This is a genomic window from Yinghuangia aomiensis, from assembly GCF_039542225.1.
GTDB lineage: Bacteria > Actinomycetota > Actinomycetes > Streptomycetales > Streptomycetaceae > Yinghuangia > Yinghuangia aomiensis.
Genome location: NZ_BAABHS010000040.1, coordinates 1 through 57,671, shown reverse-complemented (window position 1 = coordinate 57,671; position 57,671 = coordinate 1). Strand labels below are relative to the sequence as shown.

At 72.7% G+C, this 57,671-nt stretch carries 41 protein-coding genes, 1 rRNA gene, 1 other RNA gene, 1 pseudogene and 1 riboswitch; of the genes and pseudogenes, 14 read left to right on the top strand and 30 right to left on the bottom strand.

Going from position 1 to position 57,671, the window contains the following annotated elements:
- Positions 1-118: 118 nt before the first annotated feature.
- Together ABEA93_RS35745 and ABEA93_RS35740 are read right to left on the bottom strand one after the other, a co-directional pair.
- Positions 119-421: a DUF3039 domain-containing protein gene (locus tag ABEA93_RS35745; RefSeq protein WP_345680098.1), complete on the bottom strand. Its 303-nt coding sequence runs from the start codon at positions 419-421 to the stop codon at positions 119-121.
- A 105-nt stretch (positions 422-526) separates the two neighbouring features.
- On the bottom strand, positions 527-1,084 hold the full coding sequence (locus tag ABEA93_RS35740) for a YqgE/AlgH family protein (protein ID WP_345680112.1): 558 nt from the start codon (positions 1,082-1,084) through the stop codon (positions 527-529).
- Between the two features lie 662 nt (positions 1,085-1,746).
- On the opposite strand from ABEA93_RS35740, the pseudogene murA reads away from it, so the two are divergent.
- Positions 1,747-3,063, top strand: a pseudogene (murA, locus tag ABEA93_RS35735) (UDP-N-acetylglucosamine 1-carboxyvinyltransferase); the annotation flags it as partial.
- A gap of 287 nt (positions 3,064-3,350) precedes the next feature.
- On the opposite strand, the gene ABEA93_RS35730 reads toward murA, so the two are convergent.
- Together ABEA93_RS35730 and ABEA93_RS35725 are read right to left on the bottom strand one after the other, a co-directional pair.
- The gene (locus ABEA93_RS35730) at positions 3,351-3,632 is read right to left on the bottom strand and encodes an HU family DNA-binding protein (protein WP_345680097.1); all 282 of its coding nucleotides are present in this window, start codon (positions 3,630-3,632) and stop codon (positions 3,351-3,353) included.
- Positions 3,633-3,865: 233 nt separating this feature from the next.
- A complete protein-coding gene (locus ABEA93_RS35725) occupies positions 3,866-5,266 on the bottom strand; it encodes an NAD-dependent malic enzyme (RefSeq protein ID WP_345680096.1) in 1,401 nt (466 codons plus the stop codon).
- A gap of 914 nt (positions 5,267-6,180) precedes the next feature.
- Between ABEA93_RS35725 and ABEA93_RS35720 the strand changes: the two genes are divergently transcribed.
- Positions 6,181-7,449, top strand: coding sequence for an AGE family epimerase/isomerase (locus tag ABEA93_RS35720; RefSeq protein ID WP_345680095.1), 1,269 nt, complete (start codon positions 6,181-6,183; stop codon positions 7,447-7,449).
- On the top strand, positions 7,446-8,420 hold the full coding sequence (locus ABEA93_RS35715) for a carbohydrate kinase family protein (RefSeq protein ID WP_345680094.1): 975 nt from the start codon (positions 7,446-7,448) through the stop codon (positions 8,418-8,420). Before ABEA93_RS35720 ends, ABEA93_RS35715 begins: the two co-directional genes overlap by 4 nt.
- 1,031 nt (positions 8,421-9,451) lie before the next feature.
- Here the strand turns inward: ABEA93_RS35715 and ssrA are convergent.
- The 6 genes from ssrA to ftsE form a co-directional block, all read right to left on the bottom strand.
- Positions 9,452-9,819: a transfer-messenger RNA gene (gene ssrA, locus ABEA93_RS35710) on the bottom strand.
- A 166-nt stretch (positions 9,820-9,985) separates the two neighbouring features.
- Positions 9,986-10,528, bottom strand: coding sequence for an SsrA-binding protein SmpB (smpB, locus tag ABEA93_RS35705; protein WP_345680093.1), 543 nt, complete (start codon positions 10,526-10,528; stop codon positions 9,986-9,988).
- Positions 10,529-10,591: 63 nt separating this feature from the next.
- The gene (locus ABEA93_RS35700) at positions 10,592-11,707 is read right to left on the bottom strand and encodes a S41 family peptidase (protein WP_345680092.1); all 1,116 of its coding nucleotides are present in this window, start codon (positions 11,705-11,707) and stop codon (positions 10,592-10,594) included.
- Positions 11,708-11,793: 86 nt separating this feature from the next.
- A complete protein-coding gene (locus ABEA93_RS35695) occupies positions 11,794-13,053 on the bottom strand; it encodes a murein hydrolase activator EnvC family protein (protein ID WP_345680091.1) in 1,260 nt (419 codons plus the stop codon).
- Positions 13,054-13,287: 234 nt separating this feature from the next.
- Positions 13,288-14,202: a permease-like cell division protein FtsX gene (gene ftsX / locus ABEA93_RS35690; protein WP_345680090.1), complete on the bottom strand. Its 915-nt coding sequence runs from the start codon at positions 14,200-14,202 to the stop codon at positions 13,288-13,290.
- Between the two features lie 148 nt (positions 14,203-14,350).
- On the bottom strand, positions 14,351-15,040 hold the full coding sequence (gene ftsE / locus ABEA93_RS35685; protein WP_345680089.1) for a cell division ATP-binding protein FtsE: 690 nt from the start codon (positions 15,038-15,040) through the stop codon (positions 14,351-14,353).
- Positions 15,041-15,295: 255 nt separating this feature from the next.
- Between ftsE and ABEA93_RS35680 the strand changes: the two genes are divergently transcribed.
- Positions 15,296-15,484, top strand: a complete 189-nt coding sequence (locus ABEA93_RS35680; RefSeq protein ID WP_345680088.1) for a hypothetical protein — start codon at positions 15,296-15,298, stop codon at positions 15,482-15,484.
- A 123-nt stretch (positions 15,485-15,607) separates the two neighbouring features.
- Here the strand turns inward: ABEA93_RS35680 and ABEA93_RS35675 are convergent, their stop codons facing one another.
- The 4 genes from ABEA93_RS35675 to ABEA93_RS35660 all read right to left on the bottom strand — a co-directional run bounded on the left by ABEA93_RS35675 (position 15,608) and on the right by ABEA93_RS35660 (position 21,714).
- Positions 15,608-16,453, bottom strand: a complete 846-nt coding sequence (locus ABEA93_RS35675) for a hypothetical protein (protein WP_345680087.1) — start codon at positions 16,451-16,453, stop codon at positions 15,608-15,610.
- Positions 16,454-16,725: 272 nt separating this feature from the next.
- Positions 16,726-17,838: a peptide chain release factor 2 gene (gene prfB / locus ABEA93_RS35670; RefSeq protein ID WP_345680086.1), complete on the bottom strand. Its 1,113-nt coding sequence runs from the start codon at positions 17,836-17,838 to the stop codon at positions 16,726-16,728.
- Between the two features lie 22 nt (positions 17,839-17,860).
- A complete protein-coding gene (locus ABEA93_RS35665; protein WP_345680085.1) occupies positions 17,861-19,945 on the bottom strand; it encodes a protein kinase domain-containing protein in 2,085 nt (694 codons plus the stop codon).
- Between the two features lie 125 nt (positions 19,946-20,070).
- A complete protein-coding gene (locus tag ABEA93_RS35660) occupies positions 20,071-21,714 on the bottom strand; it encodes a serine/threonine-protein kinase (protein ID WP_345680084.1) in 1,644 nt (547 codons plus the stop codon).
- 370 nt (positions 21,715-22,084) lie between these two features.
- Between ABEA93_RS35660 and ABEA93_RS35655 the strand changes: the two genes are divergently transcribed.
- Entirely contained in the window at positions 22,085-24,733 is a 2,649-nt protein-coding gene (locus ABEA93_RS35655) for an FHA domain-containing protein (RefSeq protein ID WP_345680083.1), read from the top strand.
- A 40-nt stretch (positions 24,734-24,773) separates the two neighbouring features.
- On the opposite strand, the gene ABEA93_RS35650 is transcribed toward ABEA93_RS35655, so the two are convergent.
- Entirely contained in the window at positions 24,774-26,036 is a 1,263-nt protein-coding gene (locus ABEA93_RS35650) for a serine hydroxymethyltransferase (RefSeq protein ID WP_345680111.1), read from the bottom strand.
- 55 nt (positions 26,037-26,091) lie between these two features.
- Positions 26,092-26,181, bottom strand: a riboswitch (ZMP/ZTP riboswitch).
- Positions 26,182-26,476: 295 nt separating this feature from the next.
- On the opposite strand from ABEA93_RS35650, the gene ABEA93_RS35645 reads away from it, so the two are divergent.
- Complete coding sequence (locus ABEA93_RS35645; protein ID WP_345680082.1) at positions 26,477-26,998, top strand: hypothetical protein; 522 nt, start codon at positions 26,477-26,479, stop codon at positions 26,996-26,998.
- Between the two features lie 30 nt (positions 26,999-27,028).
- Here ABEA93_RS35645 and ABEA93_RS35640 read toward each other — a convergent pair whose 3' ends face one another.
- The 6 genes from ABEA93_RS35640 to ABEA93_RS35615 form a co-directional block, all read right to left on the bottom strand.
- The gene (locus ABEA93_RS35640; protein WP_345680081.1) at positions 27,029-27,754 is read right to left on the bottom strand and encodes an LppU/SCO3897 family protein; all 726 of its coding nucleotides are present in this window, start codon (positions 27,752-27,754) and stop codon (positions 27,029-27,031) included.
- A gap of 205 nt (positions 27,755-27,959) precedes the next feature.
- Positions 27,960-32,852, bottom strand: coding sequence for an NAD-glutamate dehydrogenase (locus ABEA93_RS35635; protein ID WP_345680080.1), 4,893 nt, complete (start codon positions 32,850-32,852; stop codon positions 27,960-27,962).
- A 353-nt stretch (positions 32,853-33,205) separates the two neighbouring features.
- A complete protein-coding gene (locus tag ABEA93_RS35630) occupies positions 33,206-33,490 on the bottom strand; it encodes an isoamylase early set domain-containing protein (protein WP_345680079.1) in 285 nt (94 codons plus the stop codon).
- A 139-nt stretch (positions 33,491-33,629) separates the two neighbouring features.
- Positions 33,630-35,324, bottom strand: coding sequence for an L-glutamate gamma-semialdehyde dehydrogenase (pruA, locus tag ABEA93_RS35625; protein ID WP_345680078.1), 1,695 nt, complete (start codon positions 35,322-35,324; stop codon positions 33,630-33,632).
- An 82-nt stretch (positions 35,325-35,406) separates the two neighbouring features.
- Positions 35,407-36,051 carry an HAD family hydrolase gene (locus tag ABEA93_RS35620; protein ID WP_345680077.1) on the bottom strand — a complete coding sequence of 215 codons (645 nt, stop codon included), beginning with the start codon at positions 36,049-36,051 and terminating at the stop codon, positions 35,407-35,409.
- Between the two features lie 45 nt (positions 36,052-36,096).
- Positions 36,097-36,582: a DUF6912 family protein gene (locus ABEA93_RS35615; RefSeq protein ID WP_345680076.1), complete on the bottom strand. Its 486-nt coding sequence runs from the start codon at positions 36,580-36,582 to the stop codon at positions 36,097-36,099.
- Positions 36,583-36,913: 331 nt separating this feature from the next.
- Here ABEA93_RS35615 and ABEA93_RS35610 point away from each other — a divergent pair, with 331 nt between their 5' ends.
- Positions 36,914-37,462 (top strand): hypothetical protein, encoded by a 549-nt coding sequence (locus tag ABEA93_RS35610; protein WP_345680075.1) that lies wholly within the window; start codon positions 36,914-36,916, stop codon positions 37,460-37,462.
- Between the two features lie 306 nt (positions 37,463-37,768).
- On the opposite strand, the gene secA is transcribed toward ABEA93_RS35610, so the two are convergent.
- A complete protein-coding gene (gene secA / locus ABEA93_RS35605) occupies positions 37,769-40,531 on the bottom strand; it encodes a preprotein translocase subunit SecA (protein ID WP_345680074.1) in 2,763 nt (920 codons plus the stop codon).
- 141 nt (positions 40,532-40,672) lie between these two features.
- Between secA and ABEA93_RS35600 the strand changes: the two genes are divergently transcribed.
- Together ABEA93_RS35600 and ABEA93_RS35595 are read left to right on the top strand one after the other, a co-directional pair.
- Positions 40,673-41,233: a GNAT family N-acetyltransferase gene (locus ABEA93_RS35600; protein ID WP_345680073.1), complete on the top strand. Its 561-nt coding sequence runs from the start codon at positions 40,673-40,675 to the stop codon at positions 41,231-41,233.
- 46 nt (positions 41,234-41,279) lie between these two features.
- Positions 41,280-42,488: a winged helix-turn-helix domain-containing protein gene (locus ABEA93_RS35595; RefSeq protein ID WP_345680072.1), complete on the top strand. Its 1,209-nt coding sequence runs from the start codon at positions 41,280-41,282 to the stop codon at positions 42,486-42,488.
- Positions 42,489-42,512: 24 nt separating this feature from the next.
- On the opposite strand, the gene ABEA93_RS35590 is transcribed toward ABEA93_RS35595, so the two are convergent.
- From ABEA93_RS35590 to ABEA93_RS35560, 7 genes are all read right to left on the bottom strand, one after another.
- On the bottom strand, positions 42,513-43,223 hold the full coding sequence (locus ABEA93_RS35590; protein WP_345680070.1) for a response regulator: 711 nt from the start codon (positions 43,221-43,223) through the stop codon (positions 42,513-42,515).
- 222 nt (positions 43,224-43,445) lie between these two features.
- The gene (hpf, locus tag ABEA93_RS35585; protein WP_345680069.1) at positions 43,446-44,129 is read right to left on the bottom strand and encodes a ribosome hibernation-promoting factor, HPF/YfiA family; all 684 of its coding nucleotides are present in this window, start codon (positions 44,127-44,129) and stop codon (positions 43,446-43,448) included.
- The gene (locus tag ABEA93_RS35580; protein WP_345680068.1) at positions 44,011-44,982 is read right to left on the bottom strand and encodes a ComF family protein; all 972 of its coding nucleotides are present in this window, start codon (positions 44,980-44,982) and stop codon (positions 44,011-44,013) included. Before ABEA93_RS35580 ends, hpf begins: the two co-directional genes overlap by 119 nt.
- A 166-nt stretch (positions 44,983-45,148) precedes the next feature.
- Entirely contained in the window at positions 45,149-46,951 is a 1,803-nt protein-coding gene (locus ABEA93_RS35575; RefSeq protein ID WP_345680067.1) for an LpqB family beta-propeller domain-containing protein, read from the bottom strand.
- Positions 46,948-48,852 (bottom strand): MtrAB system histidine kinase MtrB, encoded by a 1,905-nt coding sequence (gene mtrB / locus ABEA93_RS35570; protein ID WP_345680066.1) that lies wholly within the window; start codon positions 48,850-48,852, stop codon positions 46,948-46,950. The genes ABEA93_RS35575 and mtrB overlap by 4 nt, the downstream gene beginning before the upstream one ends.
- Before the next feature lie 37 nt (positions 48,853-48,889).
- Positions 48,890-49,576 (bottom strand): MtrAB system response regulator MtrA, encoded by a 687-nt coding sequence (gene mtrA, locus ABEA93_RS35565; protein WP_345680065.1) that lies wholly within the window; start codon positions 49,574-49,576, stop codon positions 48,890-48,892.
- A complete protein-coding gene (locus ABEA93_RS35560; RefSeq protein WP_345680064.1) occupies positions 49,573-50,775 on the bottom strand; it encodes an S-methyl-5-thioribose-1-phosphate isomerase in 1,203 nt (400 codons plus the stop codon). The genes mtrA and ABEA93_RS35560 overlap by 4 nt, the downstream gene beginning before the upstream one ends.
- Positions 50,776-51,095: 320 nt before the next feature.
- Here ABEA93_RS35560 and ABEA93_RS35555 point away from each other — a divergent pair, with 320 nt between their 5' ends.
- The 5 genes from ABEA93_RS35555 (at position 51,096) to ABEA93_RS35535 (ending at position 57,365) form a co-directional block, all read left to right on the top strand.
- The gene (locus ABEA93_RS35555; protein ID WP_345680063.1) at positions 51,096-52,835 is read left to right on the top strand and encodes a hypothetical protein; all 1,740 of its coding nucleotides are present in this window, start codon (positions 51,096-51,098) and stop codon (positions 52,833-52,835) included.
- Positions 52,832-53,542, top strand: a complete 711-nt coding sequence (locus ABEA93_RS35550) for a DUF4129 domain-containing protein (protein ID WP_425585222.1) — start codon at positions 52,832-52,834, stop codon at positions 53,540-53,542. Before ABEA93_RS35555 ends, ABEA93_RS35550 begins: the two co-directional genes overlap by 4 nt.
- Positions 53,539-54,780, top strand: a complete 1,242-nt coding sequence (locus ABEA93_RS35545; protein ID WP_345680062.1) for a DUF4350 domain-containing protein — start codon at positions 53,539-53,541, stop codon at positions 54,778-54,780. Before ABEA93_RS35550 ends, ABEA93_RS35545 begins: the two co-directional genes overlap by 4 nt.
- Positions 54,781-54,842: 62 nt before the next feature.
- A complete protein-coding gene (locus ABEA93_RS35540; protein WP_345680109.1) occupies positions 54,843-55,772 on the top strand; it encodes an AAA family ATPase in 930 nt (309 codons plus the stop codon).
- Between the two features lie 297 nt (positions 55,773-56,069).
- A complete protein-coding gene (locus ABEA93_RS35535) occupies positions 56,070-57,365 on the top strand; it encodes a DUF58 domain-containing protein (protein ID WP_345680061.1) in 1,296 nt (431 codons plus the stop codon).
- 187 nt (positions 57,366-57,552) lie between these two features.
- Here the strand turns inward: ABEA93_RS35535 and rrf are convergent.
- A 5S ribosomal RNA gene (gene rrf / locus ABEA93_RS35530) occupies positions 57,553-57,669 on the bottom strand.
- Positions 57,670-57,671: the final 2 nt, after the last annotated feature.

Here is a 57,671-nt window from a genome sequence, read left to right as displayed (position 1 = left end):
GGCCCGGGATCGCAGATGTGCGCGCCGCGGACGCTGCCGCGACGCGCACCGGACGCGGCCGGCGGCCGACGCTCGCCGGGAGCCGCCGTACCGCGCGGCCGCGCAACGAGGCCGAGGGCTACTTGTCGCCGCCCTTGCCGCCCTTGTCGCCGTCGCCGCCCGGGCCCATGGACTCGTAGATCTCCTTGCACATGGGGCACACGGGGTACTTCTTCGGGTCCCGGCCCGGCACCCACACCTTGCCGCACAGGGCGATCACCGGAGTGCCGGTCATGGCACTCTCCATGATCTTGTCCTTCTGCACGTAGTGCGCGAAGCGCTCGTGGTCGCCGTCGCCGTGCGAGACCTGCGGGGTCTCCTCGACGAGCGTGGAGGTGCCGCCGACGCGCTCGGGCTCCGGGTAGTCCTGCGGAGTGGTCATGGGTCCGATTCTACGGGGGGACGGACGTGCCGACCCGGGCCGGGCAAGGCCGCCGCCCTCCCCCGCCCGGATGCGCCGACCGGGTGCCCCGCCGACCCGGGCCGCTCAGTTCAGCGACGGGTCTTCCGGATAGGTCGCGACCATCGCCAGCTCGCCGCGCTGGCGGCGCAGCACCGCCCGCCACAGGCGTTCCGGCTCGGCGCTGAACGCGTCGCCGGGCTCGGACTCGACGACGTACCAGGCACCCTCGCCCAGCTCGGCCTCCAGCTGGCCGGGGCCCCAGCCCGCGTAGCCCGCGAAGATCCGCATCGACCCGAATTCGGCGCCGACCACCTCGGGCGGCGCGTCGAGGTCGACCAGGCCGAGGCGGCCGAAGACCTGCCGCCAGCCGATCGGCTCGCCGCCGCCGGGCACCGACGCGATCGCCAGTGCGGAGTCCATGGCGACCGGACCGCCTTGGAACACCACGGCCGGGCCGGTGACCGCCTTTTCCCACCCGGCCAGCACGTCGTGCACGTCGACCGGGGTCGGGCGGTTGAGGACGACGCCGTGGGCGCCCTCCTCGTCGTGGTCGAGCACGAGCAGCACGCACCGGTCGAAGTTCGGGTCGGTCAGCGCGGGCGTCGCCACGAGCAGGCGTCCGGTGAGCGAGACCTCGGTCATGCGCCCATGATCCTGCATGCCGGCCGCCGGAGTCTCGCCTCCGGCCGACTCCCCGGGAATCCCGGGCGCGCCCGGCGGACTCGCCGGGCCGCCCGGGCTTGCGGAGCGCCCCGCGTCACCGGGCCTTCCGGGGCCGTCGGGGCTTGCGGGGTGTTCGATCGCGCGCTGCGCGGTGTGCGCGACGGTGCGGACGGCCTCGACGACCTTGTCGCGAATCCCGGCGAGGAAGCCGCGGCGGCCGACCGGCCGGCCCGCGCCTGCGGCCGCGTCCGGACCGGCGCCGGCCGGCGTCCCGGATGCGGCGCGGTCCGGAGCCGCGCCCGGGTCAGCCATGCGCCCGGCGCGGCCGCGGCGTCCGCCACGCACCCCACTCCCTCGTCCCGTACGCCCCCACACAGCACACCAGCCCCACGTGTAACACCCGCAGCCGTCGTCCGAGGTCCCCGACGCGGCCACCGCGAGGGGCGACGCGCCGGAAGGACCAGGGTCCCGAATCCCGCTCCCGTCCGAGGTCCTGTGCCCGCCAGGGCCTCCGACAATGCACCTTCCCGGCCAACGAGCGCGTACCGTTGTCCGCTGTTGTCCACACGTGCCGCGCGTATCCCGCACGGCTTGTGTGCTCCGTCCGAAGTCGGCCACTTCCGTCCAGGAACGCGAGATTCATGAAAGACGACGTGCTGTTCGTTCACGGTGGTTCCCCGCTCGAGGGCGAGGTCCGGGTCAAGGGCGCCAAGAATCTGGTGCCCAAGGCGATGGTGGCGGCCCTGCTCGGCGAGGAGCCGAGCCGGCTGCGCAACGTCCCCGGCATCAGCGACGTGCACATTGTGCGCGGCCTGCTCCAACTGCACGGGGTGGCGGTGTACGAGGGCGACGAGCCGGACGAGCTGGTCATGGACCCGTCGTCGGTCGAGCTGGCGAACGTCGCGGACATCGACGCGCACGCCGGCTCCAGCCGCATCCCGATCCTGCTGTGCGGGCCGCTGCTGCACCGCATCGGCCGGGCGTTCATCCCGGACCTGGGCGGCTGCCGGATCGGCGACCGGCCGATCGACTTCCACCTGAACGTGCTGCGCGAGTTCGGCGCGACGGTGGACAAGCGCCCCGAGGGCCTCTACCTGGAAGCGCCCGGCGGACTGCACGGCACCAAGATCGAACTCCCGTACCCGAGTGTCGGCACCACCGAGCAGGTCCTGCTGACCGCGGTGCGCGCGGAAGGCACCACCGAGCTGCGCAACGCGGCCGTGGAGCCGGAGATCATAGACCTCATCTGCGTGCTCCAGAAGATGGGCGCGATCATCTCGGTGGCGACCGACCGGGTGATCCGGATCACCGGTGTGGACCGCCTCGGCGGCTACACGCACCGGGCGCTGCCGGACCGCCTGGAGAGCGCGTCGTGGGCGTGCGCGGCGCTGGCGACCGGCGGCGACGTGTTCGTGCGGGGCGCGCGGCAGCTGGACATGATGACGTTCCTGAACGTGTTCCGGCAGGTCGGCGGCGCGTTCCGGGTGGACGACGACGGCATCCGGTTCTGGCACCCGGGCGGCCGGCTGCGCGCGATCGCGCTGGAGACGGACGTGCACCCGGGCTTCCAGACGGACTGGCAGCAGCCGCTTGTGGTGGCGCTCACGCAGGCGTCCGGGCTGTCGATCGTGCACGAGACGGTGTACGAGTCGCGCCTCGGATTCACCTCCGCGCTCAACCAGATGGGTGCCACGATCCAGCTCTACAACGAGTGCCTCGGCGGAACGCCGTGCCGGTTCGGGCAGCGCAACTTCCAGCACTCGGCGGTCATCTCGGGCCCGGCGAAGCTGCACGGCGCGGACCTGGTCATCCCCGACCTGCGCGGTGGTTTCTCGTACCTGATCGCGGCGTTGGCCGCGGAGGGCAAGTCGCGCGTGCACGGCATCGACCTGATCAACCGCGGCTACGAGGGCTTCCTGGGCAAGCTGGAGGCTCTCGGAGCCCGGGTCGGGCTGCCCCCGGCCGACCCCCAGCCGCAAGCCCCGCAGACGGCGTCCCAGGGCGTTTCCGGCGGTCTGGCCGCCCGCGCGGCCGACGAGGCCGGGGTGGTGGCCGACGACCGCGGGGACGAACTCCCGGAGACGGTCGGCCAAGGCGTGGCCTGAGCCGGACGCGCGCCGCCCGGGGGGCGGCGCGCACCGACCAACTTGTTCGACCACCTGCGTCGACGCCGAAGGGCGGTTCCCGTACCGGGAACCGCCCTTCGGCTTACGTGCGATCGAGTGCGCTCAGCGAGCGCGCCCGGTCACTTGCCCTTGGCGGCGTCCTTGAGCTTCGAGCCCGCGGAGACCTTGACGCTGTAGCCGGCCGGGATCTCGATCGGCTCGCCGGTCTGCGGGTTGCGCGCGGTGCGCGCCGAGCGGTGGGTCCGCTCGAAGCTCAGGAAGCCGGGGATCGTGATCTTCTCGTCGCCCTTGCTGACGATCTCACCGACGACCTCGGCGAAGGCGTTCAGCACGGCGTCGGCGTCCTTGCGCGTGACGTCGGCCCGCTCCGCGAGGGCGGCCACCAGCTCACTGCGGTTCATGTATTTCTCCCGTGGTCTTTCCAACTCGCTGTTCTTGCCCCGGGGACGAATCCTGCACGTATCCGGGCCCGGAACCTAATCAGGGACACGCCGAATCACGCGGAAAGCCCCGTGATTTGGCGGGTCGTGGCAGATTACGGGCCCGAATCGGGGCTGTGCACGCCCGCCACACCCCGACGATACGACCAGCATTCGTACGCTCGTCGCACCGCCCGGCATACGGCGGGTCCCGATCATGATTGCCGACGGTCCTCGAGAACCGCGTCCCGGACGGCGGCCGCGACGACGTTCGACACTTCCGGGTGGAACACACTCGGAATGATGTAGCTGGCGTTCAGCTCGTCGTCGGTGACGACGGAAGCGAGCGCCCGAGCCGCGGCCAACAACATGTCTGTTGTGATGTGCCGGCTCTGCGCGTCGACCAGTCCGCGGAACACCCCCGGGAAAACCAGAACGTTGTTGATCTGGTTGGGGAAGTCGCTGCGGCCCGACGCGACGACCGCGGCGTGCTCCTGGGCGACCGCCGGGTAGATCTCCGGCTCCGGGTTGGCGAGCGCGAACACGATCGCGTCGTCGGCCATCTTCGCCACGTCGCCGCCGTCGATGACGTTCGGCGCGGAGACGCCGACGAACACGTCCGCGCCGACCACGGCTTCCTTCAAAGTCCCGGTCAGGCCCTCGGAGTTGGTGTGGTCGGCGATCCACCGCAGGTCGTCGCCGAGGTCGTCGCGGCCGCCGTGCACGACACCGTGCACGTCCGCGACCACGACGTCGCGCAGGCCGGCGGCCTGCAGCAGCTTGAGGATCGCCGTGCCGGCCGCACCCGCGCCGGACATCACCAGGCGGACGTCCTCGATCTTCTTCCCCACCACCCGAAGGGCGTTGGTCAGCGCGGCGAGCACGACGATGGCGGTGCCGTGCTGGTCGTCGTGGAAGACCGGGATGTCGAGGGTCTCGCGCAGACGGCGCTCGATCTCGAAGCAGCGCGGCGCGGAGATGTCCTCGAGGTTGATCCCGGCGAAGCCGGGGGCCATCAACTGGACGGCCCGCACGATCTCGTCGGGGTCCTGCGTGTCCAGGCAGATCGGCCACGCGTCGATGCCGGCGAAGCGCTTGAACAGCGCGGCCTTGCCCTCCATGACCGGCAGCGCGGCCTTCGGGCCGATGTTGCCGAGGCCGAGCACGGCCGAGCCGTCGGTGACAACAGCGACCGTGTTGCGCTTGATCGTCAGGCGGCGCGCGTCTTCCGGGTTCTCCGCGATCGCGAGACACACGCGCGCGACACCCGGGGTGTAGATCATCGACAGGTCGTCGCGGTTGCGGATCGGGTGCTTGGCCTGCATCTCGATCTTGCCGCCGAGGTGCATGAGGAACGTCCGGTCGGACACCTTGCCGAGGGCCACACCCTCGATCGCGGCGAGCGCTTCGACCAGCGCGTCCGCGTGGTCGGTGGACGACGCGGCGATCGTCACGTCGACGCGGAGCCGCTCGTGCCCCGATGCGGTGACGTCCAGGCCCGTGACCGAACCCCCCGCGGATTCCACCGCGTTGGTGAGCTGGCTGACCACGCGGCCCCCGGCGGGGACCTCGAGTCGGGCGGTGATCGAGTACGAAGCGCTCGGCGCTGCGGGCATGAAGCAGTCTCCTCAACAGTTCGGTGCCATGGCACGGCACCGCAGACGATCGTCTCACTTCGCGGGACAGAACGACGAAACGGCACCCGCAAGCGGCGACAGGCGGTGGCCCGGGGGCCCAGGAGACGGGGGAGGTGAGGGGGTGACGGACCGGGGACGGGGGTGGGGCACGGGGCGACTGGGGGTGTGGGAGCGCGAGCGGGGGGTGATGGCGACGTGTCGTGCGTGGGCTGGAGAGGAGGCACGGGGCGACCACGCGGGCGGGGCGTGAACGTGGGGTGACGGCGGGGGGATCCGGGAGCGGGGGCGACACCGAGGGAGTGAGCGAGAGCGCGAGGAGGGTGGGAGCGGGCGCGGCGGTCAGTGCGGGTGGGCAAGTCGTGCGAGGCAAAGCGTGTGGCGAGCCAACGCGGCGCGGGGACAGCCCCCGGGCGTCTGCGCGGGGGCAGACGAGCTCCGGGGTGCGCGTGCGTGAGCGGTACAGGGCGCGCCTCGGACACCCCTACCGTTGCCCGTCTTCGCCCCGCCTCCCCCCCGTCCTCGACCTCGCCTTCGTCGCCGCCCTCGGGTCCGTTCCCCCTCCGCAGGCGGTCTCGGTACCCCGCCGCCGTCTCCGCGCAAACTGTGATCCGCGTCCATCCGCGACCGCCTTCCGCTTCCGGGCGGGTCGGTTACTCTGGTCATGGCACCGGCTCGATCCAAGCCCCCGGGCCCAACCATTAGTCCCTACGAGGGACCACTTGCCGAGAGGCGAGCATTGGCGGGTCGGTGTCGTAGTCCTGACGGAACCGGCGGCTCTTCGGAGCCGCCGGTTCCGTGCTTTCCGGACACATGGCGCACCCGGTCGGGTGCCCGCCGCCCCCGCCCGGCGCGTTCCTGCCGCGTCCCACCGCCCCGGTGGGACGATGTGCGCGATGAACGCCTCACACCACGGGTCCCGCGACCCTTCCTGGGTCGCTCTGGCCGCACACCGCGCGTGGCTCGACGCGGAAGGCGGCCGTCTGCTGCGGTTCGGCACCGCCGCCGCACCCGCCGCCGGCGCGGGCTTCGCCTGGCTCGACGCCTCCGGCACGCCCGACCCGGCATCCGGCGTCCAGCTGTGGATCACCGCGCGAATGGCTCATGTGTACGCGCTGGCCCACCTGCGCGGCCGCCCCGGCGCCGGCCCGCTCGCCGACCGCGGTCTCGCGGCCCTGGACGGCCCGCTGCGGGACGCGGAGCACGGGGGCTGGTATCCGGCCATCCCCGAACCCGGCAAGCCGTCGGACGGCCGCAAGACGGCGTACGGACACGCTTTCGTCCTCCTCGCCGCGGCAAGCCTGACCGTTGCCGGACGAGCGGGCGCCAAAGCCTTGCTGGCCGACGCGTGCGACGTCATGGAATCCCGCTTCTGGGACGACCGGCGCGGCTGGGTCCGCGAATCGTGGGACCGCGCCTGGCAGGAGCCCGAGGCGTACCTCGGCGCGAACGCGAACATGCACGCGGTCGAGGCGTTCCTGGCCGCGGCCGACGCGACCGGCGACGGGGTGTGGCGCGACCGCGCGCTGCGCATCGCCGAGTTCTTCGTCGACCACGTGGCCCGCTCGCAATGGTGGCGGGTCCCCGAGCATTTCTCCGCCGACGGGCACATCGTGCCGGAGTACCACGACACCAACCGGGCCGACCCGTTCCGCCCGTACGGCACGACACCCGGCCACGCGCTCGAATGGGCGCGCCTGCTGCTCAACCTCGAAGCCGCGCTGCCCGACCCGCCGAACTGGCTCGCGGAAGCGGCACGGTGGCTGTTCGTCGTGGCGGTCGGCGCGGGGTGGGACGCCGACGGGCAGCCGGGCTTCGTCTACACGGTCGACCACGACGACCGCCCCGTGGTCCACGCCCGCATGCACTGGGTGATCGCGGAAGCAATCTGCTCCGCCGCGGCCTTGCACCGGCGGACCGGCGACCTGGTCTACGAGCACTGGTACCGCACGTGGTGGGACTACTGCGCGCAGTACGTCATCGACGAACATGACGGCAGCTGGCACCACGAACTCGACGCGGACAACCGCCCGGCATCCACGGTCTGGGCCGGCAAGCCGGACATCTACCACGCCTACCAGGCCACCCTCCTCCCCCAGTTGCCCCTCGCGGGCAGCGCCGCAGGCGCCGTACGCGACGCCGCCTCCGGCGGTGAAGCGGCATGACGGACACACGCGCCTACCCGATCGCCGTCGCCGGCGAGAACGTCATCGACCTGGTCCCCACCGGCGCGGACACCTACCGTGCGCTCGCCGGTGGCAGCCCTGCCAACATCGCCATAGCGGCGACCCGCCTGGGAAGCCCCGCCTCCCTCATCGCCCGCGTCGGCTCCGACGCCTTCGGCACCCGCATCCGCAACCGCCTCGCCGCCGACGGCATTTCGCCCCGCTACCTGGTCGACGCCGCGGAACCCTCCAGCCTCGCCGTCGTCACTTTCGACGAACATCGCCGCGCGGCCTACGACTTCTGGTTCACCGGAACCGCCGACGGCCAGTGGACCAGCGACGAACTCCCTGACCCCTTGGGCTCCGACGTCCAGGCCCTGCACGTCGGCTCGGTCGCGCTCCACCTGGAGCCCGGCGGCACCGCGCTGTTCCGCATGATCCTGCGCGAACACGCCCGCGGCGCCGTGACATTGACCTTGGACCCCAACGTCCGCCCGGACATCGCCGGCGACGTCCCCGCGATCCGCCGCCGCCTCGAAGCCCTGGTCCCCCTCTGCGACGTGGTGAAGGCCAGCGACGAAGACATGCGCCACCTCTACCCCGACCTCGACCCGGTCGAAGCCGCCCGCCTCTGGCGAGACTCCGGCCCGGCCCTCGTCGTCGTCACCCAGGGCCCCGACGGCGCCACGGCGGTCACCCCCCACGAGGCCGTGGCGGTGGGCGCCCCCGAAGCCGAGGTGGTCGACACCGTAGGAGCAGGCGACGCCTTCATGGGCGCCCTCCTGCACGCCCTCGCCACCCGCGACCTCCTCGGCGGCACCAACGTGGGCACCCTCCGCGCCCTCCCCCCGGACGACCTCCGCCCCGTCCTCGAATACGCCACCGCCGCCGCCACTCTGACCTGCACCCGAGAAGGCGCCAACCCCCCGACAGCCGACGAGCTGGACGCCTGGCTCAAGTCCTCCGCCTGACGAAACTCCGGGGACCCCGAGCAGCGGAGCCGCGCCCCGGAAGCAGGCGCACGGGCCCTGGCCAGGCGCACCCGGCGGTCGTGGCGAGGCAGGCACAAGCGGCGGTAGTGGTGGGGGCGTCGGGCACGAGGTGCCGCGGGCGTGAAAAGTGCGGGCATGCGGGCGGCGAGCGCGGTCGGGCGGCGAATCCCCCACCCGCCCCCCGAAGCCCCCGCGAGTCCTGGCACTCGGCACGCCGGCGCGTGTCGGCGCGGGCGCGCAGCTCAGCGAGGTTGCAAGAAGTCCAGGAGCCCTGCACACGGCGCGGGCTCTACGAACGACGCGGCAGCGCGACGCATAGCTGGGCGCCGGGGCGGGGTGTTAGGCACACCGGGCCGCACACGTCGGGGTCGGGGGAACTGCCACGCCCAGGTCGCGCGTGACCCGCTTCGTGAAGCCCCCAGCTGACCACGGCTTTCGCCGCGGCGCCGCGAGCGCCGAGGCGGAGACATCCGAAATGAGCGCCCGAGGCCGACAGCCCGGAGCACCGCGCGCCGAAACGAGAGCACCGGGCACCCGGCACCCCCAAGCCGCACAACCCCCAGCCACAAACGCAGACCCCAACAACGCAATCCACCCGCGGGCCGGAGAAGCCCACAGCCCGCGCCCCCTCACCTGCGAACGCGGGGGGTCGGCCACGCGCGAGGCGAATTGGCGGAAGTTCGAGAGAGCACAGTCACGCGAGCGGCGCCCAACCCACCACACCCCCGACCGCAAGCCCACAATTCCAGCCGCATGACGCCCCCACAGGCCTGGATACACCAGCACAACCCCACCCGCAGGCCCAAAACCGCGGCCGCTTGCAAAGCCCCACCACAGACGTAGACACAACAAAGCGACCTCAGCCGCGGGCCGGATAACCCCACGCCCTGCGGTCCCTCACCTCAGGCGGGGGGTGCGGGTGGCGGAGCCCCCGCCGGCGGCGAAGCCGCACAAACAGACGAGCCGACTATGGCCGCGGGGTTTGCGGCCATAGTCGGCTCGTCGGAAAGGGGTGGAGGTGGCGGGAATTGAACCCGCGTCCTGAAGTGCGAGACCAGAGCTTCTCCGAGCGCAGTCCGCTGTGCTTTTCTCAGCCCCGGCAATCACGCGGACAAGTTGCCGACGGGCTCAGTTACTGTTTGATTTTCCGGACTACCCCGTAACCGGGTAGGACGGTGGAGTCCCCTTGATTATGCCAGGATCCGGGACGGGGACGCGCCCGGTCTGACACCTTCGAAGCTCGCTCAGGCGGCGAGGGCGAAGGAATCGCGCTTGGTATCGGCGATTATTTGTTTCGGCCTGTGGTTAACGAGATCATGGCCGCTTCCTCGGCTCGCTTCCTCTGCTCCGACATCTCCAGTCGAAACCGATCACCCCCTATTGAGTTTTCAAGCGTCGCACCAAGCCTCGGCTTGAAACGGTCGCCTCCCGAACACACCTGACCGGGCGACGGCCGGTGCCATCGTACGGTTCAACGCCGCCGACGGTCCACTTCATTCCCCCGCGGGTCGCCCCACGGGACACGAAGCCGCCACGCGACGGCCTCAGCCTTCGGTCTGCCGCCGGATCGCCGCGCTCATCGCCTTCTCCGCCTCGCGCTTGCCCTGCTTCTCGATCAGGGTCTGGCGCTTGTCGTACAGCTTCTTGCCGCGGGCGAGCGCGAGTTCGACCTTGACCCGGCCGTCCTCGTTGAAATAGATGCTGAGCGGGACGAGCGTGGTGCCCGAGTCGTTCAGCTTGTTCTCCAGTTTGGCGATCTCGAGGCGGTGCAGCAGGAGCTTGCGCGGGCGGCGCGGTGCCGAGTTGTTCCAGGTTGCCTGGAAGTACTCGGGAATGTGCGCGTTCCGCAGCCACACCTCGCCGTTGTCGATCGTCGCGAAGCCGTCCACCAGCGACGCCCGGCCCTGGCGGAGGGACTTGACCTCGGGGCCGGTCAGGACGACGCCGCATTCCAGGGTGTCGTCGATGTGGTAGTCGTGCCGCGCCTTCTTGTTCTGCGCGACGAGCTTGCGCTTGGGAGCCGCCTGGGCCTTCTTCGACTTCGTCGGCTTCCCGGGGATCTGCACGATGGTTGGTCGCTTAGCCATGATCTCCGCATTGTCGCCCATCGGCGGCCGTCCCGGCCACGGGGTTGACGCCCGGCCGCCGCGTCACTCGTCCGCGAGCCCCTCCAGCACCTCGACGCCGCGGGTCTCCGCCTCCCCGGCCGGCACCGCGATATCCGGGTCGATGCCGCGTCCGTCCACGGCGTGCCCGCCGGGCGGGTACCAGTGGCCGATGGTCAGGTTGAGCACGCCGCCGTCGCCGAGCGTGGTGGGCGCCTGGACGGAGCCTTTGCCGTAGGTGGTGCTCCCGACCACGACCGCCCTCCCCCGGTCCCGCAGCGCGGCGAGCAGCACCTCGGCCGCGCTGGCCGTGCCGCCGTCGGCGAGGACGACGACCGGGGTGTCGGTGTCGCCGGGCGGCCCCGCGACGTCGAGTTCACGGCGCCCGCCGGTGCCGTCGTCGTACGAGACGACCGGGCCGGGCGGCAGGAACGCGGACGCCACCGCGGCGGCCTCGTCGACGAGCCCGCCGGGGTTGCCGCGCAGGTCGAGCAGGACGCCCTCCGGGGCCCGGGCGAGCGCCGCGCGGACCCGGTCCGCGGTGCCGCGCCCGAAGCCCGCCACGCGCAGCCACAGCAGGCCGGTGTCCGGCACCGGTTCGGCGGTCACGTCGGTGCCGGTGAGGATCTCCCGGACCAGGTCGACCGGGCGGGCGCCGACCGCCAGCGTGACCGGCGTGCCGACGGGGCCGCGCAGCGCCGCGACCACGCCCGCGAGGCCTAGGTCGCCCGCCGGGGTGCCGTCGACGGCCGTGATCTCGTCGCCTTCCACGATCCCGGCTCGCGCCGCGGGTCCGGCCGGCTGGACGTACGCCACGGTCACCCGCCCCGCCGCCTGGCGCACGGTCAGCCCCACGCCGGGATAAGTGCCGTCCACCTGCCGCCGATAGCCGCTCACCGCGTCGGCCGGGTAGTACGCCGCCCACGGGTCGTCGAGGACCGACAGCAGCTCGCGGGCCTCGTCCGGGCCCAGCGGCACACCGTCGAGGGGAACTCCGCCGGGCGGTAAAGGCGTACGCAACCGCGTCTCCGCCCCGCGCTGCCCCGGGACCGCCGCGTCGACGGCCGTTTCGTGCCACGCCCCGGTGGCCGCGCCGGTGGTCAGCGCGGCGCCGAAGGCGAGGGCCAGCACGGCCCTGCGGCGTACCCGACCCGACGTCATGGCGGGAGCATAGGGCACCCGCCCGCACCGGAAGTCCAACCCCGCGCGATCCGGGCGCGGGGCCCGCACGGGGTCTGGAGCGGGGTCTAGAGCCAGGTCTGCGGGTCCGCGAACTCTCCGTCCACGAGCACCTCGAAGTGCAGGTGGGCGCCGGTCGACCAGCCGGTGGTGCCGACCAGGCCGACGGTGTCGCCGCGGCGCAGCCGCCGGCCTTCGTGCACGTCGATACGGGAGAGGTGGTTGTAGGTGGTGGTGAGGGCGATGCCGTTGACCCGGCCGTGGGACACGACGACGCGGTTGCCGTAGGCGGGGTTGTAGCCGGCGGCGATCACGGTGCCTTCGCGGGCCGTGTGGGCGGGGGTGCCTTCGGAGGCACCGAAGTCGGTGCCGGTGTGCAGCTTCACGTAGCCGAGGACCGGGTGGAAGCGCATGCCGTAGACGGACGTCACGGCGGCGTCGATCGGGTAGGACAGCGCCCCGGTGCGGCCGCGCGAGACCCCGCCGCCGTCACCTGCGGAAGCCCCGTCCCCTGACGGCGCGTTCAGTCGGTTGACCAGTTCGGTGAGTCGGCGCTGTTCGGCCTGGAGGGCTTCGTAGCGCTGCTGGTCGGCGGCCTTCTCCTGCTGCGCGGTGGCGAGCGCGGCCCGGCGCTGTTCGACGAGTGCGGCGACGGAGGCGGAGGCCTTCTCGGCTTGGGCTTCCAGGGTGTGGACTTCGGAGAGCTGGCCAGCCGCGGCTTCCTGCTGCGCGCGGACGTCGTCGCGGGCGCGCGCCAGGGCCTTCTGGCGGCCGTCGGTCTCGCTCTGGATCTCCCGGAGCCGGGCGAGGGTGGATTCGTCGGCGCGAAGGAGGGCGCGGTAGCCCTCCAGACGGTCGAGGAGTTCACCAGGGGTCTCGGCGTGCATGATCACCGAGAGCTGGGCGAGTGCGCCGTTCTGGTAGGCGTGCGAGGCGACTTGGCCGAGGGCGTCGTGCATCGCGTCCATCGCGGAGCCGACGTCGGCGAGCTGCTGCCGGGCGGTGGCCTCGTCGGCGACGGCGCGGTCGAGCCGGGCCCGGAGTTCGGTGTCGCGGGCGCGGGCCGCGTCGAGGCGGACACGGGCCTGGTCGAGGGCGGACTGCGCCTCGGGCATGCGCGCGTTCGCGTCGGCATAGGCGGTCTCGGCGGCCTCCAGGCGCTGCACCGATCCGTCGAGGTCGGTGCGCACCGCGGCGACCTGGCGGTCGACGTCGGCCTTCGCGGTGCCGGCGTCGTCGTCGGCGCGTGCGGTCCCCCAGCCGATCGCCGCGCCCGTGGCCGCGATCAGCGCCAGGAGGCCGATCCGTCGGCGGTGTGTGGGGCGCATGTCCCACAGGTACCAGGAGTCGCGGGCCGGATTGCCGCAATCCGATGCATTAAGCAGCTTTTCATTTGATTTGCCACTCGAATGGCCGTGAGGCGCACCACCGATCGGCCCGGAAAACGTGGAAGCCGCGCGGCGCACACAACGCCGCGCGGCTGCCCCCATGCCGAAAATCCCGAGAATGCCGAAACTGCCGCAGTGCCCGAAGCCCGGCGGCCCGATGCCGCAGGACCCGGGTCAGACCTTGAGGTATTTCCGCAACGTGAAGAACGACGCGATCGCCGACATCCCGATGCCCATGATGAACAGCCACGGCAGCACCGCAAGCACCTCGTTGAAGCCGATGAGCTGCTGGCTGAGCATCTGGATCGAGTCCGCCAGCCCCTTCTTGACGCCGAAGTAGTAGCCCAGGCTCAGCAGCCCCGACGCGACGACCGCGCCCACCATGCCGGCCACCGCGGACTCCAGGATGAACGGCCCCTGGATGTAGAAGTTGGACGCGCCGACCAGCCGCATGATGCCGGTCTCCCGGCGCCGGCTGAACGCCGAGACACGCGCGGTGTTGACGATCAGCAGGATCGCCACCACAAGCATGAACGTCATGATCCCGTAAGCCGCGTACCGCGCACTGGTGAGCAGGTCGAAGAAAGGCTTGAGCAGGCTTTTCTGGTCCTGCACCGACTGCACCCCGGCCCGGCCGCGGAACGCGCTGGAGATGACCTCGAACTTGGTCGGGTCCTTGAGCTTCACGCGGTAGGACTCGGGGAGCTGGTCCGGGGTGAGGCTGTCGCCCAGCGGCGAGTCCTTGTTCTGCTCGCGGAAGTGCGTGAAGGCCTCCTGCTTGCTCTCGAAGTAGATCTTCTCCACTTCGGGCATCTTCTTCAGGTCCGCCGCAATGGCGTCCCGGTCCGCGTTGGAGACCTCGCCGCCGAGGCAACCGTCCTTCTTCGGGTCGGTCTTGTTGCACAGGAAGATCGAGACCTCGACCTTGTCGTACCAGTAGTCCTTCATCGAGTTGGCCTGGGTGCTCACCAGCAGGCCTGCCCCGAACAGCGTCAAAGACAGCGCGACACTGACGACGACCGCGATCGTCATGGTCAAGTTCCGGCGGAGACCGATTCCGATCTCTTTCAGCACGAACGTGGCGCGCATGATGTCCTAAATGTTCGGCGGCGTCGTCATCGGGGACGCCGGGTCGGTGGTCGTCGGTGCCGGACGAGGCCGATCCGCGCAAACGCGCCGGAGACGCCCCCGTCGGGCCGTGCGGAGGCCGGGCCGCGCGACCCGGCCTCCGCACTTGTCAGTGCTGGTAGCCGTAGACGCCGCGCGACTGGTCGCGGACCAGGTGGCCCTGCTCCAGTTCGATGACGCGCTTGCGCATCTGGTCGACGATGGCCTGGTCGTGGGTCGCCATGATGATGGTCGTGCCGGTCCGGTTGATCCGGTCCAGCAGCTTCATGATGCCGACGCTGTTCTGCGGGTCCAGGTTGCCGGTGGGCTCGTCCGCGATGAGGATCATCGGCCGGTTGACGAACGCGCGTGCGATCGCCACGCGCTGCTGTTCACCACCGGACAGCTCCCCCGGCATGCGGTCTTCCTTGCCGGCCAGGCCGACCAGGTCGAGCACCTCGGGCACCACCTTGCGGATGGTGCCCTGCGGCTTCCCGATGACCTCCAGCGCGAACGCGACGTTCTCGCGGACGGTCTTCTGCGGCAGCAGGCGGAAGTCCTGGAACACCGTGCCCATCTGGCGGCGCAGCGCGGGGACCTTCCAGTTGGACAACCGGCCGAGGTCCTTGCCGGCCACGAAGATGTTGCCCGTCGACGGCCGCTCCTCCTTGAGGACCAGCCGCAGGAAAGTCGACTTCCCGGAGCCGGACGACCCGACGAGGAAGACGAACTCGCCCTTCTCCACCTCGAGCGAGACGTCCTGCAGCGCGGGCCGGGGTTGCTTCGCGTAGGTCTTGGTGACGTTGTCGAATCGGATCACGGTTGCATCACAGCGCGCCATCCTAGGGGGCAAGGGCGTCGTACGGGGGCAGTCCTCCGGGGAGGGCCGCCGGCGCGCACTGGGACGCTATCGCCCCCACGGCCGGGCGCGAAGGCCAGGTGCGCTAGGCCACAGGCGTGGCCACGGCAGGAGTCTAAGCGGCACAGTGGAGGGCGACGGGAACTTCCGGGGGCCTCGTATGCGTTGTAGAGAGACGACCAGGCGGGTCGGGCCTGCCGGGCCGAGGAGGACGTCATGACGTGTGAGCACTTGGTGTGCGCCAATTGCGCCGGGCCGGTGAACGAGGGCCGATGTCCGGTGTGCCGTGCGTCACGCGAGCGCATACACCGCGAAGGCGGCATCTCGGTGCCCCCGGTCGTGCTGGCCGCCTTGGTCACGCTGATCGTCATCGCGGCCGTCGTCGCGCAGCGGCTGGCGGGCTAGCACCCGCGCCGCGGCAGCGCAGTACCCGCTGCCGCCCCATCGAACCGTGAAACGCCGAACCGGCGTACGCCCTGCTCGGGCGTACGCCGGTTCGTGTGCGTTCGGGCGCCTCGCGATCCGCGCTCAGGCGGCCGCCGCCGGGCGGCGGCGCTCCAGGCGCTTGGGCAGCAGCGTGAAGCCGAAGCCGCCCGCGGTCATGCCGACTCCGCCGATGAGCAGGAAGGCCGTGTTGGCCCCGCGTCCGGTGCTGGCGAGTTCCTGACCGCCGGTCGCGGCCGCACTGGCGTGCGGGGACGCGGTGCCGGTGCCCGCGCCGGGCGTGCTGCCCGGCGCCACGGTGCTCTGCGCCTCGGCCTGCGTCGGCTCCGCGGTGGGCGGTGGGACGGGCGTGGCACCGCCGTAGTTCCGCTGCGGGCCCTTGCCGCCGCCGGACTGGCCGTCCGAGGCGGACTTCCCGGTCCCGGTGGACGGGCAGTCGACATCGAGTACCCCACCGGAGCGGCGTACGTCGCAGCCCCGCGCGGTGGGCTCCGCGCTGCCTGTGCCGCCGGTCGGCGTGGTCGCCGCGGGGCTTCCGGTCGCCGGGGCGGTGCCCGACGTGGCCGCCGGGCTCGTCGTCGGCGCGGCGGTCGTGCTGCCGGCCGGCGAACTCGCCGAGGTACCGGGCGCCGTCGTCGCCGGCGCGGTGGCGGTCGAGCCGCCCGCACCCGGCAGACCGGGCAGTCCCGGCAGTCCCGGCAGTCCCGGCAGCGTCGGCAGGACGCTGGGCAGGTCGATGAGCTTCTTCGGGTGGTCGGTGGACTGGCCCTTCGGCGTATCCGTCGCCGTGCAGCCCTGGTCCTGCGAGCCGTCCGCACACGCGTCGGGACCTTCGGCGGCGGCGATCCCGGCCACCGCGAGCGAGGTCCCGGCGACGAATACGCCGGCCGCCACTATGCGCACTACACGGGCGCGTGTATTTCCCGTCATCCGCCGTCCTTGGTCGGTCTGGGTGCCCTCGCACTCCGGCTCCCCCGCGCCGCACAGCCTTGTGAAGACGCACGCGCAGCGTCAAGGACGATCTACGAGGGTTGCCCGCCGATGCCCGGTTTAGGCGGCGAATTCGCCGTGCCCGTACGCCGGTTCCGCGCGGACTCAGGCGGAATCGGCGCGGATCCGGACGCTCGGGCGCGCCGGGCGCGGCCCGGACGCGCCGCGGCACCGGCTGCCCGTGCGGGGCGTCCGGTGCCGGAAGCGGCCGCTCAGGCCGCGGCGGTCTGCTGCTGCTTGCGCCAGCGGATGCCGGCCTCGATGAAGCCGTCGATCTCGCCGTCGAGGACCGACTGCGGGTTGCCGACCTCGAACTCGGTGCGCAGGTCCTTGACCATCTGGTACGGGTGCAGGACGTACGACCGCATCTGGTTGCCCCACGACGAGCCGTCGCCCTTGAGCGCGTCCATCTTGGCGCGGTCCTCCTGGCGCTGCTTCTCCAGGAGCTTGGCCTGGAGGACGGCCATCGCGCTCGCCTTGTTCTGGATCTGCGAGCGCTCGTTCTGGCAGGACACCACGATGCCGGTCGGGATGTGCGTCAGACGCACCGCCGAGTCGGTCGTGTTGACGCCCTGGCCGCCCGGGCCGGACGAGCGGTACACGTCGACGCGCAGGTCCGACTCGTCGATGTCGACGTGGTCGGTCTGCTCGACGACCGGCAGCACCTCGACGCCCGCGAAGGACGTCTGGCGGCGGCCCTGGTTGTCGAACGGCGAGATGCGCACCAGGCGGTGCGTGCCCTGCTCGACGGACAGGGTGCCGTAGGCGTAGGGCGACTTGATCGCGAAGGTCGCCGACTTGATGCCGGCTTCCTCCGCGTAGGAGGTGTCGTAGACCTCGGTGGAGTACCCGTGGCGCTCGGCCCAGCGGGTGTACATGCGCAGCAGCATCTCGGCGAAGTCGGCGGCGTCGACGCCGCCGGCCTCGGCGCGGATGGTGACGAGCGCCTCGCGGGCGTCGTATTCGCCGGACAGCAGGGTGCGGACTTCCAGCTCGTCGACGGCCTTGCGGACGGCGCCCAGCTCGGTCTCGGCCTCGGCGCGGGTGTCCGCGTCGTCTTCGGCTTCGGCCAGCTCGAACAGGACCGCGACGTCGTCGATGCGGCGGCGCAGGTCTTCGACCTTCCGCAGCTCGCCCTGGAGGAACGACAGACGGCTGGTCACCTTCTGCGCGTTCTCGGGGTTGTCCCACAGGTCGGGCGCGGCCGCGGTCTCGTTCAGCTCCGCGATGTCGGCCCGCATCTTGTCCAGGTCGAGGACCGCCTCGATCGACTCCATGGTGGATTCGACGGACTTCAGCTCTTCGGAAGGATCAATGGCAGCCACGCCCCAATGGTACTGGTCGCCGTCAGGCGGACGGCGCGACCTGGATCTGGCCGCTCTGGGTGCGCACGTAGACGTCCACCCGGCCCGCGCCCGCGGCGACCGCGGCGGCGCCGTCCTGGGTGCTCTTGGCCAGGTCGACCGGCCGCCACGGGTCGGTGTCGGCGGCGCCCGGCACCGCGCCGGAGAGCCGGCCGGCCGCGTCGGGGAGGACGACCACCAGGCCGCCTTCCGCGGTCCAGGCGGCCGCCGGGCGGCCCGCGCCCGCGATGCCGATCCGCTGGGGTTCGCGCCAGGCACCGCCGGTGAACGGGACGCGCAGCACCGCGTGGTCGCCCGCCCGCACGACGAAGGCGTCGACGGTGCCGGGCGCGGACGCGGTCAGCGCGGGCGCCTGCTCGATCCGCGGCGCGCTCGGCACCGTGGAGAAGCCGGTCCACTGGCCGTTCGCGAGGGTCCCCGAGGCGAGTGCGTCCCCGGACCGGACGACGACCTCCATGCGGTCGCCGGACATCGTGGCGGCCGGGGCCCCGGTGATCCGGGTCTTGGCGTCCAACCGGACCCAGTCGCCCCACTTGCCGTCGGTCAGCGAGCAGCGGTACAGCAGCCGGTCGGCGGCGCCCACGGCCAGGGCGTCGACACGGCCTTGCCCGGGCGACACCAGCGCCAAGTCTTCGCCGGCCTTGAACGCGGGGAGTCGCTGCCAGTCGGCGTACTGCGCGCCGTCGCCGCTGGTGGCCCACGGCTGCCCGGCGCCGTCGCGCTGCACGACGTACGTGCGGTCCGCCGTGGCCTGCGCGGCCGCGGGGCCGCCGGTCAGCTGCACCGGCGGCACCGGCAGACCCGCCCAGCGCGGCCAGGACGGCACGCGCGCGGCCTGCGCCGCGGTGTCCGGGGTGGCGTCGGCGGACTTCGCGGCGTTGCCCGGCGTGCCGTTGACGCCGGCGCCGGTGCTCGGCGACACGGTGCTGTTGACCGGCTGCCGGGGCCCCGGGTCGTCGCCGCGGCCGCTGTACCACCAGCCGATCGCGCCGCCCGCGGCCAGCACCAGCACGATCGCCGCGGTGGCGACGGTGCGGCCGCGGCGCTTGCGGTGCGTGGTGCGGTGCCGTGAGGGGGTGATGGGCGGGGCCGGGAACGTCGGCCGGGCCAGGTTGGTGTGGGTGTCGCGCGACGAGTCCGGCTCGGTGCCCGACACCAGCGGGACGACGCCGGCGGGGAGCGGCGGCGGGGTTTCGCCGCGGTGCGCGCGGCCGTCCGGGTGGCCGCCGTCCGGTGCGGGCACGTCGAAGCGCGGCAGGCCGGCCAGCGCGGGCAGTGCGGCGCGCAGCCGTTCGCCGACCTCGCGCGCGGTGAGCCGGGCCGCGGGGGCCTTCGACAGGCACGCGGCGAGGACTTCGGCGACCGGTGCGGGCAACCCCGGGATGCCGGGCACCGGTTCGGTGACGTGCCGGCGCAGTACGGCGCCGGGGTGGCCGCCGCCGAACGGCGTCCAGCCGGTGAGGAGTTCGTAGAGGACGGTGCCCAGCGCGTAAACGTCGACGGCGGCGGTCGGCTGGAGGCCCTCGATGATCTCGGGGGCCAGGTAGTCCGGCGTGCCGATGATGCGGGTCGCGCGGGTGCGGCGCGGTGCGTCGACGAGCCGGGCGATGCCGAAGTCGGTGAGTTTCGCCCGGACTTGGCCGCCCCGGGTGTCGAGGAGGACGTTCTCGGGTTTGACGTCGCGGTGGATGACGCCTTCCGCGTGCGCCGCGGACAGTCCCTCGGCGACGTCGGCGCAGATGGCCGCGGCCGGCGCCGGGGCGAGGACGCGTTCCTTCTCCAAGCGGGTGCGCAGGTCCGGGCCGTCCACCAAGTCCATGACGAGCGCGAGGTCGGAGCCGTCCACGACGAGGTCGTGGATGCCGACGATCGCCGGGTGGTCGAGGCTGACCAGCGCGGTGCGTTCTTGCACGAACCGGGCGACGAGCACTTCGTCGGACGCCAGGTCCTCGCGCAGCAGTTTGATGGCGACGGGCCCTTCGGGTCCCTCGCCCGCCCAGACGGTGCCGCTCGCGCCACGCCCGAGCACCTTCAGGGCGACGTACCGGCTCCCAATCCTGCGTGCCACTCCTGCTCCGTCCTCGGCGTCCGTGCCTTCCGAAGGCTACCTGCCGCGACCCGCGGTGCCGTGCGGTGTCGCGGACCGGGAGCCCGGTGTCGCGCCCTGAGGGAGCGTCAGGGGCGCGCGGCGGGTCAGCCGGCGCCGGGCAGGCCCGGCAGGTTCTGCAGGCCGTCCTTGATCTTGTTCGGGTCGATCTTCGGAACGTTGCTCGGCAGCTTGGCGGTCGAACCATCCCCGCCGCCACCGCCGTCGCCGCCGCCTCCCCCGTCGAAGAAGTCCTTGGCCTTCTCGTACCAGCCCTTGATCTCGTGGAACACGTCCACGGCGTCGTTGAACCAGCCGTGCAGCGGGCTGAACCAGAAGATGGCGAACAGGATCGCGCCCATGATGACCAAGCGCATGAGGCAGCCGAGCGTGCAGCCGACGCCCGGGATGCGGCTCGGCCGGAAGCCGCCGCGGCGGCGCTCGCGAGGCTCACGGGGTTCGCGCGGCAGGCGCGGTTCGCGGACCCGGCGCGGCGGTTCGACGTCCGGCGGACGCGGCGCCTCGCGCTGCGGCGGGGGTTGCGGGGGCGCCATGCGCGGCGGGGGTTCGGGGGTGCGGTACGGGGCCTGCGGCCGGCCGTAGCCGCCGGGCGCGTTCTGGCTTGCGTAGCCCGCCGGTTCGTCGCCGCGGAACATCGGCTGCGGCGGATAACCGGGCGGCGCGGCGGCCGCGGGTGCGGGGCGGTAGGGCGCGGGCGGCACTTCGTCCATCACGCGCGTCGCGTCCGGGCGGCCGGGCGGCTGCGGCGGGCCGCCGCGGGGCACGACCCGGGTGGGGTCGTCGGCGCCGGGCAGGCGCGGGCCGGGCGCCCCGGGGCCGCCGGAGGCGCCGAAGGCCGCCCCGGCCAGGCCGGCCGCGGACGCGGCGAGGAGCCGGCCGAGCGAGCCGTCGTCGGGGCGGTTGCCCGAGACGATGTCGGCGGCGAGCCGCAGCGCGCGGCCGAGGCCGTCCGCGTCGGGGCGCAGTTCGGGCTGCTTGGCGAGGCAGCGTTCGGTGACCGCCCAGTACGCGTCCGGCATGCCCGCCGGGCGCACCGGCGTCTCGGCGAGGTGCCGGTGCAGCAGCGCGATCGGGTTGGAGTCGGTGAACGGCGGATGCCCGGCGACCAGCTCGTACAGCACGACGCCGGCCGCGTAGATGTCGACCGACGGGGTGAGCGGGCGGCCTTCCGCGGACTCGGGGGCGACGTAGCTGGGGGTGCCGACGAGTTCATGCGTGCGGGTGAGCGCGGGCGATTCGGCGAGTCGCGCGATGCCGAAGTCGGTCAGCATCGGGTAGAGCGAGTCGCCGTTGCGGTTGAGCATGATGTTCGCGGGCTTGAGGTCGCGGTGGATCACGCCGTCCGCGTGCACGACCCGCAGGGCGTCGGAGACCTGGGCCATCGTGAGCGCGGCGGCCGCGGGCGGGAGGGGGCCGTTGTCGCGCAGGTAGGTGCGCAGGTCGGGGCCGTCGATGAGGTCCATGACCAGGGCGAGCAGCTCGCCCTCGACGACCAGGTCGCGCACCCGCACGAGGTTGGGGTGGTCGAGTTTGAGCAGCAGCGAGCGTTCGCGGAGGAAGCGGGTGACGACGTCGGGGTCGCCGGCCAGCTCCTCGCGCAGCACCTTGACCGCGACGACGTCCCCGGTGTCGCGGACGCGGGCACGCCAGACGGTTCCGCTGGCCCCGCGGCCGAGCGTCTCCTCCAGCAGATACTTGCTTCCGACCGGCCGGTCCACGGCTCTCCCCATGCGTGCTGGCTTCTGGGCACCCACCCTATGGCGCGCGCCCGGGACTCGTCAGGGTCCCTCGGGTGCGGGGACGCGCGTGGCGCGCACCCGGTTCGCCGGGTGCCCGCAGGTCCCAAGATCATTCCCATTCGCGCGCGCGGAGTGCCATCCTCGTCCCGGGTGCGAGGATGCGGGGATGATGGCGGGGCGGAGTGCGGAGACCTACGGGGCGCGGGCGGCGGAACGGTCCGGTGGACGGCGGAATCCGGGGCACTATCCGGGGCAGCCGTAACGGCGCCAGGGCCGAGACGGCGGCGGGCGCAGCGGTGGGCAGTTCCGAGCGGCACACGAGGCACAGCAGGCACAGCAGGCACAGGGCGGACGGAGGACCATGCAGATCCGGCTGACCGTGCTGGGGTCCCGGGGCGACGGTCCGGGCGCGGACGTGCTCGTGACCGCGCCGACCGGCACGACGTTCGGCGCCGTCGCGGGGGCGCTGCGGTCCACATCCGGCACGGACGGGCAGCGTTTCTGGGTCGGCGACACCCGGCTGGCCGACAACACGCCGCTGGGGCGGCCGCCGCTGGTGGACGGCGCGCTGGTGACGATCGGCAAGCCCGGTCCCGCGTCGCCCGCCGTCGGCTCGCCCGAACTGCGCGTGGTGGGCGGTCCCGACGCGGGCGGTGTGCACCTGCTGCGGCAGGGCACGGTGCGCATCGGCCGCGCGCCCGAGGCGGAGATCCGCATCGGCGACCCGGACCTGTCGCGGCTGCACGCCGAGCTGACCATAACGCCGGGTGCGGGCGGCCGGGTGCACGTCGCGGACCTGGGCTCGACGAACGGCACGACGCTGGACGGCCTTCCGGTGGGCCGTGAGCCGGTGCTGCTGTCCCCCGGGTCGCTGCTGCGGCTCGGCGAGACGACGCTGAGCGCGGTGCTGCCGCTGCCGTACGACGCCGAACCGCCCCCGTCGCCCGACGCGCCGCGCCCGGACGGCCTGGGCCACGTGGTCCTGCCGCGTGCCGCGCGCCCCGGCCCGGTGCCGGTCGAGCCGGTGCGCATCGACCTGCCGGACGAGCCGGCGACCCGGCGGATCGGCTTCGCCGCCCGGCGACGCGCGGCCGCCAACGACCGCGCCGAGCGCGAGGACCAGGCGCGCCTCGCGGTGGTCGAAGAGGTGCGGCGGCGCCGCGCCTTGGCCCCCGACCCGGCGGCGCTGCTGCTCGCCGCGCTGGACGCGGGCGCGTCCGAGTCCGGGCGGGCGGCGGTGCCGGTGCGGATGTGGGAGCGGGCCGGCGAGCGCGCGGGACGGCTGGCGGTGCGGCTGGGCACGGGCGACGTGCCGTCCGAGGTGACCGTCGCGTCCAGCGAGGGGGTGCGGCGGCTGACCGCGTTCGCGGCGCCGGTGACCGTCCCCCTCGCCGATGCGGTGCTCGGGCTGGCGGGACCGCGGCCCCGGCTGCTGGGTCTGGCGCGTTCGGTGGTCGCGCAACTCGCCGCGCTGCACGGCCCGCACGATCTGGAACTGGTGCTGCTGTGCGCCGATCCGTCCGCCGCGGCGGACTGGGCGTGGCTGCGCTGGCTGCCCCACCTGCGTCCCGCAGACGGCCAGGACTGCCGGCTGCTGATCGGCCTCACCCGCGATCAAGTGGTGGCGCGGACAGGCGAGTTGCTGGACCGGATGGACCGTGCGGACCGCGAGGGCGGGCGCCCGCTGCAGCGCCGCACCGTGCTGGTCCTGGACGGTGCGGGCGCGCTCACCGCCCGCCCGGAGCTGGTACGCCTGCTCGCGGAGGGCCCGGCGGTCGGCGTCCACGCGCTGTGCCTGGACGACCGGGCCGAGGAACTCCCTTTGCAGTGCGCGGTGATCGGCCGGGTCGCGGGCGAGGTCGGCACCCGGCTGTCGCTGGTCGGGCCGGGCGCCGGGCGCCTGGAGGACGTGGTCGCCGACGCGGTGTCGCCCGCCTGGGCGGACCGGTTCGCGCGGGCGGTGGCGCCGCTGCGCGAGGCGGCGTCCCGCGCGGTGTCGCCGCTGCCGGAGACGGTGCGGCTGCTCGATCTGCTGGGCCTCGACCTGATGACGCCGGCGAAGGTGCAGGCCGCCTGGCGCGAGGACGGCCGTTCGACACGCACCGTGCTCGGCGCGGACGTGCGCGGCGCGGTCACCGCCGACCTGGACACGGACGGCCCGCATGCCGTCATCGCGGGCGCCCCCGGCGTCGGGAAGACCGAACTGCTGACGGCCTTGGTGTCGTCCCTTGCGGTGGCGAACCGCCCCGACCGGTTCGCGCTGGTGCTGGTGCGCGGTACCGCACTCGACCCGGAGTCCCCGCCCGACGGCTTGGCGGTGTGCGCCGATCTGCCGCACACGGTCGGCTACCTGGACGAGCCCGACGGACGCCGCACCGGGGAAGCCCTCGCGGCGCTGCACGCCGAACTGACGCGGCGTGAGCATCTGCTGCGCGGCATGCCGTTCGCGTCCTACCGGGACGAATCCGGGCTCGCGCTCCCGCGGTTGCTGGTGGCCGTGGACGACATAGACGGTGTGGCACGGCATTTCCCGGGCTTCGTGAAGGGCCTCGCCGAGATCGTGCACCGCGGGGGCGGCCTCGGCATGCACTTGGCGGTCACCACCGGGCAGCCCGCGCTGGGCTTGGAGGTGACCGCCGAGCCGGAGCTGCGGATCGCGCTGCGGGTCGACGACGGCGCGTCCTCGCACGCGGTGCTGCACATCGACGACGCGGCGGCGCTGGACGCCGAGTTCCCGGGCCGGGCGCTGGTACGCGGTTCGGACGGCGCGGTGCACCCGTTCCAGGCGGGCCGGGTCACCGGCCGCATGCCGCGGACCGCGACGCTGCGTCCCACCGCGGTGCGCCAGGACTGGACGGACCTCGGCGCCCCGCTCAACCGGCGGCGCGCCGCGGCCCCCGGGGTCGGCGGGAGACCGCCGATCGGCCCCACGGACCTGGCCCTGCTGGTCGGCACCCTGCAGCGGGCCGCCGACCAGCTCGGTGCCGCGCCGCTGCCGAAGCTGTGGTGAGGCACAACTCCGGCAGCGGCGTCACCGGCCCGTCGGAGGGTCAGGCGACCGGCACGCCCGGTGCCGGGTAGGCGGCCATCAGCTCGCGGACCTCGGCGCGGACCTGCTCTTCGACGCCGCTGCGGCCGTCGCGGAGCGCGGTGATCACCCGGTCGATCCAGGCCGCGATCTGCGGCATGTGGCCGGGGTCGAGGCCGCGCGAGGTGAGCGCGGGCGTGCCCAGGCGGATGCCCGACGGGTCGAACGGCTTGCGCGGGTCATAGGGAACCGCGTTGTGGTTGACCACGATCCCCGCCCGGTCGAGCGCCTTCGCGGCCGACTTGCCCGCGACGCCGGTCGACGCGAGGTCGACGAGGATCAGGTGGGTGTCGGTGCCGCCGGAGACCAAGTCGTAGCCGCGGGCGGTGAGTTCCTTGGCCAGCCGGGCGGCGTTGGCGACCACAGCGCGCGCGTACGCACGGAACTCCTCGGTCGTGGCCTCCCGCAGCGCCACCGCGATGGCCGCGGTGGTGTGGTTGTGCGGACCGCCCTGGAGGCCCGGGAACACCGCCTGGTCGACGGCCTTGGCATGGTCGGCACCGCAGAGCAGCATCGCGCCGCGCGGGCCGCGCAGCGTCTTGTGCGTGGTCGTCGACACGACGTCGGCGTGGCCGATCGGCGACGGGTGCACACCTGCCGCGACCAGGCCCGCGATGTGCGAGATGTCGGCGACCAGCAGGGCGCCGGCCTCCTGTGCGATCGAGGCGAACGCGGCGAAGTCGACGGTACGCGGCACGGCCGTACCGCCGCAGAAGATGATCTTCGGGCGGGCGGCGAGGGCGAGCGACCGGACTTCGTCGAAGTCGACCCGGCCGGTGTCGCGGCGCACGCCGTACCGCACGCCGCGGAACCACGTGCCGGTCGCCGACACGTCCCAGCCGTGCGTGAGGTGCCCGCCCATCGGCAGCGCCATGCCCATCACGGTGTCGCCCGGACGCGCGAACGCCAGGTACATCGCCAGGTTGGCGGGCGAGCCCGAATACGGCTGGACGTTGGCGTGCTCGGCGCGGAACAGCGCCTTCGCCCGGTCCCGGGCCAGGTTCTCGACCGGGTCGATCACCTGCTGGCCCTCGTAGTAGCGGCGGCCGGGGTAGCCCTCGGAGTACTTGTTGGTGAGCACCGAGCCGGTGGCGGCCAGCACGGCGGCGGAAACGTAGTTCTCGCTGGGGATCATCCGCAGCGTCTCGTGCTGGAGGCGCTCTTCGGCGCGCACCAGCCCGGCCAGCTCGGGGTCGGCGGCGGAGAGTTCGAGATGACGGTCCATCAGTTCGGATGCAGCCACGGGTATTCCTCCCGGGTCGATTCCTGCACAGGTCGGACCCGGGTGCCCAGGCGGACGGCACCACGCGCGGTTGCGCTGCCGCTCCCTCGTGGTCGGTTCCACGTCGACGCCAGTCGCGGCACCGCCAACGTAAGCCACGCCCGTCGTCGGCCGCGAACGAAATCACCGCAACAGCCCAGGAAACCGCGGCTTATCATCCGATTTGCCGCAATCGTCGGCACGGTATGTTGACCTGTAAAGAGCAGCGTTCCGAGCCGGACCACGATCGTTACCGATCCGCCACCCGGGGGTCGCTCACGCCTGGCAGGGTTCACAGGCGTAACGTGCTCCACAAACGACACGGGGAATGCCCGGAAAGCGACCGGTTGGACGAACTGCCGCGGACAACCCGGGCCTGGGCACCGGGGATTGCGGGGGAGTTCATGAGGGGCAGCAGGCGAACAGCCCTGCTACGCACGTTGTATGCGGTCCTCGTCGTCGAGGGTGCCGCCCTCGCGCTCGGCGCGGGCTCCCTCGGGGTCATGGCCGTCGCCGTCCGACGTGAGGGCGACGAGGTCGCGGGCCTCGACAAACTGCTGATACTCGCCGCCGTACTGACCGCCGGCCTCGCCGCGCTGTGCGCCGGGAGCATCTTCGCGGTGCGCGACACGCTGCGCGACGGCTTCGGGGCGCTCGGCCGCGCCGCCACCCTGGGCATGATCCACCTGTGGACGGCGATCCTGGCCGTCACCCTGGACGGCCCGCTGTGGCTGCTCGCCCCCACCGGCATCCCCGCGGTCTTCTACCTCAGCTCGTGGTGGCTGCTGAAGGAGCGCCGCCGCGACGACCTGCTCCTGCTGGAGACCGAGATGCCGGCGCCGCGCCGCGCGGAACCGCGCCGGATCCCCGAACCGGCCCCGAAGCCCCAGCCGGAGCCGGAAGCGGAAGGCGCCCCGCAGCACTGACCGGGGCGCCGGCAGAGCACCGGCGCGGGGCTACTTCGGCCCCACGCACCACACGTCGCTGCGCCCGTCCCGCTTGACCACCAGCGGATTGGTGGAGCCGAGCACCGACGTGCACGCCGCCGTGTCCGCCGTATTGGTGAAGATCTCCTGCACCTGGAACTTCACGTTCGGGTCCTGGCACGACGCCGGGCGGATGTCGTCGCCGGTCAGCGCCGCGATGCAGTCGCCTTCCTGCACGCTGCGCGGATCGCCTTGGTAGTACGACCAGCCCCAGTAGCCGAACACGCCCAGGAACGCGACCACTCCCCCGGCCAGCGCGACCCGGGCGGCACTCCCGAGCCGCCGCCGCGGACGCCGTGCGGCGCGGCCCGTGGTCGGCACCGGGGCCACCTCGGCACCGGACGGCTCCACCCGGGCCGGGAGGGCGCGGTCGGCCGCAGGAGCCGGTATGGGGCCCGGTGCGGGGCCGGGTGTGGGGTCGGCGCCGTACCAGCCGATCGGCTCGACGGTCAGGTGGCCCGGGTCGCCCTGGCCGCCGTACGCGCCGTACGCGCCGTCGGCGTACTCGCCGTACGCCTGCGGGTCGTACACCTGGGGTTCGTACGCCTGCGGCTCGTACGGCTCCAGCTCGCCCCCGTGCACCGGCGTCGCGTCCAGCCACGCCGGCAGGTAGGGCGCCGGGGCGGCCGGGTGTTCCGCATCGTCCGGGCGGTCCTGCCCGCCTTGCGGATCTTGCCGGTCGTACCTGTCGAACATCGAAGGGCCTCCGTGGCGAGAGCACGCCGACAACCCGGCGTACCCGTCCGAAAGCGCCGCGATACCCCCCGGTAACAACGGCAGGGCCGCAAGGAAAACATCTCCTCGCGGCCCTGCACAAGACCCGAACCGTGCGAAACCAGGCGGGTTGGCCTGTTCTCGCCTACTGTTGACGCTGCGTCAATTCATCGGCGCTTTCCGCGCGTCAGTTCATGCTCCCGCTGCGCAGCAGCGTGCGGATCACCCGCATCGCCACCGACAGCGTCGCCAAGTCGTAGGACTCGGTCTCCTGGAGCTCCTCCAGCGTGGTCCGCGCCCGGGTGATGACGGAGGCGTTCTTCTGCTCCCACGCGGCGAACCGCTGCTCCGGGGTGTCGTCCGCGCCGCCCGACGACAGGACCTCGAAGGTCAGGCCGGCCTGCGCGGCGTACAGGTCCTCGCGCAGCGAGGCCCGCGCCACCGACTTCCAGCGGTCGTCGCGCGGCAGCTCGATGATGCGGTCGAGCAGGTACGCGATGGGCAGCCGGTCCACGAGGTCGAAGTACACCTCGGCGACCTCGACCACGCCGTGGTCGGAGTCGCGCGCGACCTCGCAGATGTCCAGCGCCGCGTACGACGACGAGAAGCCCGCCACCACGGTCGCCAGGTCGGACGGCACGCCCGCTTCGGTGAACTCCTTGTAGAGCCCGTCCATCCACTCCTGGTCGGTGCCGCGGAGCAGCTTGGGCAGATGCGCGACGACGTCCGCGACACCCTCGCCGAAGAACGCGACCTGCGTGGCCACGTCGATCTCCCGCCGGTTGCTGAGCATCCACCGGGTCGCCCGCTCGACCAGCCGCCGCAGGTGCAGCCGCATCTTGGTCTGCACGGACGCCGCGACCTGGTTGTCCAGGGTCTTGATCCGGTCGAGGATCTCGTCGGCCTTGTAGATCTGCCGGGCCGCCAGGTGGGCGCGCGCCACCTCGGCGGCGGACGCCCCGGACTCCTCGCGCATGCGGAACATGAACGAGATGCCGGCCAGGTTGACGAGGTCGTTGACCACGCGCGTGGTGATGATCTCGCGGCGCAGCGCGTGCCCGTCGATCTGCGTCCCGAAGCGCTCGCGCAGCGCGGTCGGGAAGTACCGGTGCAGTTCGCTGCGCAGGTAGTCGTCGTCCGGCAGGTCGGAGGCGAGGAGTTCCTGGGCGAGCACGATCTTCGTGTACGCCAGCATGACGGCCAGTTCCGGCTGGGTCAGCCCGCCGCCGAGCTGGGCGCGTTCGCGCAGCTGGCGGTCGGTGGGCAGGAACTCGATCTCGCGGTCGAGGAGCCCGTCGCGGACCAGCTTGCGCATGTACCGCATGTGGACCTGGAGCAGCGCCGGAGCCTGCGCGACCGCGTTGGCGAGCGCGTAGTTCTGCTCGTAGTTGTTCTCCAGGACCAGCAGCCCGACCTCGTCGGTCATCTCGGCGAGCAGCGCGTTGCGCTGCTTCCCGGTCATGTCGCCGGCCTGCACGATCCCGTTGAGCAGGATCTTGATGTTCACCTCGTGGTCCGAGGTGTCCACGCCCGCCGAGTTGTCGATCGCGTCGGTGTTGATGCGGCCGCCGGTGAGGGCGAACTCGACGCGGCCGAGCTGGGTGCAGCCGAGGTTGCCGCCTTCGCCGACGACCTTGACCCGCAGGTCGCCGCCGTTGACCCGGATGGCGTCGTTGGACTTGTCGCCGACGTCGGTGTTCGACTCGGCGGACGCCTTGATGTAGGTGCCGATGCCGCCGTTCCAGAACAGGTCGACGGGCGCCTGCAGGATGGCCTTCATCAACTCGTTCGGGGCGAGCCGGGTGACCGCGTCGGGCAGTCCGAGCCGGGCCCGGACCTGCGGGGTGATCTGCACGGACTTGGCGGTGCGCGGGTACACGCCGCCGCCCGCGGAGATCAGGTCGGGGTTGTAGTCCGCCCACGAGCTGCGCGGCAGGTCGAACAGCCGGCGCCGCTCGGCGTAGGACGCCGCCGACTCCGGGTCCGGGTCGAGGAAGATGTGCCGGTGGTCGAACGCGGCGACCAGGCGGATGTGCTCGGACAGCAGCATGCCGTTGCCGAACACGTCGCCGGACATGTCGCCGATGCCGACGACGGTGAAGTCCTCGGTCTGGGTGTCGTGGCCCAGCTCGCGGAAGTGGCGCTTGACCGACTCCCACGCGCCGCGCGCGGTGATGCCCATGCCCTTGTGGTCGTAGCCGGCCGAGCCGCCGGACGCGAACGCGTCGCCGAGCCAGAAGCCGTACGATCCGGCGACCTCGTTGGCGATGTCCGAGAACGTCGCGGTGCCCTTGTCGGCGGCGACCACCAGGTAGGTGTCGTCGCCGTCGTGCCGCACCACGTCGGTCGGCGGCACGACCTGCCCGCCGACCATGTTGTCGGTGATGTCGAGCAGGCCGGAGATGAACGTCTTGTAGCAGGCGATGCCTTCGGCCAGCCAGGCCTCGCGGCTGACCGACGGGTCGGGCAGGTGCTTGCCGACGAAGCCGCCCTTCGCGCCGACCGGCACGATGACGGTGTTCTTGACCATCTGCGCCTTGACCAGGCCGAGGATCTCGGTGCGGAAGTCCTCGCGCCGGTCGGACCAGCGCAGGCCGCCGCGGGCGACCGCGCCGAAGCGCAGGTGCACGCCCTCGACACGCGGCGAGTACACGAAGATCTCGAACTTGGGCCGCGGCGCGGGCAGGTCCGGGATCGCCAGGGGGTCGAACTTGAGCGCCAGGTAGTCGTGCGGCGCGCCGTCGGCGCCGTGCTGGAAGAAGTTGGTGCGCAGGGTGGCGCGGACCATCGCGACGAAGGAGCGCAGGATGCGGTCCTCGTCGAGGCTGGCGACCTGGTCGAGCGCGCCGTCGAGTTCCTCGACGAGGCCGTCGACCAGCTCGCGCCCGGCCTGCTGGTGGCCGGGCGAGAAGCGGGCCTCGAAGAGGTTCACCAGGAGGCGCGCGATGTGCACGTTCCCGACGAGGGCGTCTTCGATGTAGTCCTGGCTGAACGTGGTGCCGGCCTGGCGCAGGTACTTGGCGTAGGCGCGCAGCACCATCGCCTGCCGCCAGTTGAGCCCGGCGCGCAGTACGAGGGCGTTGAAGCCGTCGGACTCGGCGCGGCCGGTCCACACCGCGGCGAACGCGTCCTGGAAGAGTTCCTTGGTGTCGTCGTGCCCGGCGTCCAGGGCCGGGTCGTGGCGCAGGCCGAAGTCGTACACCCACGCGATGCGGCCGTCGGCGCGGCGCAGCTCGTACGGGCGTTCGTCGACCACCTCCAGGCCCATGCGCTGGAGGATCGGCAGCACCTCGGACAGCGACAGCGGTCCGCCGACGCGGTAGACCTTGAACCGGCGCTCGCCCGGGAGTGCTCCTATCGGGTGGTACAGGTTGAGCGTGAAGTCCTGCGACTCCGGGTCGAGGTTCGCGATGCGCCTGAGGTCGGCGACCGCGGTGCGCGCGGAGAACTCGGCCTTGTAGCCCTCGGGGAACGCCCCGGCGTAGCGGCGGGACAGCTCGGCGGCGGGCTCCTCGCCGCATTCGGCGACCAGCGCCTCGGCGAAGTCGTCGGCCCACGAGCGGGTCGCCTCGGCGAGCTGCCGCTCGATGCCGTCGACGTCCGGGTCGACGAGCGTGTTGCCGTTGGGCACGCGCACGGTGAAGTGCAGGCGGGCCAGCACGGACTCGGTGCTGTGCGCGGTGAAGTCGATCGTGGCGCCGCCGAGTTCGCGCAGCAGGATGTCCTGCATCTTGAGGCGGACTTCGGTGGTGTAGCGGTCCCGCGGGAGGAAGACCAGCGCGGAGTAGAAGCGGCCGTACTCGTCCTTGCGCAGGAAGAGCCGCAGGCGGCGGCGCTCTTGCAGGTGCAGGACGGAGATGACGATGTCGTACAGCTCGGGGACCGAGATCTGGAACAGGTCGTCGCGCGGGTACGTCTCGAGGATCTGCAGCAGGTCGCGGCCGTCGTGGCTGTTCTGCGGGAACCCGGCGGTCTCCAGCACCTGCTGGACCTTGCGCTTGATGACCGGGATGCGGGTGACCGACTCGGTGTACATCGACGAGCCGAACAGGCCGAGGAAGCGTCGCTCGCCGACGACGTTGCCGTCCGCGTCGAACTTCTTGATGCCGACGTAGTCGAGGTACGCCGGGCGGTGCACGGTCGACCGCGAGTTGGCCTTGGTGAGGATGAGCAGCCTCTGCTCGCGGGCCTTGGCGCGGGCCTCGGGCGACAGGCGGCTGAACGAGACCGACATGTGCTGGTCGGGGCGGAGCAGGCCGAGCCCGGTGCCGGGGACGGCGCGCAGGATGTCCTCGCCGCCGTCTTCCTCGGTGACCAGGTCGTATTCGCGGTAGCCGAGGAAGGTGAAGTGGTCCTCGGTGAGCCAGCGCAGCAGCTCCCAGGTCTCGGCGACCTCGTCGGCGTCGAGCACGGCCGGGGATTCTTCCTCGGCGAGGCTGTCGGCGATGCGCAGCGCCTTGTCGCGCATCTTGTCCCAGTCCTCGACGGACTCGCGGACGTCGCTCATGACGCGCTGCAGGCCGGACTCGATCGTCCGGATGTCCTCGCGGTTGCTCTCCCGGTCGATCTCGATGTGCATCCACGATTCGACGGTGGAGCCGGCGGGGACACCGCCCGCGTCGGAGGTGTCGAGGATCTCGAGGAGGGTGCCGGTGATGTCGCGGCGGACCACCATCTGCGGGTGGACGACGACATGGATCGCGCGGTCCTGGCGGGACAGCTCGTTGGTGACCGAGTCGACCAGGAACGGCATGTCGTCCGTGGCGATCTCGATGACCGTGTGGCCGGACGCCCAGCCGTTCTCCTCGACGGAGGGGGTGAAGACCCGCACCTTGGCCGTGCCCTGGGGCCGTGCGGCCGCCAGCCGGCAGTGCGAGATGGCCGCACCGTAGACGTCGACGGGGTCCCGGCCGACCAGGTCGTCCGGGGCGGTGTGCCGGTAGTAGCGGCGGAGGAGGACGTCGAGGTCGATGGGCCCCGCGCCGTCCGCGCCGCCTCCGTGCTGTGACGATGCCTGCCGGGCCGCCTCCGCGGCCCGGGCCAGCAGATCCGCTTTCGCCTCGTCCAGCTTGCTCTGCATGATGCCGTTGCTCCTGTCGCGCGCCGTTGCGTGACTCGAATGCGCTTTTTGTCGATCTTGCCCTGATCGGCGGCTTTCCCGGGCGGCGGCGCGCACTGCAAGGCCACGGCGGATCCGTCCGGCGTCGTCGCCGGGGCGGGTCCGGTCTTCGGGACACCGTTGTCCCGACGACACGACCGTGATGTAGTGCGTGCGGCCTCCGGGGGGCCACCCACGCCCGCCAGGCTACCCGCGCCACCCGGCGGCAGTGAGGGGGCCCTGTGCCGGAACCGGGGCACAGGCTGCAAGGAAGACCGAATCCGGCCTGACAGTGCGTCAAGTGGATAGTCGGCGGTTAATGCGGGGCAAGCAGGTCAGACCGTCACGACTCCGTTGTCGCCGTCGCGTTCGACGGACTCGTCGTCGAACCACACGCCGTTCTCGGCCAAATACCGGAAGCGCACCGTTTCGCCCCGGGGCAGCGTGACGGCGACGGAGCGTGTGCCGTTGCTGCGTCGGACCAGCGGATGCCGGCCCGGTTCCCAGGCGTTGAAGTCGCCGACGACGCTCACCGCTCCCGCGGGTTCGTCGGCAGGCAGGCAGAAAGTGATCCGCACGGCGCCGTCGGCCTTCGCGCGCTTGATCACGTCGTCCCCCATTCCCGAGAGGATTCCCGTTGCCGAACGTATTGCAGGAATCCGGTTCCGTCACCCCTACGGGGCGTTTGCCCGGACCGGATACCCGGAACGCGAAACGGTATTCCCGGGATATGTGGGACATATGATGAACGGGTGATCATCACGAACGCGGTGTGAAGGCGTTCCGCACGTCGTCGGCGAAGTCGGAGACGGTGTCCAGGAGGCCCTTCTCCATGTGCGGGTAGCGGTAGTCGGTGGGCGGCACGAAGGTCTCTTTGATCGTGCGGGTGCTGGTCCACCGCATCAGGTTCTGCATGGCGCCGGCCTTGTCGTTGGTGCCGGAGGCGCGGCTGCCGCCGAAGGGCTGCTGGCCGACGACGGCGCCGGTGGGCTTGTCGTTGAGGTAGAAGTTGCCGGCCGCGAAGCGCAGCACCTCGGTCGCCTCGGCGAGCGCGGCGCGGTCCTGGGCGACGACGGCGCCGGTGAGCGCATAGGCGGCCACCGACTCCATCTGCCGCAGCATCGCCGACCAGTCGGCGTCGTCGTAGACGTGGACCGCCAGGATCGGGCCGAAGTACTCGGTGGTGAAGACCTCGTCCGCGGGGTTCGTGCAGGTCAGCAGCGTGGGCCGGACGAAGTAGCCGACCTCGCGGTCGTAGGTGCCGCCCGCCAGCACGTCGATGTCGTCCTGCGCGTGCGCGCGGTCGATCGCCGCCGCGTGCTTCGCGAACGCGCGCTCGTCGATGACCGCGCCCAGGAAGTTCCCGAGGTCGCCGACGTCGCCCATCGTCAGGCTCTCCACCTCGGCGACGAGCTCCTCGCGGAAGCCGGACTCCCACAGCGACCGCGGCACATACGCCCGCGACGCCGCCGAGCACTTCTGCCCCTGGTACTCGTACGCCCCCCGCACCATCGCCGTCTTCAGCACCGCCGGATCCGCCGACGAGTGCGCGACGATGAAGTCCTTGCCGCCGGTCTCCCCCACGATCCGCGGATACGTCCGATACCCGCCGATGTTCGCGCCGATCGTCGACCACAGGCTCTGGAACGTGCGCGTCGACCCGGTGAAGTGCAGTCCCGCGAAGTCCGGATGCGCCAGCACCACCTCGGACACCGCCACCCCGTCGCCCGGCAGCATGTTGATGACGCCCGGCGGCATCCCGGCCTCCTCCAGCAGCCGCATCAGATGCCAGGCCGCGACCGTCTGCGTCGGCGACGGCTTCCAGATCACCGTGTTCCCCATCAGCGCGGGCGCCGTCGGCAAGTTGCCCGAGATCGCGCTGAAGTTGAACGGGGTGACCGCGTAGACGAAGCCGTCCAGCGGCCGGTGGTCCAGCCGGTTCCACACGCCCGGCGAGCTGAGCGGCTGCTCCGCCATGATCCGCCGCGCGAAGTGCACGTTGAAGCGCCAGAAGTCGATCAGCTCGCACGGGGCGTCGATCTCCGCCTGCTGCACGGTCTTCGACTGGCCGAGCATGGTCGCCGCGGCGATCCTTTCCCGCCACGGGCCCGCCAGCAGGTCCGCGGCCTTGAGGATCACCGCGGCCCGGTCGTCGAAGGACAGCGCCTGCCAGCCGGGCGCGGCCGCCTGCGCCGCGGCGACCGCGGCGCGCGCGTCGTCCTGCACGGCGGTGGCGAACGTGCCGAGCGGTGCCCGGTGCCGGTGCGGCTGGACGACGTCGACGCGCTGCCCGCCGCCCCACGACTGCACGCCGCCGACGGTCTGCTTCAGCTCGACCGGCTCGGCGGCCTGGCGCTTGAGCTCGGCTTCGAGGCGGGAGCGCTCCGGGCTGCCGGGAGCGTACGTGTGCACCGGCTCGTTGGCCGGAACCGGAACCTGCGTGACTGCGTCCATGCCCCACGCAGTGCCCGGTTTGCCGCGGTTTGACGCCCGACGGGCCGGGGTGTTTCCGCCTGCCGGACCCGGCGTGCGCCGCTCAGCTCTCGACGAGCGCGACCGCCTCGGCGAGGGTGTCGACGACCGGGACGCCCGCGCGTTCCAGGCTGGCGCGCGAGTGTGATCCGCCGGTGTAGAGCACCGCCGACGCACCGACCTCGCGGGCCGCGTGGGCGTCGTCCGCGGCATCTCCGATGACCACGACCGTCGCCGGGTCCGCGGCCATCGACGTCAGGTGCCGGGCCAGGTGCTCGGCTTTCCCGCCGCCCGCCGGGCCGATCCGGCCGTCGACGCGCAGGAAGCGGCTCTCGATCGCGAAGCGGTTCACGAACGGCAGCAGCTCGTCGTGCGCGGTCAGCGACAGGATCGACTGGGTGCGGCCCGACGCCTGCCAGCCCGCCAGCAGCGCGTCGACTCCCGGCGTCAGCGCACAGGCGTCGGCGTGACGGGTGTAGGAGCGCTGGAAGGTGCGGTCCAGCATCGTCCACTCGTCCGGCTCCGGGAGGCGGCCGGTGATCTTCTCGTAGAAGCGCGGCACCGGCACGCAGTACAGGTCGCGGTAGCGCTCCAGCGTGATGGGCGGCAGGCCCACCGCGGCGAAGGAGTCGTTCGTCGCGGCGATGACCGCGTCGATGTCGTGGAACAGCGTGCTGTTCCAGTCCCAGACGATGTGCCGCGTACTCATAGTGGGGAATTGTGCCGTGTGCGCCCGACAAACGTCGCCCGGGGCTCAGAGCAGGTCGGCCAGCTCCTGCCGGGCGAACCACAGCAGCTCGTGCTCCTCCAGCGCCTCGACGAGCGCCTCGTCCGGCTCCGCACCCGGCTCGGCCGGCAGCGCGGCGCGCACGTCGGCTTCGGCGTCCTCGGCGTCCATGTGGATCGCGGCGATGCGCTTGACCGGGATCGTGCCGTCCACCACCACGGCGCCGGGGCCCAGGTCGGGGACCTCGGACACGATGCCGTCGGGCACGTCGGCGGCCAGCACCACGCGGCGCGCGCGGGCCTCCGGGTCCCGGGGCTCCTGGGCGGCGAGGCCGAGAGCGGCCCGGCCGGCCAGCAAGGCGGCGGCGTACTCCAGCTCCTCGGGGTCCTCGGTGCCGCACCACGCGCCGAGGCCGGAGGTGACCGCGAAGGCGCTCAGCGGGGCGGGGCCGATGCCGCCCTCACGGTGCACGGCGGCCAGGCGGACCGGCGTGGAGGGGACGTACACGCGCATCGGGGACTCCTGCGGTGGGCGGGGCCGCGGGCGGGCCCGTACGGATGAAAACCGGCGGCCGACCGCGTGAGCGGCCGCAGAGCATCGTACGAGTACCCGCTCCGACACCCGATCGAGGCACCCGCTGCGGCGACGGCCGTTAGCTGACCTTTCGCCCGATTGATCCCGGCGCACACCACCCGGCGCGCGCAGCCCGGAAGGGTGACGCCCCTCGCCGACGCGTCGTTTGACGCGCTTTCGGCGCGGCCGATACCCCTGGCCCCCATCGCGGCGCTCGGGGGACGACCGCGTCGCTCCCCCCGCGCCACCGACGCCAACGGGGAGAAGAACCATGGCACCGTCCGCCGCCCGCAGACTCGACGACGCCCGCCCGCTGCCGCGCCTGCGGCTCGTCCCGGCACCCGGCACCGAGCCCGCGTACGACCCGCCCGGCCCGCCGCCGGCACCCCGCGCGCGGGTCCCCGCACCGGCGCGCCCGCGCCACCTGCGCCTCGTCGGCCCCGACGAACGCGCCCCCGCCGCCGCACCCGGCGCGGCCCGGCAGGCCCGCCGCCGCGTCCGCGGCTTCGCCCGCGTGCTCACCGGCGTCCTCACCGGCCGCTGCCCGCTGCAACGCCTCACCCCGCACACCACCCACGCGGTCCGGGCCACCATCGCCGCCCTCCGCGACGACCTCCGCCACCACGCCGTCACCGGCATCACCCTCGCCGCCGCCAACGCCACAGCCCCCACCCCCACCACCGCCGAGGGCTACCTCCGCCTCACCCTCACCGGCCCCGACCGCGACCAGGCCATCGCCCTCCGCCTCGACCACACCCCCTCCCGAACCCGCCCCGAAAACCCCCCGACCTGGATCTGCACAGCGTTCCAGTACAAGTAGCCGCCACCTCCGCCCCGAGCCCACCTGGCAACCGGGCTCGGGGCAAGGCATAGGCCACCTCACGAACGGGCCGCCCCGGCCCGTGCGGCCACCGCCCGGTCCCACCGACCACCAAGCCGCCTGCAAGCCCGCTCAAGCCCCGCTCAGCCCCCGCGAGGCCGAGGCCCTTGTCCGGAACCCCACCCGGACCCTCGGGCACGCTCCAACCGGCGCGTAGCCTTCCCGGCGGCCCGGCACCACTCCGAAGCCCCCGAAACGCCGAACGCCCGCCGGAGAACCGGCGGGCGTTCGTCAGCGGTGTGCGGGTCAGCGCTTCTTCTTGCGGGAGGCGCGCTGGGCGCGGCGGCGCTCGGCGCGGGTGCCGCCCTGCTCGGGGATGGCGTCCTCGCCGAGGTCTTCCTCGGTCGTCACGACGCCGCCCTCGCCGTCGACCGACGGCGCGCTGTACGACAGGTGGGTCGGACGCTGCGGGGTCTCCAGGCCCTTGGCGTGGATCTCCGGCATCGCCTGCGCCTGGTCGAGGGTGATCGTCGGGGTCTCGGGGACCTGCTCGATCTGCACCTCGACGTTGAACAGGTAGCCGACCGACTCCTCCTTGATGCCCTCCATCATCGCGTTGAACATGTCGAAGCCCTCGCGCTGGTACTCGACCAGCGGGTCGCGCTGCGCCATCGCGCGGAGGCCGATGCCCTCCTGGAGGTAGTCCATCTCGTACAGGTGCTCACGCCACCGGCGGTCCAGCACCGACAGCACGACGCGGCGCTCCAGCTCGCGCATGACGTCGCCGCCGAGCTTCTCCTCGCGCTCCTCGTACGACGCCTGCGCGTCCGCCTGCAGCAGCTCGGTCAGCTGCTCGGAGTCGAGCCCGTCGCGGCCGCCCGCCTCCTCCTCGACCTCGTCGATCGTGAGGCTGACCGGGTAGAGCTGCTTGAGGTTCGTCCACAGCTTCTCGAGGTCCCACTCCTCGGCGAAGCCCTCGGTCGCGCCCGACACGTACGCACCGATCGTGTCGTCGATGAAGTGCCGCACCTGCTCGTGCAGGTCCTCGCCGTCCAGCACCCGGCGGCGCTCGCCGTAGATGACCTCGCGCTGCCGGTTGAGGACCTCGTCGTACTTCAGGACGTTCTTGCGGATCTCGAAGTTCTGCTGCTCGACCTGCGACTGCGCGGACTTGATCGCGTTCGACACCATCTTCGACTCGATCGGCACGTCCTCGGGCACGCCGACCCGGTTCAGTACCGCCTCGACGATGTTGGCCTTGAACAGCCGCATCAGGTCGTCGCCCAGCGACAGGTAGAACCGCGACTCGCCCGGGTCGCCCTGGCGTCCCGAACGGCCGCGCAGCTGGTTGTCGATGCGCCGCGACTCGTGCCGCTCGGTGCCCAGCACGTACAGGCCGCCCAGTTCGGTGACCTCTTCGTGCTCGGCCTTGACCGCCTTCTTGGCCTTGTCCAGCGCGGCCGGCCACTCCAGCTCGTACTCCTCCGGCGTCTCGGCCGGGTTGAGTCCGCGCTGCGCCAGCTCCGCCGAGGCGAGGTGGTCGGGGTTGCCGCCCAGCATGATGTCGGTGCCACGGCCCGCCATGTTGGTGGCCACCGTGACCGCGCCGCGGCGACCCGCCTGCGCGACGATCTGCGCCTCGCGCTCGTGGTACTTCGCGTTGAGCACCTCGTGCGGCACGCCGCGCTTGCGCAGCTGGTTCGACAGGTACTCGGACTTCTCGACGCTGGTCGTGCCGACCAGGACCGGCTGGCCCTTCTCGTGCTTCTCGGCGATGTCGTCCACGACCGCGGAGAACTTCGCCTCCTCGGTCTTGTACACCAGGTCCGCCTGGTCGAGCCGCTGCACCTTGCGGTGCGTCGGGATCGGCACCACGCCGAGCTTGTAGATCTGGTGGAACTCGGCCGCCTCGGTCATCGCCGTACCGGTCATGCCGCCGAGCTTGTCGTACAGGCGGAAGAAGTTCTGCAGGGTGATCGTGGCGAGGGTCTGGTTCTCGTCCTTGATGTCCACCCCTTCCTTCGCCTCGATCGCCTGGTGCATGCCCTCGTTGTAGCGGCGGCCCGCGAGGATGCGGCCGGTGTGCTCGTCGACGATCAGGACCTCGCCGTCGACGACGACGTACTCCTTGTCGCGCTTGTACAGCTCCTTGGCCTTGATCGCGTTGTTGAGGTAGCCCACCAGCGGGGTGTTGACGGCCTCATAGAGGTTGTCGATGCCCAGGTAGTCCTCGACGCGGCCGACACCGGACTCGAGGATGCCGACGGTGCGCTTCTTCTCGTCGACCTCGTAGTCGCCGACCGGCGTCTCGCCGTCCTTGACCGGCTCGGCGCGCTTGAGGCGGGTGACCAGCTTCGCGAAGTCCGCGTACCACTTCGTCGCCTGGTCGGCCGGGCCGGAGATGATCAGCGGGGTACGGGCCTCGTCGATGAGGATCGAGTCGACCTCGTCGACGACCGCGAAGAAGTGGCCGCGCTGGACCAGCTCGTCCTGGCTCCACGCCATGTTGTCGCGCAGGTAGTCGAAGCCGAACTCGTTGTTGGTGCCGTACGTGATGTCCGCCGCGTACGCCTTGCGTCGCTCGTGCGGCGGCATGTTCGCCAGGATGCAGGCCACACTCAGCCCGAGGAACCGGTGGACGCGGCCCATCCACTCCGAGTCGCGCTCGGCCAGGTAGTCGTTGACCGTGACCACGTGGACGCCCTTGCCGGCGATCGCGTTCAGGTACGCCGGGAGCGTCGACACCAGCGTCTTGCCTTCGCCGGTGCGCATCTCGGCGATGTTGCCGAGGTGGAGCGCCGCGCCGCCCATGATCTGCACGCGGTAGTGCCGCTGGCCGAGGGTGCGGCGTGCGGCCTCGCGGACCGTCGCGAACGCCTCGGGAAGGAGGTCGTCGAGGCTCTCGCCGTCGGCGTACCGCTCCTTGTACTCGTCCGTGAGGGCGCGCAGCTCCGCGTCCGAGAGATTGGTGAAGTCCTCTTCGATCGAGTCCACCTGATCCGCGATGCGGGTGAGCTTGCGCAGGATCTTGCCCTCGCCGGCGCGCAGAACCTTGTCGAAGATGGACACGCTGTGGTCGCTCCCTGCCGGACGGCGCCCATCCGCCTTTTTGGCGGACGGCACGGCGGGGCCCGTCCCGCCGATGCGCCCATGGTATGCGAGGACGCAACCCACCGGGAGGCACGCGGCCGACCGGGGCACAATGCCGGGATGGAACCCGTGGAGATTGCCGCCGGCAAGTACCAACTGCGCCCGTGGACGGCTCAGGACCTGGATGTCGCGCGCGAGCTGGTCACCGATCCCCTGGCTTGGCGCTGGATGCCGCCGCCGACCGATCCGCCGCCCGCGCACCGGACCGATCCGGAGGTGTGGCTCAGCCGCCGCATCGGGTTCTGGGAGGAGGGCAACCACGCGTCGTTCGCCCTCATGGACGCGGTGACGGGCGAGGTCTACGCGGACATCAGCGTCCAGCACATCGACCTCTCCTACCGCACCGCGGACGTCGGCTACTGGGTGCGCCCGCACGCCCGCCGCCGCGGCATAGCGGTGCACGGGGTGAACGCGGCCTCGCGCTGGGCGTTCGGCGCACTCGGCCTGCACCGGATCGCGCTGTTCCACGCGGCCCCCAACGAGGCGTCCTGCGCGGTCGCGCGACGCGCCGGTTTTGCACTCGAAGGCGTGATGCGGGATGCCTTCCCGGACCGCGAAGGCGTTTTCACCGACGAGCACGTGCACGCGCGCTTGGCCACCGACCCGCCGCTGCCCGAATAACGCAAGCCAGGGCTCGCAGGCGAACACTTGTTCTAAGGTGTTGTCCATGACCGTTCCGTCCCCCGCCGCCACGCTCACCGCCGACGACGCACGCAAGATCGTGCTGCGGGCCCAGGGCCTGCTCGGCGCGGTCGAGCGGCGCACCGGGGTGCGCGGCGTCCTCGGCCGGCTCGGCGCGGTGCAACTGGACACGATCTCGACGCTGGCGCGTTCGCACGAGTTGGTGCCGTACGCCCGCCTCGGCGCGATAGGGCGCCAAGCCGTCGAGTCGGCCTACTGGTCGGGCACCGGCACGTTCGAGTACTGGTCGCACGCCGCGTGCGTGCTGCCCGTGTCGTCGTGGCCGGACTTCGCGTTCCGCCGCCGCCACTACCGCAAGCGCGGCCACCTGTGGTCGGGGCACCCGATCTCGGACGAGGCGCACGACGGCGTCCTGGACCGGCTGCGCGCCGAGGGCTCCCTCACCGCCACCGAACTGGGCGGGGCCAAGAACAAGGGCGAGTGGTGGGACTGGTCGGAGACCAAGATCGCCGTCGAGCGCGCGCTGTCCTTCGGCGACGTGGTCTGCGTGCAGCGCCGCGGCTGGAAACGGGTCTACGACCTGCCCGAACGCGCCATCCCGGCGCAGTACACGGGCGACGACCGCACCGACGAGCAGTGCGTCCGCAACCTGGTGGCCGAGGCCGGCCGCCAGCTCGGCGTGGCCACCACCGCGGACCTGATGGACCAGTACCGCCTCACCCGCGAGCAGGTCGAGTCCGTGCTGCCGGCGACCCCCCTGGTCCCGGTGCTGGTCGAGGGCTGGGGCAGACCGTCCGCCGGCCGCACCGGCACGGCCGCCCCGGCGTGGGTGCACCCCGCCGAACTGGCGAGCCCGGCGCGCGGGCGGCACCGCACCACGCTGCTGTCGCCGTTCGACTCGCTGATCTGGGACCGGCCGCGGACCGCGCGCGTGTTCGGCTTCGAACACCGGCTCGAGGCGTACGTCCCCAAAGCCAAGCGGCAGCACGGCTACTTCACGATGCCGCTGCTCGCCGGCGGCAAGCTGATCGGCCGCGTCGACCCGGCCCGCGACGGACGCACCCTCGTCGCCCGGCAGTTGTCGTTCGCGTCCCCGCGCGTGTCCGAGAAGGCGCTGGACGCGATGGCGGCCGCGCTGCGCGAAGCCGCGTCCTGGGTCCGCTGCGACAGCGTCCGCCTGGAGCTGGTCAGCCCGGAGGCGGCACGCGCCCCGCTCGCCGCGCTGCTCGCCTGACCAGAGACCCGCCGTCCGGCAGCGTCAGTGGATCTCCAGGATCTTCTCCCGCACCGCGTACACCACGGCTTCCATCCGCGAGTGCAGCTGCAGCTTCTCCAGGATGTTGCGGACGTGGTTCTTCACCGTGTTCTCGCTGATGAACAGCTGCTTGGCGATGTCCCGGTTGTTCTTGCCGGTGGCCACCAGCCGCAGCACCTCGACCTCGCGGTCGGTCAGCCGCGGTGCGGGGACCAGCCGCCGCTCGTCGTCGCGCTGGATCATCGACTTGAACTCGGTCAGCAGCTTCGCCGCCATCGACGGGCTGATCTGCGACTGGCCGTCGGCGACCGCGCGGATGGCGGTGGCCACCTCGTCCGTCGATATCTCCTTGAGCAGGTAGCCGGTCGCGCCCGCCTTGATGGCGTCGTACAGGTCGGCTTCGTCGTCGCTCATCGTCAGCATGATGATGCGGGCGCTGGGCGCGACTTCCTTGATCGCGGTGCACGCCTCGATACCGCCGCGCCGGGGCATCCGCACGTCCAGCAGGACGATGTCCGGGAGCAGGTCCTGTGCGGCGTCGACCGCCTCGGCACCGTCGCCCGCCTCGCCGACCACCTCGATGTCGGGCTCGGCGGCGAGCACGATCTCCAGGCCGCGCCGGAACAGCGCGTGGTCGTCCACGACGAGGACCCGGATCGGCTCCGCGTGCGAGCCGTCCGCGGTGCTGCCGCCTGGGACGTGCTGTGCGCCCACCGTGTGCTCCCCCTCGGCCGACCCGGTACGCTCCGTGTCCGCTCCAGCATCCCACGTCATCGCCACGCCGCAATGCCCCCTCGCGTCGATTGCCCGGTTACGGCCCGAATGCGCCCGCGAAAATGCCCGCCGCCCCGCGGGGCGGGGCGGCGGGCGTCGGTTCCCGACGGGGAAACCCGGGCGGCCGGGGAGGTCACTCACCCGGTCACCCCGGTCACCGCGTCACGCCTCGTCCATCTCCAGGTCGGGGTCGCCGGTCTGCAGATGCATGACGCCGTAGTCGTAGCCGCGGCGCCGGTAGACCACGCTCGGCAGCGCCGAGTCCTTGTCCACGAACAAGTAGAAGTCGTGCCCGACCAGCTCCATCTCGTAGAGCGCCGTCTCCAACGTCATCGGCGGGGCGGTGTGCACCTTCTCGCGCACCACCAGCGGGCCGTCGCCGTCGACCTGGATGGGGCCGGCCATCCGCTTGCCGTTCATGCCGTTCACGCCGGCCAACTCGTCCAGCTCCTCGGCCGTGGCCACCTGGGACCCGCCGACCATCGTGCTTCCGTTCAGTTCCGCGGTGGCCGCACCCGTGGACATGGGGGCGTGGTGCCCCCGGTGGACGCGACGCCGGTCGGCAGCCTTGCGCAACTGTGCCTCCAGCTTTGACATCGCGAGGTCGAGCGCGGCGTACGGGTCCGTGGCTGCTGCCTCCGCCCGGACGACCGGCCCTTTGCTCCGCAGCGTGATCTCCACGCGGTCCGAACGGTCCGCCATCCGCGGGTTGCGCTCCTTGGAGACCTCAAGGTCGACGCTGATCACGCGGCCGTCGAGCTTGCGGACCTTGTCCAGCTTCTCGACGCAGTGCTTGCGGAACCGCTCGGGAACCTCCGTCTTTCGGCCCTTGACGACAATGTCCACGCAGAACTCCATCCATTGCGCCACGCCGGTGGGGCTGTCCGCCCGTCCGGCCGAGCTGGTCGAACGCCTCAGCGACCGCCGATGGACTCGGGTCCCGACCACTCGCTTCCCGGTGCGGGCGCCGGGCGGTCGCGGCCACCACGGCCGCTCCGATCACCCGTCCGCCCACGGAACCGGCCGCGCGGGTCGCTTCCGCGAGACTCGCCCCGGTGGTCACGAGATCGTCGACGATCACCACACTAATGCCCTCAAATAGGGGTGCCAACCTGCTGGAAACACCGAGTGCTCCGGTGACGTTCACCGCACGTTCACGGGCCGTGAGACCGGTTTGGTCGGCGACCGGCCGGGCATGGTGCAGGGCTGGGCAAACGCGGGCGGGCACGCCGCGGGCGCGGAGTGTGCGGGCGGCGCGCAAGGCCAGGGCGCGGGTGCTGTCGCGGCCACGGGCGCGCACGGCGCGGCGGGCCGACGGGACGGGCACCAGCACGACCGGCACAGGGCGGCGGGCCGCGGGCAGGACCGCGACGACTGTGGCGACGGCGGCCGCGAGGGCGTCGCCGAGCGGGGCGGTGGCGGCGTAGGCGCCGCGTTCCTTGTGGGCGATGAGCAGGGCCCGGACCGGGTCCTCGTACACGGCCGCGGCGGCGACCGGCGGCAGGCCGGGCGGCGCGGGTTCCGGGGACACGAGGTGCGGCGGGCATTGCAGGTAGGCCCGGCACCGGGCGCACACGGCCGTACCCGGCCGGCCGCACCCGGCACACGAGGCGGGCAGGACGAGGTCACCCCAGGTGGTGGTGAGTCGGCGCAGGGGGCGCGCCCACGGTCGCCGCTCGGCGTTCTCGTCGTGCCGCATGCGTTCCACGGTGCGGCATGGGAGCCGGTTCCACCCGCTTTTCGGCATTCCGCCACACCGGTGTCGCCGGATCGGGTATAGCGGCGGGCGCCGGGTTCGCACACCCGGCCGAACCGGCTCGGTCGGTCGGCTCGGCAAGGGGGTGGGCGGGAACGGACCGGGTCGGTCAGCCCGGATACGTCGGATACTCGCCCTCGCGGATCGCCTTCCAGGTGTTGCCCGGTTCGAGGCGGTAGATGTTGCGGTCGCTGGAGCGGGCGAGCAGCGGCTGGTCGGCGCCGTCGGGGGCGGCGATGGCTTCGATGCCGGACACCGCGGCGATGCCGACCGTGTTGCCGCCGTCGACGTCGACGAACTGCGGCTGCATCGAGCCCTGCTCCTGGGTGCCGAGGACGACCAGGCGGTTCGCACCGTTCCAGGACACCGATTTGGCGGACACCAGGTTCGGCAGGAGGACGCGCGGCGCGTCGATGGTGACCGTCGAGACGACCTTGCGGACCGGGTCGACGCCGCGGATGACCCGGCCTGTCACCAGGTGGCGTTCGTCGAGCAGCAGCGCGGCGCGGGTGCCGTCCGGGGATATGCGCAATCCGGTGACCTTGCTCTCCCCGAAGCCTTCGAGGGTGACCGGGATCGTGCCTTCCTTGTCGACCCACAGCACGCGGGTGGCGCCGCTGGAGGAGTTGCGTTCCACCGTCCACAGGCCGCCGCGGCCGTCCCATGTGGGGCTGAGGAACGTGCGGCCGGAGCCGGCCCTGGCGCGCTCCTCGACCCCGGCGACGCTGTCGAGGAGGCCGACGTACAGGGTGGTGTCGCTCTGGTCGATCCCGGCTATCTGGCGGCCTTGGCGGGCGACGGCGATCTCGCTGAGCTTGAGCGAGCCGTCGCCGAACGGGCCGGGCAGCGGGGCCGGCTGGGTGCTGTTCGCGGCCAGGCTGTTCACCGCGCCCTTGGCGACGTAGTAGCCGACCGGGGTGGTCTGCGGCAGCGCCGGGTCGAACTGCTGGGCGCCCTGCTTGGACTGGCTGCACAGCTTGGGGCCGCGGTGCGTGGTCAGCTCGACGGACTCGACCTTGGTGACCTGCCCGAGCGTGTACAGCACCTGCGACGCCATCTCCAGGCACTGGGCCGCGGGGGCCTGCTTGGCTTCGTCGCTGAGCTGGATGCTCACCGCGCCGGTGTCGTCGACGTTGACCGCGCGGTCCACCAGCGAGGTGTTCAGGGGGAAGCTGCTGCGCACGACCGGGGAGAGCCACTTGGTCGGGCCCTTGAGCAGCTTCTCCACGAGCGTGGTGGTGGGGGTGACGCGGCTGCGCAGGTATATCGGGTCGGGGACGAGCAGCGGGGTGTTCCAGGGGCTGGCGTACCAGTAGAGGCTGACCGACTTGTAGATGCGCCGGAAGTCCGCGCGGGACAGCAGCAGGCCGTCGGGCAGCTTGTCGATGCGCCACTGGCCGTCGCCGTTGCGGCGCAGTTCGAACGTCTCGGCGAGCTGTGCGGGCGAGGGCTGGTAGGCCATTTCGCCGTCGACGGAGGCGACCTGCTGGCCGGTGACGTCGACGACGGTGGCGGCCGCGCCTTCGGGGGCGACCGGGTGGGAGATGGTGCCGGGGAACGACTCGACGACCTTGATGCCGGACGTCGGGTTCCAGCGCGCGGCGGCCTCGGGGGTGAGGTACTTGCGCGCGGTCTGGTACTCGGGCTCGTCACTGGTGACGGCTTCGAGGAACCCGTCGACGAGGTTCTTGGGCGACTCGTCGCGCTGCGGCGGCACCCCGAAGACGCGTACGGGCTGGTCCTCGGCCTGGCTCTCGTTCCCGCGCGTGACGTCCTCGACCTTGCCGCTGCCGGGCATGGACGCGCACGCGCCGAGCAGCACGAGGCTCGCCGCGGCGGCCCCGGCGCGCAGGGCGCGGCCGAGCCCGCTCTGCGCGCGGTGCGGGCGGCGCGGTACTCGATTGGCGCTCACCGGCCGCCGCCTTCCTTGGTCGGGTACGTCTTGTACGTCGCCGGGGCGCCGCCGCCGGGCAGTCCGCGCGGCACGTCCCCCGGCCGGGCCGAGCCGCCGTTCGAGGCGGGCGGGCCCGCGGGCGGCGTCCCCGTCCCCTGGGTGCCGGGCGGGCCGCCGGCCCGCCGGTAGGGCGTCCCGGCCAGGTGCAGGCCGCGGTTGGCGCGCGAGTCGGGCGGTTCCAGCGGCAGCGGCGAGCGGACCAGTTCGCCGCCGTGTGCGCGCGGCAGCGTGAGCCGGAACTGCGATCCGCCGCCCGGCTCGCCCCACGCCTGCAGCCAGCCGCCGTGCAGGTGGGTGTCCTCCAGCGCGATCGACAGGCCGAGGCCGGTGCCGCCGGTGGTGCGGGCGCGGGCCGGGTCGGCGCGCCAGAACCGGTTGAACACCAGGGACGACTCGCCGGGCTTGAGGCCGACGCCGTAGTCGCGCACGGTCACCGCGACCGCGTCGTCGTTGACCCCGACGGTCACCACCACGTCGCGTCCCTCGCCGTGCTCGACGGCGTTCACGACCAGGTTGCGCAGCACCCGGTCGATGCGCCGCGGATCGACTTCCGCGACGCAAGGGCGGCCGGGATCGGCGACGACGATGCGGCTGCCGCGGCGCTCGGCGAGCGGTTCGGCGGCGTCCACGACCCGGCCGACCAGGTCGCGCAGGTCGAGCGCATCGGATTCCAGAACGGCCGCGCCCGCGTCGAACCGGCTGATCTCCAGCAGGTCGGACAGCAGCGCCTCGAACCGGTCGAGCTGGGTCTGCAGCAGTTCCGCGGAGCGCGAGACCGCGGGGTCGAAGTTGCCGCGCGCCTCGTGCAGCACGTCGGCGGCCATCCGCACGGTGGTCAGCGGTGTGCGCAGTTCGTGCGACACGTCCGAGACGAACCGGCGCTGCATGCGCGAGAGGTCTTCGAGCTGGCGGATCTTGTTCTGCAGTGTGGACGCCATCTTGTTGAACGACGAGCCGAGCCGGGCGAGGTCGTCCTCGCCGTTCGGTCTCATGCGTTCCTCGAGGCGGCCCGCGGCCAGCCGTTCGGCGATCCGGGCGGCCATCCGCACCGGGGTGACCACCTGGCGGGTGACCAGCGCGGCGATCGCCACGAGCAGCAGCACCAGGAACACGCCCGCCGTGGCGAGCGTGCCGCGTACCAGCCCGAGCGTCTTCTCCTCCGGGGTGAACGGGAAGAAGTAGTAGAGCTGGTAGTGGTTGCCCTGCGGGTCCGACAACTGCGCGCCGACGACCACGCCCTTGGTGCTCGTCCGCCCGCCGCCCGGCTCGGTCGACTCGCGCACGATCCGGGTGAACTGGTACGCCGCCCCGGAATGCCGCCCGACTTCGGTGCGCAGGTCGCGCGGCACGCTCAGGTCGGCGAGCACGTTGCCGGACGAGCGCGGGCCCCAGCGGGTGTCCTGCGTGTTGGCGGTCGCGTCGGGGCTGAGCACGGCCACGTCGTACTGGCCCTTGCCGCCGCTGGACAGCTGGTCGACCAGGCCGGTCAGCCAGTCCTTGACGTCGAACCCGCCGGTGTCCGGCGCGCTGCCGGTCCCCGTCGGGGCAGGCTGGCGCCCGGCCTCGGCGGCCAGCGCGGACGCCTGCTGCCGGGCCACCTGGAACCCGCCCTGGGCCTGCGCGGTCGCCGACGACACCTTCGCGTCGAGGAGACCGCCCTGCACCTGGCCCACCACGACGATGCCGAGCAGCACCATGACCGCAGCGGACAGCACCAGCGTGGTGGACACCACGCGGAACTGGATCGACCGCCGCCAGATCGCGACGACCCGCCCCGCCGCGGCACGCGCCCTGCGCAGCGCGAGGGTCCACAAGGACCAGCCGCGGCGCAGCGGCGAAGGCGGCGAGGGGTAGGCCATCAGGTCACGGGTCTCGGACTCGTCGGGGCGGGGCGGCTCAGGCCGGGCCCGCCTTGTAGCCGACACCGCGCACGGTCACCACGATCTCCGGCCGCTCCGGGTCGCGCTCGATCTTCGAGCGCAGCCGCTGCACGTGCACGTTGACCAGGCGGGTGTCGGCGGCGTGCCGGTAGCCCCAGACCTGCTCGAGCAGGACTTCACGGGTGAAGACCTGCCACGGCTTGCGGGCGAGCGCGACCAGCAGGTCGAACTCGAGCGGGGTGAGCGCGATGTTCCGGCCGTCGCGCTTGACCGAGTGCCCGGCGACGTCGATCACCAAGTCCCCGATCACCAGCTGCTCCGGTGTCGGTTCCTCGGCCCGGCGCAGCCGGGCGCGGACCCGCGCCACCAGCTCCTTGGGCTTGAACGGCTTGATCACGTAGTCGTCGGCACCCGATTCGAGGCCCACGACGACATCGACCGTGTCGCTCTTCGCGGTGAGCATGACGATCGGTACACCGGACTCCGCGCGGATCTGCCGACACACGTCGATGCCGTCCCTGCCGGGCAGCATCAAGTCGAGCAGCACCAGGTCCGGTTTGACCTCCCGGAAAGTCTGGAGTGCTTTGTCGCCGTCGGCCACGAACGACGGCTCGAAGCCTTCGCCCCGCAGCACGATGCCAAGCATCTCGGACAGCGCGGTGTCATCGTCGACGATGAGGACACGTCCCTTCATAGACATCATCGTCGCATTACCGGATCGTGACCTGCACTCATCCGGGCAATCGCGATCGTCGTCACCGGCGACAAAACCCCTGTTTCCGTGACAATCGCGCAGATCAGCGCGGGTGGCGTCACATCGAAAGCCGGATCGGAGGAGGCATCGCCGGCCGTCGCGAGGGCGCGGCGGGAGGACTCCGTGACCTCACCGGCATCACGGATCCCGCCCACGATGGCAGCTTCGGAGGGCGCGCGGGGGTCGATTGCGGCAACCGGGGCGACGACGAGGACGGGGATTCCGCGGGGGCCGGCTCGCGCGGCCCGGCGGGCCAGGGCGTGGGTGCCGGCGGTGTTGGTGACGGCGCCGTCGGCGGCGATGCGGTGAGCGCCGACGAGGACGAGGTCGATGCCGCCGAGGGCGTCGAGGGACTCGAAGGCGACATCGGGGTCGGTGACGGTGTGGGGGTCGGGCAGGGCGGCGTACGGCAGGCCGCAGCGCTCGGCCTCGTAGGCGGTGAGCGCGGCGGCGGCGCCGCCGTGGAGGCGGGCGAGGCGTCCGGCGCGGTGCAGGGCGCGGGCGACGGCGAAGGCGGTGCCTTCACCACCGTGGGTGAGAGCGCCGGTGTCGCCGTGGGTAAGGACGCGCAGGGGGCGGTCGGGGAGGAGTTCGGCGGCCAGGCGGGCGCCCTGGCGGGCCAGGGCGGCGCTGGTCCGGTCGACCGCGGTGTGGAGGGCCCGCGCGGCGGCGAGGGGCGCTGCGGGGTCGTGGGCGGACTGCCGCCAGGCCTCGCGGGCTTGGCGGGCGCCGGAGGCGAGGGCCGAGGTGCGCCAGGTCTCGCGGGCGGGGTGGGCGGGCGTGGGGTCGTATGCCGCGTGCACCCGGGCGCCGACGGCAGGCGCGGGCTCGGCTGTGTCGCGTGTCCGCCCGAGGTCGGTGCGGGTGAGCGCGTCGGCCGCCGCCTCGACGTCGTCGCCGCGGGCGGCGGCGAGGGCGACGCCATAGGCCGCCGCGATGCCGAGCAGCGGGCCGCCGTCCACGACGCGGCGCCGGATCGCGTCCACCAGCGCCGGAACGTCACTGCAGACCAGCCGGGCCTCGGCGCCGGGCAGGCGGGTCCGGTCCAGGAGCACGACGGCGGGACCGCGGCCGTAAGCGGTGGGGAGGTCGTCGCTCCAGAAGACGGGGCGCGGGTCCCAGCCGGCGTCGGAGGGGAGGGTGGGCATGCGGCAAGTGTGCCGCGCAGGGTGGCAGTGTGGCGGGTGGAGCGGTCGCCCTTGCGGCGGCGCGGCCGCGGGGAGCGCGACCGCGCGAAGTGCGGCCGCGTCCTCCCCGTCCGCCTGCGGCGGTCACCGGGCGAGGGTGCGGCTTGGTGCCCGTCGGCCTGCGGCTGCGTCGGCGATCCGGACTTTCCCGGTCGGCGCCTGGCCGGGAGCCGGTCGGCCGGGGGTGCCCCCGCGATCGAAAACGCGGGAGTCGACCGCCAGGCGCGGGCAAAACCGTGCCACGATTGACCGCCATCCAACCGGAACGAGGAGCAACTTCGATGACGGACTCTCCGGGCCGCCCCGCCGACGAGCCCCGGAAGGTTCCCACGCCGCCCGAGACGGCGGCGGACGACGCCGGGACACCGGACACGGCCGACGCCCCCGAGCCGCCCGCCGGCCCGGCCCCGGACCCGGCAGCGACCGCGCCGGACGCCCCGTGGACGGCCACGGACGCGCCCCGCCTGAACGCGCCGCGCGCGGAGGCGGCGAGCGAGGACGAGCCGACTGCTCCGACTGCTCCGACCGCCGACGCACCGCGCGGCGGGGACGCGACGTCCCGCCGCGAAGCAGACGCGAGCGGGTCCGGTGCGGACGGGTCGGGCAAGGCCTCCGCCGACACGAGCACGGACACGAGCACCGTCGCGAACGTCGATGCGAGCGCCGACGCGGCCGCGGACGCCGTGCCGGGCGGTTCGGCCGCACCGGACTCCCCTGTCTCGGAGGACTCCCCCGGAACCCCGGACACCGGCGCCCCGTCGGCCGCCTCCGGTGCGTCCCCCGCCGCGGACGGCGCCGACGCCGCCCCCTCCGCCGCCCCCGTCCCCCCGGGCTGGTCCTCCCAGCAGCCGCCCGCCGCGTCCGGCTGGGGTGTCCCCGGCGGGTCCGGCAACGGTGTCCCGCCGGGCTGGGGTGCGCCGCATCAGCAGCCGGACCCGCAGCAGCCCCGTCCGCCGCAGACACCCAAGTGGGGCGCCCCCGGCGGCCCGCCGCCGACGCACGGCTGGGGCGCGCCCGGCGGTCCCGGCTGGGGTGCGCCGCCGCGCTGGCAGGGGTCGGCCACACCCGCGGCCAAGCCCGGCATCATCCCGCTGCGTCCGCTCGGCGTGGGCGAGGTCCTGGACGGGGCGATCGCGGCGATGCGCGCCCACTGGAAGCTCATGATCGGGCTGTCGCTGGTCGTGGCCCTGGTGACGCAGGCCATCGCCGTCCCCGCGCAGTGGGCCATCCTGCGGAACGTCGACCTGTCCCCGCTCGACGAGCCGAACCCCGACACCGACCAGCTCAGGGACATCATGGGGCCGCTGGTCGGCTCCACCGCCGTGCTGTTCGTCGTCATGCTGCTCGGGCAGCTCGTGATCACCGGCATCCTGACGCTCGTCGTCAGCCGCGCCGTGCTCGGCAAGGACATCACCCTCGACCGCGCCTGGCAGGGCACCAAGCCGCTGCTGTGGCGGCTCCTCGGCGTGTCGGCGCTGACGCCTCTCATCCCGGCGGGACTATTCCTGGCATGCCTTCTGCCGGGACTGGTGCTCGCCGCGCTGTTCGGCGCGGCCGGCGGCGCCGTGCTCGTGCTCGGGTTCATCGGCGGCGGCGTGCTCTTCGTCTACGCGTACGTCCTGCTCGCCCTGGCCACGCCCGCGTTGATCCTCGAGAAGCAGACCGTCGGCAAGGCCCTCGCCCGGTCGCGCAAACTCGTCACCGGCAGCTGGTGGCGGGTCTGCGGCATCCTGCTGCTGATCACGATCCTGTCCGGGATCCTCGGCGCGATCGTGCAGACGCCCTTCGGCCTGGCCACCGGGTTCTCCCAGTTCGGCGCCGCGGCCGTCCCCGACTCGTTCACCGACGCCATGATCGTGGGCATCGGCGGGGTCATCGCCTACGCCATCACGTTCCCCTTCAACGCGGGCGCGACCGCGCTCCTCTACATCGACCAGCGCATGCGCCGCGAGGCCCTGGACCTGGAACTCGCGCGTGCCGCGGGCCTCGTCCCGGACGACGCCACCCCGGCGGCCTCGTGACCGATGCCCTCCACGCGGTGCTCGCGGCGGTCCCGGCCGCCGCGACACCGCCGCCCGGGCCGGTCGACATCCCGCGCGACCCGGCCCGGGACGCCGCCCGCGACGAACTGTCCAAGCAGATCTACCACCAGGACGACCCGTCGCTGTTCCAGCGCGTGTTCGACTGGATCGTCGACCGGTTCGCCGACCTGCTCGACAAGGCCACCTCGCTGGCCCCCGGCGGACCGTTCGGACTCGTCCTGCTGTTCGCCCTCGTCGTCGCCGCGGTCATCGCGGTACGGCTGCGCCTCGGCCCGCTCCGCGTCCACCGCACGGCGACCGCCAAGGACGCCCTGTTCGCCGACGCCCGACCGCGCACCGCGGCCGACCACCGCGCCGCCGCGGACGCCCACGCCGCCCGCGGCGCCTGGGACACCGCCGTGCAAGAGCGCCTCCGCGCCATCGTCCGCGGCCTCGAAGAACGCGCGATCCTCGACGAACGCCCCGGCCGCACCGCGCACGAAGCCGCCGCCGAAGCCGGCCGCAGCCTCCCCGCCCTCGCCCCGGAACTCACCGCCGCCGCCGCCGTCTTCGACGACGTCCGCTACGGCGCCCACCCGGCCACCGCGGCCATGGACGCCACCCTCCGCGACCTCGACCGCCGCTGCGCCGCCGCCCGCCCGGCCCGCGAACCCGTCGCCGCGGCCGCCGACCGGACACCGCGATGAGCACCGCGCCGCCGTCGGCCGCCGCCTCCGCCGACACCGACGAGCCGATCGCCCCGCCGACGGACCGCCCGGCCGCGCGCCGCACCACCTCCGTCAGCCCCGACGGCGCCGCGATCTGGCGCGCCGTCCGCATGCCGCTGCTGCTCGCCGCGCTCGTCCTGATCGTGGTCGCCGGCACCGTCCTCATCACCGGCGGACGCGAACGCGGCGACCTCGACCCGCGCGCCGCCGACCCGTCCGGATCCCGCGCCCTCGCCGAACTCCTGCGCCGCCAGGGCATCGACGTCACACTCGTCACCGACACCACGGCGCTCCTCACCGCGGTCGAACAGACGCCCGACACCACCACCGTCGTCGTCCCGTTCCCCGAACGCCTGACCGACGCACAACTCGGCGCCGTCGGCGTGCTCCGCCCCGCCCGCACCGTCCTGATCGCACCCGAATCCGCGGCCCTGGAAGCCTTCGGCGTCGACGCCTCCGACTCCGGAACCGTGTCGACCGGCGTCCTGCAGCCCCGCTGCACGCTTCCCGAAGCCGAACGCGCCGGCTCCGTCAACCTCGGCGGCCGCGGCTACATCTCCAACGCCCAAGGTGCCGTGCGCTGTTACCCGCAGGAGGGACAGCCGACCCTGGCGGTCGTCCCGCGCGAAAGCGGCGACGTCGTCCTGTTCGGCACCGGCAACCCGCTGCGCAACCGCGACCTCGACGAACAAGGCAACGCGTCCCTGAGCATGCAACTCCTCGGCGGCCACCCGACGGTGCTGTGGTACCTGCCGTCGAACGCCGAAGACGGCGGCCAAGAAGGCTTGTTGCACCTGCTGCCGGCGGGCTGGCGGTTCGGCATCCTGCAGTTCGGCATCGCCGTCGTCCTGTTCGCGCTGTACCGGGCCCGCCGCCTCGGCCCCGTCGTCACCGAGCCGCTGCCCGTCGTCGTCCGCGCCACCGAGACCGCCGAAGGCCGCGCCCGGCTGTACCGGCGCGGCCGCACCGCCGGACACGCCGCCGAGGAACTCCGCGCCGCGGCCCGGGCCCGCATCGCGGCCCGCCTCGGCGTCCCGTCGGCGGCCGCACCCACCGCCCTCGCCGACGCGGCCGCGGCACGCACGGGCCGGCCGGCGGCCGACATCCACGATCTTCTGTACGGTGCGGTCCCGATCGGCGACGACGGCCTGATCGCCCTCGCCGACCGCCTCGACCTGCTGGAAGAACACGTCAAGACAGGGGAACCCCAGCCGTGAGCGGACCCGTCACCACCCAGGAAACCGCCGCCCTCCCGTCCGGCGACGCGGCACGCGCCGCGATGGAAGCCCTGCGGGGCGAGGTCGCCAAGGTCGTGGTCGGACAGGACTCGGTCGTGTCCGGACTGGTCATCGCCCTGCTGTGCCGCGGCCACGTGCTCCTCGAAGGCGTACCGGGCGTCGCCAAGACGCTGCTGGTCCGCACCCTGGCCCGCGCCCTCGATCTGCGGTCCACACGCGTGCAGTTCACGCCCGACCTGATGCCGGGCGACGTGACCGGGTCGATGGTCTACGACGCCCGCACCGCGGAGTTCTCCTTCCGCCCGGGCCCGGTCTTCACCAACCTGATGCTCGCGGACGAGATCAACCGCACGCCCCCCAAGACCCAGGCGTCGCTGCTGGAGGCGATGGAAGAACGCCAGGTCTCGGTGGACGGCACGCCGCGGCCGCTGCCCGACCCGTTCGTCGTCGCGGCGACGCAGAACCCCGTCGAGTACGAAGGCACGTATCCCCTGCCGGAAGCCCAGCTCGACCGCTTCCTGCTGAAACTGACGGTGCCGCTGCCCGGCCGCGACGAGGAAATCGACGTCCTGCGCCGCCACGCGGCGGGCTTCGACCCGCGCGACCTGGACGCGGCGGGCATCCGCCCGGTCGCGGGCCCGGCCGAACTCGCGGCGGGCCGCGCCGCGGTCGGCGCGCTGCGGGTGGACCCCGACGTCCTGGCGTATGTGGTGGACCTGGTGCGGGCCACCCGCACCTCGCCGTCCCTGCAGCTCGGCGTCTCGCCGCGCGGCGCCACGGCGCTGCTGGCGACCGCCCGCGCGTGGGCGTGGCTGTCGGGCCGCGACTACACGACACCGGACGATGTGAAGGCGCTCGCGAAGCCGACGTTGCGGCATCGCGTACAGCTGCGCCCGGAAGCGGAGCTGGAGGGCGTCACGGCGGACTCGGTGGTGGATGCGGTGCTGGCTTCGGTGCCGGTGCCGCGGTGAGGGTGGGGGACGGTGGGCGAGCCGATTCGACACCGGTGCCGTGGTGAGGAGCTGTGGACGACCCCCCGCCCATGCGTCCCACCCCCACCGCACCTGTGGACAGCCCCCGCCACCCCAACCACCCCACCTGCTAAGCAGGTTGGCAAGGGGACCCCAATAAAAGTCAGACCATCACACCGGCCGTGTGCATCCCCCCAGCCGACGCCGAATGTTTCGGCAGTCCGGTCCTCCAGCCCTGGTCAGCCCCAGTCCGCCCCAGTCAGGCCCGGTAGCCCGTAGGAAGGAGACGGAGCCTCGATGACGCTCACCGCGCGCACTGCCCTGGCCGCCGCCGTCGGCGCGCTCGTCGTAGGGCTGCTGATCCCCTCGTGGACCGGCGTCGCCCTCGTGTGCGGCGTGCTCGCGGCGCTCGTCGTCATCGACCTCGTCCTCGCCGGACCGGTCCGCGCGCTGCAGTTCACCCGCGACGGCGACACCACCGTCCGACTCGGCGAACCCGCGCGCGTCACGCTCACGGTGGACAACCCGTCCGAACGCGCGGTCGACGGCCGGCTCCGCGACGCCTGGCCGCCCAGCGCCGGCGCGCACGAGCAGCGCCACACCCTCGCGATCCGACCCGGCGAACGCGCCCGCATCACGACCGACCTGCGGCCCACCCGGCGCGGTGACCGGTCCGCGCACCGGGTGACCGTCCGGTCCCTCGGCCCGCTGGGCATCGCCGGCCGCCAAGGCTCGCACGAGGTGCCGTGGACGGTCCGCGTCCTGCCTGCGTTCCCAAGCCGCCGCCTGCTGCCGTCCAAACTCGAACGACTGCGTGAGCTGGACGGCCGGTCCGCCGTCCTCACCCGCGGCCGCGGCACCGAGTTCGACGCGCTGCGCGAGTACGTGCCCGGCGACGATGTCCGCTCGATCGACTGGCGGGCCACCGCGCGGGCCCAGAACGTCGTGGTCCGCACCTGGCGGCCGGAACGGGACCGGCACATCCTCGTCGTGCTGGACACCGGCCGCACCTCCGCGGGCCGCATCGGCGACGCACCGCGGCTCGACGCGGCGATGGACGCCGCGCTGCTGCTGACCGCAGTCGCCGCCAAAGCGGGCGACCGCGTGGACCTCCTCGCGCACGACCGCCGGGTCCGCGCGGACGTGCGGGGCGCCTCGCGCACCGCCGTCCTCCCGACCTTCGTCCAGGCCATGGCACCCCTGGAACCCGAACTCGTCGAAGCGAACGCACCTCGGCTGGTCGCCGAGATCATCCGCCGCGCGAAGCGCCGCTCCCTCGTCGTCCTGCTCACCGGCCTGGACGCCGAAGCCGTCCGCGAAGGCCTCCTGCCGGTCCTGCCTCAGCTCACCGACCGGCACGAGGTCGTCGTGGCCGCCGTCGCCGACCCGGCGCTCACCGCGATGGCCGGCGGCCGCGGCACCGCGGAAGCGGTGTATGCCGCCGCGGCCGCCGAACGCGAACTCCGCGAGCGCCGCGACACCGCCGCCGAACTCCAGCGGCACGGGGTCAGCGTGGTGGACGCTCCGCCGGTCGAACTGGCTTCGCAGCTGACGGATGTGTATCTGGCATTGAAGCTTGCGGGGCGGTTGTAGGGGTTGTTGTGCGGCCGGCCTGCGATGCGGCCGGCCCGCGGGACCGACCGGAAACGCAAAAGGCCCCTCCCGGGCGGGAGGGGCCTACACGCACGTCGACCTGATGCACGCCAATTCACGAACAACGAGCGGGTCCGGAAATGCAGAAAGCCCCGCCCGGTCACCCGGGCGGGGCTTTCTAAGTAAATTCCGGCGGCGTCCTACTCTCCCACACCCCTTCGAGTGCAGTACCATCGGCGCTGAAGAGCTTAGCTTCCGGGTTCGGAATGGGACCGGGCGTTTCCTCTTCGCCAAGACCACCGGAAA

Excerpts from the sequence above, each read along its gene's own strand:
- ABEA93_RS35745 (WP_345680098.1), bottom strand. The coding sequence starts at position 421 with ATGACCACTCCGCAGGACTACCCGGAGCCCGAGCGCGTCGGCGGCACC.
- ABEA93_RS35740 (WP_345680112.1), bottom strand. The coding sequence starts at position 1,084 with ATGACCGAGGTCTCGCTCACCGGACGCCTGCTCGTGGCGACGCCCGCG.
- ABEA93_RS35730 (WP_345680097.1), bottom strand. The coding sequence starts at position 3,632 with ATGAACCGCAGTGAGCTGGTGGCCGCCCTCGCGGAGCGGGCCGACGTC.
- ABEA93_RS35725 (WP_345680096.1), bottom strand. The coding sequence starts at position 5,266 with ATGCCCGCAGCGCCGAGCGCTTCGTACTCGATCACCGCCCGACTCGAG.
- ABEA93_RS35720 (WP_345680095.1), top strand. The coding sequence starts at position 6,181 with ATGAACGCCTCACACCACGGGTCCCGCGACCCTTCCTGGGTCGCTCTG.
- ABEA93_RS35715 (WP_345680094.1), top strand. The coding sequence starts at position 7,446 with ATGACGGACACACGCGCCTACCCGATCGCCGTCGCCGGCGAGAACGTC.
- smpB (WP_345680093.1), bottom strand. The coding sequence starts at position 10,528 with ATGGCTAAGCGACCAACCATCGTGCAGATCCCCGGGAAGCCGACGAAG.
- ABEA93_RS35700 (WP_345680092.1), bottom strand. The coding sequence starts at position 11,707 with ATGACGTCGGGTCGGGTACGCCGCAGGGCCGTGCTGGCCCTCGCCTTC.
- ABEA93_RS35695 (WP_345680091.1), bottom strand. The coding sequence starts at position 13,053 with ATGCGCCCCACACACCGCCGACGGATCGGCCTCCTGGCGCTGATCGCG.
- ftsX (WP_345680090.1), bottom strand. The coding sequence starts at position 14,202 with ATGCGCGCCACGTTCGTGCTGAAAGAGATCGGAATCGGTCTCCGCCGG.
- ABEA93_RS35680 (WP_345680088.1), top strand. The coding sequence starts at position 15,296 with ATGACGTGTGAGCACTTGGTGTGCGCCAATTGCGCCGGGCCGGTGAAC.
- ABEA93_RS35675 (WP_345680087.1), bottom strand. The coding sequence starts at position 16,453 with ATGACGGGAAATACACGCGCCCGTGTAGTGCGCATAGTGGCGGCCGGC.
- ABEA93_RS35660 (WP_345680084.1), bottom strand. The coding sequence starts at position 21,714 with ATGGGGAGAGCCGTGGACCGGCCGGTCGGAAGCAAGTATCTGCTGGAG.
- ABEA93_RS35655 (WP_345680083.1), top strand. The coding sequence starts at position 22,085 with ATGCAGATCCGGCTGACCGTGCTGGGGTCCCGGGGCGACGGTCCGGGC.
- ABEA93_RS35650 (WP_345680111.1), bottom strand. The coding sequence starts at position 26,036 with ATGGACCGTCATCTCGAACTCTCCGCCGCCGACCCCGAGCTGGCCGGG.
- ABEA93_RS35645 (WP_345680082.1), top strand. The coding sequence starts at position 26,477 with ATGAGGGGCAGCAGGCGAACAGCCCTGCTACGCACGTTGTATGCGGTC.
- ABEA93_RS35640 (WP_345680081.1), bottom strand. The coding sequence starts at position 27,754 with ATGTTCGACAGGTACGACCGGCAAGATCCGCAAGGCGGGCAGGACCGC.
- ABEA93_RS35635 (WP_345680080.1), bottom strand. The coding sequence starts at position 32,852 with ATGCAGAGCAAGCTGGACGAGGCGAAAGCGGATCTGCTGGCCCGGGCC.
- ABEA93_RS35630 (WP_345680079.1), bottom strand. The coding sequence starts at position 33,490 with ATGGGGGACGACGTGATCAAGCGCGCGAAGGCCGACGGCGCCGTGCGG.
- pruA (WP_345680078.1), bottom strand. The coding sequence starts at position 35,324 with ATGGACGCAGTCACGCAGGTTCCGGTTCCGGCCAACGAGCCGGTGCAC.
- ABEA93_RS35620 (WP_345680077.1), bottom strand. The coding sequence starts at position 36,051 with ATGAGTACGCGGCACATCGTCTGGGACTGGAACAGCACGCTGTTCCAC.
- ABEA93_RS35615 (WP_345680076.1), bottom strand. The coding sequence starts at position 36,582 with ATGCGCGTGTACGTCCCCTCCACGCCGGTCCGCCTGGCCGCCGTGCAC.
- ABEA93_RS35610 (WP_345680075.1), top strand. The coding sequence starts at position 36,914 with ATGGCACCGTCCGCCGCCCGCAGACTCGACGACGCCCGCCCGCTGCCG.
- ABEA93_RS35600 (WP_345680073.1), top strand. The coding sequence starts at position 40,673 with ATGGAACCCGTGGAGATTGCCGCCGGCAAGTACCAACTGCGCCCGTGG.
- ABEA93_RS35595 (WP_345680072.1), top strand. The coding sequence starts at position 41,280 with ATGACCGTTCCGTCCCCCGCCGCCACGCTCACCGCCGACGACGCACGC.
- ABEA93_RS35580 (WP_345680068.1), bottom strand. The coding sequence starts at position 44,982 with ATGCGGCACGACGAGAACGCCGAGCGGCGACCGTGGGCGCGCCCCCTG.
- mtrB (WP_345680066.1), bottom strand. The coding sequence starts at position 48,852 with ATGGCCTACCCCTCGCCGCCTTCGCCGCTGCGCCGCGGCTGGTCCTTG.
- mtrA (WP_345680065.1), bottom strand. The coding sequence starts at position 49,576 with ATGATGTCTATGAAGGGACGTGTCCTCATCGTCGACGATGACACCGCG.
- ABEA93_RS35560 (WP_345680064.1), bottom strand. The coding sequence starts at position 50,775 with ATGCCCACCCTCCCCTCCGACGCCGGCTGGGACCCGCGCCCCGTCTTC.
- ABEA93_RS35555 (WP_345680063.1), top strand. The coding sequence starts at position 51,096 with ATGACGGACTCTCCGGGCCGCCCCGCCGACGAGCCCCGGAAGGTTCCC.
- ABEA93_RS35545 (WP_345680062.1), top strand. The coding sequence starts at position 53,539 with ATGAGCACCGCGCCGCCGTCGGCCGCCGCCTCCGCCGACACCGACGAG.
- ABEA93_RS35540 (WP_345680109.1), top strand. The coding sequence starts at position 54,843 with ATGGAAGCCCTGCGGGGCGAGGTCGCCAAGGTCGTGGTCGGACAGGAC.
- ABEA93_RS35535 (WP_345680061.1), top strand. The coding sequence starts at position 56,070 with ATGACGCTCACCGCGCGCACTGCCCTGGCCGCCGCCGTCGGCGCGCTC.